The 57,671-nt window shown below is 35.5% G+C and carries 47 protein-coding genes, 1 pseudogene and 1 CRISPR repeat array (1 of these 49 only partly in view); of the genes and pseudogenes, 18 read left to right on the top strand and 30 right to left on the bottom strand.

Going from position 1 to position 57,671, the window contains the following annotated elements; genetic code table 11:
- Window positions 1-21: 21 nt before the first annotated feature.
- Window positions 22-516 carry a regulatory protein RecX gene (locus RA0C_RS04775; protein WP_004918270.1) on the bottom strand — a complete coding sequence of 165 codons (495 nt, stop codon included), beginning with the start codon at window positions 514-516 and terminating at the stop codon, window positions 22-24.
- A 66-nt stretch (window positions 517-582) separates the two neighbouring features.
- Window positions 583-1,851 carry a serine hydroxymethyltransferase gene (gene glyA / locus RA0C_RS04780; protein ID WP_004918268.1) on the bottom strand — a complete coding sequence of 423 codons (1,269 nt, stop codon included), beginning with the start codon at window positions 1,849-1,851 and terminating at the stop codon, window positions 583-585.
- A gap of 180 nt (window positions 1,852-2,031) precedes the next feature.
- Here glyA and pgi point away from each other — a divergent pair, with 180 nt between their 5' ends.
- The 4 genes from pgi (at window position 2,032) to hchA (ending at window position 6,154) form a co-directional block, all read left to right on the top strand.
- Window positions 2,032-3,669: a glucose-6-phosphate isomerase gene (pgi, locus tag RA0C_RS04785; RefSeq protein ID WP_013446909.1), complete on the top strand. Its 1,638-nt coding sequence runs from the start codon at window positions 2,032-2,034 to the stop codon at window positions 3,667-3,669.
- A 39-nt stretch (window positions 3,670-3,708) separates the two neighbouring features.
- Window positions 3,709-4,593, top strand: a complete 885-nt coding sequence (locus RA0C_RS04790; RefSeq protein WP_013446910.1) for a bifunctional 5,10-methylenetetrahydrofolate dehydrogenase/5,10-methenyltetrahydrofolate cyclohydrolase — start codon at window positions 3,709-3,711, stop codon at window positions 4,591-4,593.
- A gap of 4 nt (window positions 4,594-4,597) precedes the next feature.
- Complete coding sequence (locus tag RA0C_RS04795) at window positions 4,598-5,170, top strand: Crp/Fnr family transcriptional regulator (protein ID WP_013446911.1); 573 nt, start codon at window positions 4,598-4,600, stop codon at window positions 5,168-5,170.
- A 135-nt stretch (window positions 5,171-5,305) separates the two neighbouring features.
- Window positions 5,306-6,154, top strand: coding sequence for a glyoxalase III HchA (gene hchA, locus RA0C_RS04800; RefSeq protein ID WP_004918262.1), 849 nt, complete (start codon window positions 5,306-5,308; stop codon window positions 6,152-6,154).
- A gap of 75 nt (window positions 6,155-6,229) precedes the next feature.
- Here hchA and RA0C_RS04805 read toward each other — a convergent pair whose 3' ends face one another.
- The 4 genes from RA0C_RS04805 to RA0C_RS04820 are packed head-to-tail and all read right to left on the bottom strand — an operon-like array spanning window position 6,230 to window position 10,005.
- Window positions 6,230-7,030 (bottom strand): SDR family NAD(P)-dependent oxidoreductase, encoded by an 801-nt coding sequence (locus tag RA0C_RS04805; protein ID WP_004918260.1) that lies wholly within the window; start codon window positions 7,028-7,030, stop codon window positions 6,230-6,232.
- Window positions 7,031-7,034: 4 nt separating this feature from the next.
- On the bottom strand, window positions 7,035-8,267 hold the full coding sequence (locus RA0C_RS04810) for a 3-phosphoshikimate 1-carboxyvinyltransferase (protein WP_004918258.1): 1,233 nt from the start codon (window positions 8,265-8,267) through the stop codon (window positions 7,035-7,037).
- A 1-nt stretch (window position 8,268) separates the two neighbouring features.
- On the bottom strand, window positions 8,269-8,601 hold the full coding sequence (locus RA0C_RS04815) for a nucleotide pyrophosphohydrolase (protein ID WP_004918256.1): 333 nt from the start codon (window positions 8,599-8,601) through the stop codon (window positions 8,269-8,271).
- A 12-nt stretch (window positions 8,602-8,613) separates the two neighbouring features.
- On the bottom strand, window positions 8,614-10,005 hold the full coding sequence (locus RA0C_RS04820; protein ID WP_004918255.1) for a hypothetical protein: 1,392 nt from the start codon (window positions 10,003-10,005) through the stop codon (window positions 8,614-8,616).
- A 168-nt stretch (window positions 10,006-10,173) separates the two neighbouring features.
- Here RA0C_RS04820 and RA0C_RS04825 point away from each other — a divergent pair, with 168 nt between their 5' ends.
- The 3 genes from RA0C_RS04825 (at window position 10,174) to mtaB (ending at window position 13,163) form a co-directional block, all read left to right on the top strand.
- Window positions 10,174-10,428: a type B 50S ribosomal protein L31 gene (locus RA0C_RS04825; protein ID WP_004918253.1), complete on the top strand. Its 255-nt coding sequence runs from the start codon at window positions 10,174-10,176 to the stop codon at window positions 10,426-10,428.
- Between the two features lie 91 nt (window positions 10,429-10,519).
- Window positions 10,520-11,680: a GlmU family protein gene (locus RA0C_RS04830; protein ID WP_004918251.1), complete on the top strand. Its 1,161-nt coding sequence runs from the start codon at window positions 10,520-10,522 to the stop codon at window positions 11,678-11,680.
- Between the two features lie 136 nt (window positions 11,681-11,816).
- Window positions 11,817-13,163 (top strand): tRNA (N(6)-L-threonylcarbamoyladenosine(37)-C(2))-methylthiotransferase MtaB, encoded by a 1,347-nt coding sequence (mtaB, locus tag RA0C_RS04835; RefSeq protein WP_004918247.1) that lies wholly within the window; start codon window positions 11,817-11,819, stop codon window positions 13,161-13,163.
- 54 nt (window positions 13,164-13,217) lie between these two features.
- Here the strand turns inward: mtaB and argS are convergent, their stop codons facing one another.
- The 3 genes from argS to RA0C_RS04850 form a co-directional block, all read right to left on the bottom strand.
- Window positions 13,218-14,981, bottom strand: coding sequence for an arginine--tRNA ligase (gene argS, locus RA0C_RS04840; RefSeq protein WP_004918246.1), 1,764 nt, complete (start codon window positions 14,979-14,981; stop codon window positions 13,218-13,220).
- An 86-nt stretch (window positions 14,982-15,067) separates the two neighbouring features.
- Entirely contained in the window at window positions 15,068-16,555 is a 1,488-nt protein-coding gene (locus RA0C_RS04845; protein WP_004918244.1) for a SusD/RagB family nutrient-binding outer membrane lipoprotein, read from the bottom strand.
- Between the two features lie 22 nt (window positions 16,556-16,577).
- On the bottom strand, window positions 16,578-19,571 hold the full coding sequence (locus tag RA0C_RS04850; RefSeq protein WP_013446912.1) for a SusC/RagA family TonB-linked outer membrane protein: 2,994 nt from the start codon (window positions 19,569-19,571) through the stop codon (window positions 16,578-16,580).
- Window positions 19,572-19,703: 132 nt separating this feature from the next.
- On the opposite strand from RA0C_RS04850, the gene RA0C_RS04855 reads away from it, so the two are divergent.
- The gene (locus RA0C_RS04855) at window positions 19,704-20,288 is read left to right on the top strand and encodes a ribonuclease HII (RefSeq protein ID WP_013446913.1); all 585 of its coding nucleotides are present in this window, start codon (window positions 19,704-19,706) and stop codon (window positions 20,286-20,288) included.
- 103 nt (window positions 20,289-20,391) lie between these two features.
- Here RA0C_RS04855 and yidC read toward each other — a convergent pair whose 3' ends face one another.
- The 11 genes from yidC to RA0C_RS04910 all read right to left on the bottom strand — a co-directional run bounded on the left by yidC (window position 20,392) and on the right by RA0C_RS04910 (window position 35,208).
- Window positions 20,392-22,182, bottom strand: a complete 1,791-nt coding sequence (gene yidC, locus RA0C_RS04860) for a membrane protein insertase YidC (RefSeq protein ID WP_013446914.1) — start codon at window positions 22,180-22,182, stop codon at window positions 20,392-20,394.
- Window positions 22,183-22,265: 83 nt separating this feature from the next.
- Complete coding sequence (locus RA0C_RS04865; protein ID WP_013446915.1) at window positions 22,266-23,882, bottom strand: CTP synthase; 1,617 nt, start codon at window positions 23,880-23,882, stop codon at window positions 22,266-22,268.
- Window positions 23,883-24,026: 144 nt separating this feature from the next.
- A complete protein-coding gene (recA, locus tag RA0C_RS04870) occupies window positions 24,027-25,058 on the bottom strand; it encodes a recombinase RecA (RefSeq protein WP_004918236.1) in 1,032 nt (343 codons plus the stop codon).
- A gap of 96 nt (window positions 25,059-25,154) precedes the next feature.
- Window positions 25,155-26,237 carry a DNA polymerase IV gene (gene dinB / locus RA0C_RS04875; RefSeq protein ID WP_013446916.1) on the bottom strand — a complete coding sequence of 361 codons (1,083 nt, stop codon included), beginning with the start codon at window positions 26,235-26,237 and terminating at the stop codon, window positions 25,155-25,157.
- Window positions 26,238-26,322: 85 nt separating this feature from the next.
- Window positions 26,323-27,093, bottom strand: coding sequence for a succinate dehydrogenase/fumarate reductase iron-sulfur subunit (locus RA0C_RS04880; protein WP_004918231.1), 771 nt, complete (start codon window positions 27,091-27,093; stop codon window positions 26,323-26,325).
- Window positions 27,094-27,116: 23 nt separating this feature from the next.
- Entirely contained in the window at window positions 27,117-29,129 is a 2,013-nt protein-coding gene (locus RA0C_RS04885; RefSeq protein WP_013446917.1) for a fumarate reductase/succinate dehydrogenase flavoprotein subunit, read from the bottom strand.
- A 64-nt stretch (window positions 29,130-29,193) separates the two neighbouring features.
- Window positions 29,194-29,862 (bottom strand): succinate dehydrogenase cytochrome b subunit, encoded by a 669-nt coding sequence (locus tag RA0C_RS04890; protein ID WP_013446918.1) that lies wholly within the window; start codon window positions 29,860-29,862, stop codon window positions 29,194-29,196.
- A gap of 124 nt (window positions 29,863-29,986) precedes the next feature.
- A complete protein-coding gene (locus RA0C_RS04895; protein ID WP_228481890.1) occupies window positions 29,987-31,756 on the bottom strand; it encodes a ComEC/Rec2 family competence protein in 1,770 nt (589 codons plus the stop codon).
- Between the two features lie 88 nt (window positions 31,757-31,844).
- Window positions 31,845-32,282, bottom strand: coding sequence for a hypothetical protein (locus RA0C_RS04900; protein WP_004918223.1), 438 nt, complete (start codon window positions 32,280-32,282; stop codon window positions 31,845-31,847).
- Window positions 32,282-33,910, bottom strand: coding sequence for an acyl-CoA carboxylase subunit beta (locus tag RA0C_RS04905; RefSeq protein ID WP_004918222.1), 1,629 nt, complete (start codon window positions 33,908-33,910; stop codon window positions 32,282-32,284). The genes RA0C_RS04900 and RA0C_RS04905 overlap by 1 nt, the downstream gene beginning before the upstream one ends.
- A 104-nt stretch (window positions 33,911-34,014) precedes the next feature.
- Window positions 34,015-35,208: an endonuclease/exonuclease/phosphatase family protein gene (locus RA0C_RS04910; RefSeq protein ID WP_004918219.1), complete on the bottom strand. Its 1,194-nt coding sequence runs from the start codon at window positions 35,206-35,208 to the stop codon at window positions 34,015-34,017.
- 271 nt (window positions 35,209-35,479) lie between these two features.
- On the opposite strand from RA0C_RS04910, the gene RA0C_RS04915 reads away from it, so the two are divergent.
- Window positions 35,480-38,287, top strand: a complete 2,808-nt coding sequence (locus RA0C_RS04915; RefSeq protein WP_004918216.1) for a carboxypeptidase-like regulatory domain-containing protein — start codon at window positions 35,480-35,482, stop codon at window positions 38,285-38,287.
- Window positions 38,288-38,312: 25 nt separating this feature from the next.
- Complete coding sequence (locus RA0C_RS04920) at window positions 38,313-39,716, top strand: DUF5689 domain-containing protein (RefSeq protein ID WP_004918215.1); 1,404 nt, start codon at window positions 38,313-38,315, stop codon at window positions 39,714-39,716.
- Window positions 39,717-39,994: 278 nt separating this feature from the next.
- A CRISPR array of direct repeats spans window positions 39,995-40,965; the repeat unit is 47 nt; unit sequence GTTGTGAATTGCTTTCAATTTTTACTATCTTTGTGATAGTTCGCAAC.
- 107 nt (window positions 40,966-41,072) lie between these two features.
- Here RA0C_RS04920 and cas2 read toward each other — a convergent pair.
- The 3 genes and pseudogenes from cas2 to cas9 form a co-directional block, all read right to left on the bottom strand.
- Window positions 41,073-41,411, bottom strand: a complete 339-nt coding sequence (gene cas2 / locus RA0C_RS04930; protein WP_004918211.1) for a CRISPR-associated endonuclease Cas2 — start codon at window positions 41,409-41,411, stop codon at window positions 41,073-41,075.
- A complete protein-coding gene (gene cas1, locus RA0C_RS04935; RefSeq protein WP_004918209.1) occupies window positions 41,401-42,300 on the bottom strand; it encodes a type II CRISPR-associated endonuclease Cas1 in 900 nt (299 codons plus the stop codon). Before cas1 ends, cas2 begins: the two co-directional genes overlap by 11 nt.
- Before the next feature lie 12 nt (window positions 42,301-42,312).
- Window positions 42,313-46,514: pseudogene (gene cas9 / locus RA0C_RS04940) on the bottom strand (type II CRISPR RNA-guided endonuclease Cas9).
- Window positions 46,515-46,766: 252 nt separating this feature from the next.
- On the opposite strand from cas9, the gene RA0C_RS04945 reads away from it, so the two are divergent.
- Window positions 46,767-47,702, top strand: a complete 936-nt coding sequence (locus tag RA0C_RS04945) for an NAD(P)H-dependent flavin oxidoreductase (protein WP_004918205.1) — start codon at window positions 46,767-46,769, stop codon at window positions 47,700-47,702.
- A 45-nt stretch (window positions 47,703-47,747) separates the two neighbouring features.
- Here the strand turns inward: RA0C_RS04945 and RA0C_RS04950 are convergent, their stop codons facing one another.
- Window positions 47,748-48,077 carry a 2Fe-2S iron-sulfur cluster-binding family protein gene (locus RA0C_RS04950; protein ID WP_004918202.1) on the bottom strand — a complete coding sequence of 110 codons (330 nt, stop codon included), beginning with the start codon at window positions 48,075-48,077 and terminating at the stop codon, window positions 47,748-47,750.
- A gap of 5 nt (window positions 48,078-48,082) precedes the next feature.
- Window positions 48,083-49,135: an NAD(P)/FAD-dependent oxidoreductase gene (locus tag RA0C_RS04955; RefSeq protein ID WP_013446920.1), complete on the bottom strand. Its 1,053-nt coding sequence runs from the start codon at window positions 49,133-49,135 to the stop codon at window positions 48,083-48,085.
- A gap of 137 nt (window positions 49,136-49,272) precedes the next feature.
- Here RA0C_RS04955 and RA0C_RS04960 point away from each other — a divergent pair, with 137 nt between their 5' ends.
- The 6 genes from RA0C_RS04960 (at window position 49,273) to RA0C_RS04985 (ending at window position 53,459) form a co-directional block, all read left to right on the top strand.
- Window positions 49,273-50,040, top strand: a complete 768-nt coding sequence (locus tag RA0C_RS04960) for a DUF3108 domain-containing protein (RefSeq protein ID WP_013446921.1) — start codon at window positions 49,273-49,275, stop codon at window positions 50,038-50,040.
- 29 nt (window positions 50,041-50,069) lie between these two features.
- Entirely contained in the window at window positions 50,070-50,570 is a 501-nt protein-coding gene (locus tag RA0C_RS04965; protein ID WP_004918194.1) for a DUF2480 family protein, read from the top strand.
- Between the two features lie 47 nt (window positions 50,571-50,617).
- Window positions 50,618-51,283: a DUF937 domain-containing protein gene (locus RA0C_RS04970; RefSeq protein WP_004918191.1), complete on the top strand. Its 666-nt coding sequence runs from the start codon at window positions 50,618-50,620 to the stop codon at window positions 51,281-51,283.
- Window positions 51,284-51,434: 151 nt separating this feature from the next.
- Complete coding sequence (locus RA0C_RS04975) at window positions 51,435-52,409, top strand: deoxyhypusine synthase family protein (RefSeq protein ID WP_004918190.1); 975 nt, start codon at window positions 51,435-51,437, stop codon at window positions 52,407-52,409.
- A 104-nt stretch (window positions 52,410-52,513) separates the two neighbouring features.
- Window positions 52,514-53,041: an exosortase family protein XrtF gene (gene xrtF, locus RA0C_RS04980; protein ID WP_004918186.1), complete on the top strand. Its 528-nt coding sequence runs from the start codon at window positions 52,514-52,516 to the stop codon at window positions 53,039-53,041.
- Window positions 53,025-53,459 carry an exosortase F system-associated membrane protein gene (locus RA0C_RS04985; RefSeq protein WP_004918183.1) on the top strand — a complete coding sequence of 145 codons (435 nt, stop codon included), beginning with the start codon at window positions 53,025-53,027 and terminating at the stop codon, window positions 53,457-53,459. Before xrtF ends, RA0C_RS04985 begins: the two co-directional genes overlap by 17 nt.
- Before the next feature lie 62 nt (window positions 53,460-53,521).
- Here RA0C_RS04985 and RA0C_RS04990 read toward each other — a convergent pair whose 3' ends face one another.
- The 5 genes from RA0C_RS04990 to RA0C_RS05010 all read right to left on the bottom strand — a co-directional run bounded on the left by RA0C_RS04990 (window position 53,522) and on the right by RA0C_RS05010 (window position 57,225).
- On the bottom strand, window positions 53,522-53,758 hold the full coding sequence (locus tag RA0C_RS04990; protein ID WP_004918179.1) for a NifU family protein: 237 nt from the start codon (window positions 53,756-53,758) through the stop codon (window positions 53,522-53,524).
- A gap of 33 nt (window positions 53,759-53,791) precedes the next feature.
- Window positions 53,792-54,895, bottom strand: coding sequence for an Mrp/NBP35 family ATP-binding protein (locus RA0C_RS04995; RefSeq protein ID WP_004918177.1), 1,104 nt, complete (start codon window positions 54,893-54,895; stop codon window positions 53,792-53,794).
- 57 nt (window positions 54,896-54,952) lie between these two features.
- The gene (locus RA0C_RS05000; RefSeq protein WP_004918175.1) at window positions 54,953-56,203 is read right to left on the bottom strand and encodes a dicarboxylate/amino acid:cation symporter; all 1,251 of its coding nucleotides are present in this window, start codon (window positions 56,201-56,203) and stop codon (window positions 54,953-54,955) included.
- A gap of 115 nt (window positions 56,204-56,318) precedes the next feature.
- A complete protein-coding gene (locus RA0C_RS05005) occupies window positions 56,319-56,735 on the bottom strand; it encodes an SH3 domain-containing protein (protein ID WP_004918173.1) in 417 nt (138 codons plus the stop codon).
- Window positions 56,736-56,745: 10 nt separating this feature from the next.
- Window positions 56,746-57,225 carry a BON domain-containing protein gene (locus tag RA0C_RS05010; protein WP_004918171.1) on the bottom strand — a complete coding sequence of 160 codons (480 nt, stop codon included), beginning with the start codon at window positions 57,223-57,225 and terminating at the stop codon, window positions 56,746-56,748.
- A 64-nt stretch (window positions 57,226-57,289) separates the two neighbouring features.
- Between RA0C_RS05010 and RA0C_RS05015 the strand changes: the two genes are divergently transcribed.
- A protein-coding gene (locus RA0C_RS05015) for a glycoside hydrolase family 25 protein (RefSeq protein WP_004918169.1) crosses the window boundary here: on the top strand, window positions 57,290-57,671 show its 5' portion. It continues 482 nt past the right edge of the window; 382 of the gene's 864 nt are visible here — the first part of the coding sequence; the start codon lies at window positions 57,290-57,292; its stop codon lies off the right edge, out of view.

Below are 57,671 nucleotides of genomic sequence, written 5' to 3' on the forward strand. Positions count from 1 at the left end.
GTTTTCATTTATTTATTTTCATTATAAAGAACTACCCCTCCCATTAAAATATTGATTTACAGACATTTGAACAACATCTAATTCATACCCTTTTCCTAGCAAGTATCTAACAGCTCGTTGCTTTTTTTCAAAATCAGTGCCACTTTTTAAACTATTGATATATTTTTCAGTTAATTTATTCAGTACCTCAAGATACTCTTCCTCATCAATTTCCTCCATAGCTATATTTATGAGTTTTTCAGACACTCCTTTAAATTTAAGATGACTTACTATTTTTTTTCTTCCCCAGCTTTTATGATAAAACTTCCCTCTCACATAACTTCTTGCAAAACGCTCTTCGTTAAGGAAATTCTCTCTCATGAGATAAAGTAAGATTTCATCTTTAGCTTCAGGAATAAGCATAAATTCTCTCATTTTTTGCTCTACCTCTTGATGACAACGGTCTTGATAGGTACAATAATTTACCATCTTTAGTTTAATTTCGTCAAAAGTGAACAATTTTTTCTCCATAAACATCAAAGCAAAAAATTTCGAAGGTAAATCATTACCTCCGAAATATTATATTACACTTATTAAAAATAATTAGTACTGAAATAACGGTCTACTAGACATCAGATCATTCACTTGCTTTTTAACCTCTTCTAAAACAGAATCATTATTAAGATTAGAAACCACTTTAGAAATTAGTTCAGCTACGGAATCCATATCGTTTTCTTTAAGTCCTCTAGTGGTAATTGCAGGAGTTCCCAATCTGATGCCCGAAGTAATGAACGCTGATTTATCATCAAACGGCACCATATTCTTATTACAAGTAATATCTGCTTTTACTAAGGCTTTTTCTGTCTCCTTACCGTTAACACCTTTATTACGAAGGTCTACCAACATAAGATGATTATCTGTTCCTCCACCTACGATTTCAAACCCTCTATCTATTAAAGCATTAGCCAAAGCCCTTGCATTAGCCACTACTTGTTTAGCGTAGGTTTCAAATTTACCATCTATCGCCTCTCCAAAAGCTACTGCTTTAGCCGCTATTACATGCTCTAGCGGACCGCCTTGTATCCCTGGAAATACCGCACTATCTAGTACTGCACTCATCATTTTGGTTTCCCCTTTAGGCGTTTTATGACCATAAGGGTTTTCAAAATCTTTACCTAACATTATCAAACCTCCTCTAGGTCCTCTTAAAGTTTTATGTGTAGTAGTAGTTACCACATCGCAGTAAGGAAACGGAGAACTTAATAAACCTTTAGCAACCAATCCTGCAGGGTGTGCAATATCTGCCCAAAGTGTAGCTCCTACCTCATCTGCTACCTCACGAAATTTAGCATAATCTAAATCACGAGAATACGCCGAATATCCTGCTATAATAAGTTTTGGCTTTACTTCTAAGGCTTTCTGACGCATAGCTTCGTAATCTATCAGCCCTGTTTCTCTTTCTACACCATAGAACTGTGCATTGTATTGTATTCCTGAAAAGTTGACAAACGAGCCGTGCGTTAAATGCCCTCCCATTGATAAATCTAATCCCAATATTGTATCTCCAGGTTTAAGACACGCTAAATAGATAGCTGCATTAGCTTGCGAACCAGAATGTGGCTGAACGTTAGCATATTCTACTCCAAATAGTTGTTTTGCTCTATCTATCGCTAATTTCTCTACTTCATCAACAACCTCACAACCACCATAGTAGCGTCTTCCTGGATAGCCTTCAGCATATTTATTAGTAAGAACACTTCCCATAGCTTTCATCACTTCATCAGAAACAAAGTTTTCAGAAGCAATTAGCTCTATACCATGTGTTTGGCGTGCTCTTTCTTGCTCTATCAAATCAAAAATTACATCTCTCATATTTTATCTTTTTAATATCTAAATTTATAAAGTTCCAAATTTAATAAAATCCCAACATTCTCATAGTGTACTTTCAAAATATTTTTTACAATACTATTTTTAAAGACTAAGCAACCTTTAGAAAAAAGCGATAAATCAATCTATATTTTCTTAAATTTGCAAGAATTAAAATGACATAATATGCTACCTAAAATAAATCCCACACATACAACTGCTTGGCAAAAATTAACTTCTCATTTTGACCGAAACGATTTTGATCTTAGAGAACTATTTAACAATACTAATAGATTTAATGAGTTTTCTATCAAAAAGGAGAATTTCCTATTTGATTACTCCAAAAATCTCATTAACGAAGAAACCAAGCAATTACTCATCAATCTAGCTAAGGAGGTCAAACTCAAGGAGGCGATAGATAGTATGTTTTCTGGAGAAAAAATCAACGAAACCGAACAAAGAGCGGTTCTGCATACTGCCTTGAGGGATTTTTCCGACAGAGAAATAATAGTGGACGGAGAAAATATCAAACCAAAAATACAGAAAGTATTGCAGCAGATGAAACACTTTTCAGAAGCTGTAATTTCAGGTAAACACAAAGGTTTTTCGGATAAAGAAATCACCGATATAGTAAATATTGGCATTGGAGGTTCAGATCTTGGACCTGTAATGGTTTGCTCTGCTCTAAAGCATTTTAAGACAAGGCTTAATGTTCACTTCGTTTCTAATGTGGACGGAAATCATTTGGCTGAAACTTTAAAAAACCTCAATCCTGAAACTACTCTTTTCATCATTGCTTCTAAAACTTTCACTACACAAGAAACGATGACCAATGCACTTTCTGCAAAGGAATGGTTCTTAAAAGCAGGAAAAGAAGAAGAGGTGGCTAAACATTTCGTGGCATTATCTACCAATATTGAAGCGGTTAAAAGTTTTGGTATTTCGGAAGAAAATATTTTTGAGTTTTGGGACTGGGTTGGTGGTAGATACTCTTTATGGAGTGCTATTGGTCTTAGCATTACGCTATCCATTGGTTATGATAATTTTGAAGCTTTATTAAAAGGAGCTTACGACACTGACAATCATTTTAAAAACACTGAATTTGAACACAATATCCCTGTGATTATGGGATTGCTTGGCGTTTGGTACCGTAATTTCTATGCTTCTACCAGCTATGCTGTGTTGCCTTATTCGCAATATCTAGACCGTTTTCCTGCTTATCTACAACAAGGCGATATGGAAAGTAACGGAAAGTCTGTGGACAGAAATGGAGATTTTGTGGAGTATCAAACTGGTCCTATTATATGGGGAGAACCAGGTACTAATGGACAACACGCCTTTTACCAGCTCATTCATCAAGGTACAGAACTTATTCCGTCGGATTTTATTGCTTACACTCAATCTTGCAATAAAGTAGCCGACCATCAAGAAAAACTCTTAGCTAACTTTTTTGCCCAGACCGAAGCCCTTGCTTTCGGTAAAACCGAGGGAGAAGCTAAAGCCGAACTAGAACAACAAGGGAAAAGTAAGGACGAAATTAAAGCACTTCTTAATCACAAAATATTCTTAGGAAATATCCCTACCAATTCTTTATTATTTAAAGAACTTACACCATTCTCTTTAGGGCAACTAATTGCTTTGTACGAGCATAAGATTTTCGTTCAAGGCGTTATTTGGAATATCTTTAGTTTTGACCAATTCGGTGTGGAACTTGGTAAAGTTTTGGCAGGAAATATTTTAACGGAACTGAAATCATCAGAAGTTACCCAATCTCACGATAGTTCCACCAATGGTTTAATCAATTATTTTAAAGATAACCGATAATCTTCAACACATAATAAATCTAATAAAAAGTATATAGTAATGGCTCAAATTTTAGACGGATTAAAAATATCCAAAGAAATCAAAGCAGAAATTAAAGCAGATGTAGAGAAAATCAAAGCATCTGGAAAGCGTTTGCCTCATCTTTCCGCTATATTAGTAGGAAATAATGGTGCAAGCAAAGCTTATGTTAACTCTAAAATTAAAGACTGTGCAGAAGTTGGCTTTCAGTCGTCTTTACACAAGTTTCCTAGCACGGCATCAGAAGCCGAAGTTTTGGAAAAAATAAAAGAACTCAACGAAAATCCAGATGTAGATGGCTTTATTGTTCAATTACCGCTTCCGAAACAGATGGATCAGGAGAAAATCATTATGGCGATAGACCCAAGAAAAGATGTAGATGGTTTTCACCCAGAAAACTTTGGAAGAATGGCTCTAGAAATGGATACCTTCTTACCTGCAACACCTTTCGGAATTCTTACTCTCCTAGAACGCTACCAAATAGAAACCAAAGGAAAACATTGTGTTATTATCGGTAGAAGTCGTATTGTAGGACGCCCTATGAGTATTCTAATGGGAAGAAAAGATTTTCCAGGAAACTCTACGGTAACACTTACCCACTCTTACACTCCTCATATAGAAGATTTTACAAGAAATGCAGATATTGTAATTACTGCTTTAGGCGACCCTTATTTCTTAAAAGGAGATATGATAAAGAAAGGAGCTATCGTGATAGATGTGGGCATTACGAGAGTAGATGACGATAGTGAAAAAGGCTATAAACTAGCGGGCGATGTAGATTTTGACAGCTGTGCTGAAAAAGCCTCATGGATTACGCCTGTACCAGGAGGTGTAGGACCTATGACCAGAGCTATGCTAATGAAAAACACACTATTAGCCTACAAGCACACCATATACAAAGACTAACCATTTGGAAAAGGAACACTTCTTAAATCATATCAGAGAAATCATCTCTCTTTCGAGGGAAGAGTTTGATGAAATTTGGGAATATTTTAGTGTTAAAAACATCAGAAAAAAACAATTCCTAGTACAAGAATACCAAACTTCTAATGAAATTTATTGGGTAGCGTCAGGAATTTTCAAATCCAGTTTCTTTGATACAGATGGTAAAGAACATATTCTCCAGTTTGCCTCTAGTGGATGGTGGACTGGAGATTTTTCCGCATTTTACAAGCAACAAAAAACACAACTTTCCATAGAATGTTTAGAAAACGGTAGCGTACTTGCCATTACTCAACAAAATATGGACATTCTTTGCCAAAAGTTTCCTCTATTAGAAAGATTTTTCAGAATCAAAACTAATTTCGGATATATTGCATTACAAGAACGCATCATTTCCCTTATAACACAATCTGCCAAACAACGCTACCAAAATTTCTTAGAACAATACCCTCATTTAGTACAAAAACTACCTAAACAAACCATTGCTAGTTATCTAGGCGTTTCTAGAGAAACTCTTAGCAGACTTTCTTTAAAGGAATAGTAAGACTTAACTTACTATAAAAATTGCTCTTGTGATTTACCTCACACTTTTTTTGTGATTTATATCCTTAGACCTCTAAGCACATCCATCTATCTTTGCACAAGAAATTAATATTAAACACTAAAAATTAAAAAGATGTCACAAGAATTAAGTAATCAACCTGTATTTGATGGTGTAGGTTATGAGCCTTCTCCACTATCATTATCTATGTTCGTTGCTCCAAAAACCGACTACGATTTCACCCAATACCCTAACGCTAATACAGATAAAAACAAAAAAGTACTAGTAGTGTGTACTGAAGAAAAATATATGACTATGCAAAATGGTAAGAAGTTTTCAACAGGTAACCACCCAGTAGAAACCTTAGTACCAATGCTACATTTAGATGCAGCAGGCTTTGAGGCAGAAATATTTACTCCTACAGGTGCACCAGCCGTTTTAGAAATGTGGGCTATGCCTTCCGAAGACGAAGCAGTAAAAGGTATTTTTGAAAAGTATAAAACTAAATTTGAAACACCTAAAAGTTTAAAAGAATTTGTAGCAGGAGATATGGCTTCCGAAACTGAATATGTAGCTGTATTTTTACCTGGTGGACACGGTGCTATGCTAGGACTACCAACAAATGATGATTTAAAAAAGATAATCCATTGGGCATATCAACATGAGAAATTTGTACTTGCTATTTGCCATGGCCCTGCAGCATTATTAGCAGCAGCACATAATGAACCTGCGGAAAACTTCCCATATAAAGACTACAAAATAAAATCTTTCCCTGACATTATAGATACGCAAACGCCTGCTATTGGCTATGTACCAGGAGAAATGCCTTGGTTCTACGGGGAAAAACTAAAGGCTCTAGGCATAGAAATTCTTAATGAGGATATTTCAGGAGCATGCTACACTGATAGAAAATTAGTAACAGGTGATAGCCCGCTAGCCGCGAACAATTTCGGCAAAATGAGTGCTGAAGCTCTACTAAGATAACTTTTTTCTATTTTCATATCTTTCATACAAAACCATTTCTTGAGAAATGGTTTTTTAATTAAATCTTCCCAAAGTCTAATCCATTTGATTGTATTTTCTCATCAGTTTTTCGTAGAAGTTTTGTGGCAGTAACCATTTTAGAGGTACGCCTATCTTCTGCCCCAACTTACCAAAATAATAATGGGCTCTCCATTGTTTTTTAGTCAAAAGATTTTCTATATATTCAGCTACTTTTATAGGCTCTGTACCGTCGTCCACATGGGCGTTCATCACTTGGTAAACTTTATTGAACGTATTTTTATATGGCTCTGATACTTGAGATTGCACTCTGTGATTGGCAATATTAGTCTTGATGTCGCCTAAATGCAAAGAACACACTTTGACCCTCCATTCGGAAACTTCGTACCTCATCGCTTCCGTTACTTTATCCAAAGCAGATTTTGATGCTGAATAAAATCCTCTAAAAGGCAAGCCCATCTCACTCCCTATACTAGAAATATTGATGATAGCACCTTCTTTTTGCTCCCTCATACTTGGCGTTACTGCTGTCATCATCTGAACTGCCCCCACCAAATTAAGATTAAAGAGTTTATGTATATCTTCTTTAGACGCATCTTCTACCGCTCCTACCATCCCCATACCTGCATTGTTGATGAGAATATCTATCGCTTTTTCTTTTGATAAGATGTGATTTATAGCTGATTTAACTTGTTCGTTTTCGGTAATATCTGTTGCAATGGAAGTAAAATAAGGACTCTCTACTGTTTTTCTACTCAATCCGTAAACGACATAGCCTTTCTTGCCAAAATATTCTGCTAAACAGAACCCTATCCCAGTAGAAGTTCCTGTAATTACCATAACTCTATGCTTCGCCATACTTTTATTTTTCTTTTGATAATGTTTTAAAATCTTCCCAAAAATAAGGGTACGATTTTTCTACTACACTTGCGTCTTCTATCTTTATATCTCCCACCAACGCATACGGTGCAAAACTCATCGCCATACGATGGTCGTGGTAGGTTTTAATACAAGGGATTTCTTCCACTTGGAAAAACCTCGCACTTTTGATGGAGTCTTCAGTAATTTCCGTTTCTAAGCCTATCTTTAAAAGTTCGTTTTTAAGAGCGACCAGCCTATCCGTTTCCTTCACTTTAAGCGTAGCTAAACCTTCTATTTGAAAATGAACTCCCAACGCTGCCGCCGTTACACAAACGGTTTGAGCAATATCGGGGCAGTCATTCATATCCAAATTAATTTTTAGAGGCTGTTTAAAATCTTTTATAGGTGTTAAAACTAAGCGTTCTCCATTTTGAAATTGAGTTTCTACCCCAAAGAAATCCCTATAAATCTTTACTAAAGCCTTATCGCCCTGCATAGAGGTTTCCTTAAAACTTTCTAAAGCCACCTGCTTCTTCCCAATAGCCACCAATGAATAAAAATAAGACGCCGAACTCCAGTCGCTTTCTACCGTATATTCCTTGTTGTCTGTTGCAAGTTCTTTTTTTAATGGTTTAACCTCAATAGTTTGACCTTTAAATTCAGTTTCGATGCCTAAATCGGAAAGCATTTTTAAAGTCATTTCTAAATAAGGACGAGAAGTGATGTGCCCAACTAAAGCTATTTTCAACCCATTTTCCAGAAAACCAGCCACCAATAATAACGAACTGATAAACTGAGATGAAACCTCCGCCGAAATAGAAACTTCATTCTTATATAGTTTCTTCCCTACAATTTTTAATGGTGGACAGCCTTCCTTTTCAAGATAAGTGATTTCTGCTCCCAAACTCTTTAAAGCCTCCACAAGTGGAGCAATAGGGCGTTGTTTCATTCTGTCCGAGCCTGTCAATATCGTAGTTCTCCCTTCTTGAATAACAAAGTAAGAGGTTAAAAAACGCATTGCCGTCCCTGCGTGATGAATGTCTATCACCTCATCATTAGAGTATAAAGCCTTTTGTAAAAGCTGAGTGTCTTGGGCGTTAGAGAGGTTGTTAATCTGTAAATCTCCCAATAATCTTTGCAATATCAAAAGTCGGTTAGACTCGCTTTTAGAACCTGATATACTAATGATTTGGTGGTCTAAAAGCTCCGATTTTTTTAAATAAAGGCTTTCCATTCTATTTTTTCAGCTTTTCATTATTGGCGTGTCTTTCGGCATCTCGTTCGGTTTTTAGTTTCATCTTCTTGTCAAATGCTGACTGCAAGTCCACTCCCGTTTGGTTAGCTAAACAAAGTGTTACAAAAAGTACATCTGCCAATTCTTCGCCCAAATCTTTAGTTTTATCCGTTTCTTTTTCGCTTTGCTCTCCGTATCGTCTTGCAATAATCCTTGCCACTTCGCCCACCTCCTCGGATAAGATAGCCATATTCGTTAATTCATTAAAATAACGAACGCCCACAGTCTTTATCCATTCATCTACTTGATTCTGTAATTGTTGAATTTCAGCCATTTTGAATATTAATTATTGGTATGCCCCTATACTTGGGTTGTTGGTTCTTGACTCTTGTGTAATATCTTTTGGTGCTTTCTGAGCTGAAGTTAGATTGGCTTTGCCTTTAGCTGGTGATTTATCTTGTAATCTTAGATTCATTTTTGAGGTAAAATAATTCACGAAAAGAGGGTCTTCATTCTTTATAGAATTAACCACCGATGCGTTACCGTCCCAATTATACCCCGAATCCGAGCCATATTTAACTAATGAATTCTGGAAAGAATAATCAAAAACTTGCCCTATGCTAGGCTTTAAAACAATGGCATTATTCGCCTTTCCATAAACAATGGTATTTTTGAGTTGAAGGTTTAACGGAGCATATACTTTTTGACCGTTTGCATCAGTCCATTCGTTATAAGCCTCTATGCCCAAAGGTGTGTAAACAGATTTTAATGAAAAGTAATTAGCCAATGTTGCGTGTAGCAAATCGTAAGTTCCACCTTTAAAGATGCCTATATTAGCCGAGCCACAGTTGTTAATCACTAAGTTTTCTGCATTTACCGTAGCGTTAATCCCTTTAATCCCATAATCTTGGAAAGTATGGATAATGGTGTTTTTTAAATTTACTTCGGCGCGATTGGCTTCAATTCCTGTATTTCCACCGAATATTTTGGCATAATTCACATTAGCTCTTGCTCCTTGTTCTAGCACTATACCGTCCCAATTTGCAGGAATGGTATCATATCTCGCCTCGTTCCTATGCCCTCTCATAATGACTTCCTTTTGGAAGGCTCCATTGATGTTCAGCTCGGAATTTTTAGCAATCTTTAGTCCCGAGTTTTTATAAAAATAGACTTTAGTCCCTTCTTCTATTGTGAGCGTTTTGCCTTCTGCAAGTTGTAAAGTTCCGTAAATAATTTTAGCCTTAGTAGAATTCCAAGTCGTGTTTTCTGTAATTATTTTAGGATTATCTTTAGTTGAAACAAAAAACTCTGCATCTTGCACTACGGAAAGTAGTGTTACCTTTTGATTATCATTCTTACCAAACAAAATTTGGTCTTCCACCACCATTTCTGTGGTAGTTGCCACTGGAGCTATTTCTACGAAGATATAAAGGCTGTCTTTTCTACGAAGTACCACATCTGCAAAATCAGTCCCTGCCTTGCCATCTACATTGATACGGTATGGAGAAGCACTGCCTTTTTCTAAATGGATTCTAGGTATTTTAATGTCTTTATCTTCATCGTTATAGACCTTTATAGCATAGGTTTCTGAACGAGTGTTATGGTAAACGGTATCTAAAACCAAAGTGTCTTTAGAAAATCTCAACGGTAAAGAAGGTTCTTCAAAAGCAATATCTTGCCTACAAGAAACCAAAAACAAACTCATTAACAGAACAATACCTACTAGGATTGATTTCATTTCGTTTTATATTTAATCCTTTCAAAGATAGAAATTTTTATTCTAAAAAAGTTTTTGCAGAATTAAAAAAAAACTCTATTTTTGCAGTCTAAAATTTATAGTAAAAAAGCGACGCCATTACACCGCTTAGTTATTAAAATTAAATTAAAAAGTTAAAAAATCATCACAATGAAAAAAGGAATCCACCCTGAAAACTATAGATTAGTTGTTTTCAAAGATATGAGTAACGATGAAATGTTTCTTTGCAAATCTACTGCAGAAACTAAGGACACTATCGAGTACGAAGGTCAAGAATATCCACTAATCAAAATGGAAATTTCTTCTACTTCTCACCCATTCTACACTGGTAAAGTAAAATTAGTAGATACTGCTGGTAGAGTAGATAAGTTTATGAACAAATACAAAAAATTCGCTAAAAACTAATTTTTTGTCAAAACATATTTTAAAACCTTCCTAGATTTGATTTAGGAAGGTTTTTTTAATTAAATTAGCCCATCATTAAAATTTTAACCCTATGCAAATTGTATTTTCTGACGCCCAATACTGGGGAAATTTCCTTCCACTTACTTTTACTAGACCCATCGCTGAAATGAGGTGTGGCATACTTACCTTTTCTGAAAGATGGCAAAAGCTACTTGACATTCAACACACCGCTTATATTACAGAAGACTATTTACAAAATAAATTCCCAAAGCCACAGGCTGAAGAAAGTCTTTTTTTAGTTCCTAACTTTATCCCTACAGAAAATGTACTGAACCAAATTAAAGATCTTAAACTTGGTGAGGCTCTCGTTTACGAAGATAAACTAATAGCAGCAAGAGTAAATATGAAAGATTTTTCTCTAAAACAAATAGAGAAAATGACGGATATTACAGAACCTCTTACCTTTTTTAAAAGACCGTCTGATTTGTTTGCATTCAATGATAAAGCGATAGATTTTGATTTTGAACTCATCACCAAAGGAAGAACCTCTCAACCTCTTTCTGAAACCAATGGCTTTTTAGGTAACCCTGAGAACCTCTTTATAGAGGAAGGTGCGAGTGTAGAATACGCTACCATCAACTGCCAAAAAGGGAAAATATACATCGGAAAGAATACAGAAGTAATGGAAGGCTGTAACCTAAGAGGTCCTATTGCTTTATGTAACAATGCTATTTTTAACCTCGGTGCTAAAATCTACGGTGCTACTACTATCGGACCTTATTGTAAAATAGGCGGCGAGGTAAACAATATTATTTTCTTTGGATATTCTAATAAAGGACACGATGGTTTCTTAGGTAATTCCGTGGTGGGAGAATGGTGTAATTTTGGAGCGGATACCAACTCCTCTAACTTAAAAAACAACTACGCTACGGTAAAGCTTTGGAACTACCAGTCTAAGAAATTTGAAGATAGCGGACTACAATTCTGTGGACTGATTATGGGCGACCACTCAAAAACGGCTATCAATACCCAACTTAACACAGGGACTATTGTGGGCGTGGCTGCTAATATTTTTAAAAGTGGATTTCCGCCTAACTTGGTAGAAAACTTTAGCTGGGGCGGACAAAGAGGAGATGAAAAGTTTAATCTAAAAAAAGCCTACGAAGTTGCTGAAAAAGTAATGCAAAGACGAAATGTAACTTTCTCCGAAGACGACCAAAATATCCTTAAATGGATTTATGAAAATTACTAACATAACTATGAAAAACCACTTATTCAAAAGAGTGGTTTTTTCTTTTTTTAACATCATTGTTAAAAGTATTTATCTCAATAACGACCATTTTTAGGCTTATATAAAATTCACTAAATTTGTAGACTTAATTTTTGTCATGAGTGCTAATTCTAAAACAGCGGCTTACCATACTTTAGGCTGTAAACTTAATTTCGCTGAAACTTCCACCATCGCTAGACAACTGTCTGATGCGGGTTACCAGAAAGTAAACTTTGATGACAGAGCCGATGTCTATGTAATCAATACCTGCTCGGTAACAGAAAATGCCGACCGTGAATGCAAAATACATGTAAAAAGAGCTATGAAAGCCAACCCCGAAGGATTGGTGGTAGTTGTAGGTTGTTACGCTCAGCTAAAGCCCGAAGAAATTTCCAAAATAGAGGGCGTGGATTTGGTATTGGGAGCCAAAGAGAAGTTTAATATCTTAAGCTACTTAGAAGATTTAGAAAAAGCTCACAACGAGGGTATCGTTCACTCTTGCGAAATAGAAGAAGCCGATTTTTTCATTGGTTCTTATTCCATAGGAGACCGCACGAGAGCCTTTTTAAAGGTACAAGACGGCTGCGACTATAAGTGTACTTACTGCACCATACCTCTAGCACGAGGCATTTCTAGGTCTGACACTATAGAAAATGTGATTAAAAACGCTCAAGAAATCGCTACTAAAGACATTAAAGAAATTGTTTTAACAGGTGTAAATATTGGCGATTACGGCAAAGGGGAGTTCGGTAATAAGAAACACGAGCATACTTTTCTAGACCTCATCACAGAATTAGACAAAGTAGAAGGGATTGAACGCATTAGAATTTCGTCTATAGAACCTAACTTATTGAAAAATGAAAGTATAGAACTGGTTGCCCAAAGCAAAAGGTTTGTGCCTCATTTTCATATTCCGTTGCAGTCTGGTAGTGATGAGCTCCTCAAAAGAATGAAACGCCGCTACCTCACTAAGCTGTACAGAGATAGAATAGACACCATAAAATCTGTAATGCCTAACGCTGCTATCGGGGTAGATGTAATTGTGGGCTTCCCTGGAGAAACGGAAGAGCGTTTTTTAGAAACCTACCATTTCCTAAATGAGTTGCCTATCTCTTACCTTCACATCTTTACCTATTCTGAAAGGGAGAATACCGAAGCCGTAGCAATGAACGGCGTAGTACCTATCTCCGAAAGAAAAAAGAGGAACAAAATGCTTAGGATTCTGTCCGAGAAGAAAAAGATGGCTTTTTATCAGTCTCAACTTGGGAAAACATTGCCTATCCTTTGGGAACACGAAAATAAAGACGGTATGATGTTCGGATTTACGGAAAATTATGTAAGGGTAAAGAAACCTTTTGACCAAAGTTCCGTTAATCAAATAGAAACATTAAAACTCAACAGAATAGAAGCAGACGGTACAGTATCGGTCAGTTCTTCTTTTGAACAGTTTTTAGAGAATACCTAAAAAAACAAAAGCCTCACAAATTTGTGAGGCTTTATTGTTGGTTTTAATTCTAGTTTACATTCTGTTTACCACACCAATGCCTAGTAATTCTAGACCTCTCTTAATAGTTTTTGCTGTAAGAGCAGAAAGTTTCAGACGCAAGTTTTTAACCGCTGCGTCTTCCTGATTAAGAATAGGATTATTCTGATAGAAAGAATTATACGACTTTACTAAATCATAAATATAATTAGCCAATTGTGCTGGACTAAGCGTCTCTGCCGCCTTAGAAACTACTGTTTTAAAATTACCCAAATGTGTTATAAGCTCCTTTTCATAAGCATTGATTTCTATATCATCTGCTAAATCCTGTGGTTCATAACCTGCTTTTTCTAGCAACGATTGGATTCTCGCATAGGTGTATTGGATAAATGGTCCTGTGTTACCATTAAAATCTATACTCTCCTCTGGATTAAACAACATCTTCTTCTTAGGATCTACTTTAAGCATATAATATTTAAGAGCTCCTTGCCCTACAATTTCGTAAGAACGCTCCTTATCTTCTTCTGGCAAATGTTCTAGCTTCCCTAATTCTTGAGCTTTTTCTTTGGCAGTGAGGTACATTTCCTGCATCAAATCGTCTGCATCTACCACCGTTCCCTCTCTTGATTTCATCTTTCCGTGTGGTAACTCTACCATACCATAAGAAAGGTGATACAGATGCTCTGCCCAATCGTATCCTAGTTTTTTCAAGATTTTAAATAGCACTTGGAAGTGATAATCTTGCTCGTTTCCTACGGTGTAAATCAGTTTTTGTATATCGTTTTGCTTAAAGCGTTCCACCGCTGTCCCTAAATCCTGCGTCATATAGACGGAAGTACCATCACTACGCAATAGTAATTTTTGGTCTAAACCTTCATCGGATAAATCACACCACACCGAGCCGTCCTCTTTCTGATACAATACTCCTTTAGAAAGCCCCTCTTGTATTAAATCTTTTCCTAATATATAGGTATTACTTTCGTATTGGATTTGGTCAAAATCAACACCTAATCTTTTATAAGTTTCTCCGAAACCATCGTAAACCCATTGGTTCATCTTCTGCCACAACTCACGCACCTGAGGATTTTCTTGCTCCCAATCTAGAAGCATCTTTTGTGCTTCCACAAAAATTAGAGCTTGCTTTTTAGCTTCGTCTTCTCCTAAGCCATTTTCTACAAGATTTTGGATTTCTTTCTTGTATTCTTGGTCAAATTTAACATAGTAATTCCCTACTAGCTTATCTCCCTTCAGTCCAGAATCAGCAGGCGTTTCTCCATTACCAAACTTTTCCCACGCCAACATAGACTTACAAATATGAATTCCTCTATCGTTAACAATTTGAGTTTTGATGACATCATATCCCGCCTCTTTCAGTATTTGAGCGACTGAATAACCCAAAAGAATATTTCTAATATGCCCTAAATGTAGTGGTTTATTAGTATTAGGGGAAGAATATTCCACCATTACCGTTTGGTGCTTAGGTGTAACTGTTCCAAAGTTTAGTTCTTCTGCTTTAAAACTTTCTATAAAGTATTTATTTTTAACTTTAAGATTAAGAAAACCTTTAACTACATTAAAGCCTTCTACAAAATCACTAGAATTTATTAAAGCTTCTCCTATCTCTTGCCCCAATGCATCTGGACTCTTCTTAAGTTGCTTCACTAAAGGAAATATTACCACCGTAAAATCTCCTTCAAAATCTGTTTTATTTTCTTGTACCTCCAAAGTTATATTTTGAAGCCCATATACAGACTCTACAACTTGAGTAATACTTTCCTTTATATACTCTTTAATATCCATTAATCATTTTGTTTTAACTCTGCAAATATACACAAATAAAAAACCACCCCGAAAGGTGGTTTTTCTATTATTAAGTTATTTTACTACTAGTAAATATCCCAAAATATACGAGACGATACTTTATCTCCTCCTTTTAACTTACTTGCAGCAGCTGACACATTTGCATTATTCAAAACATATTCTTGGTCAGAATACTTCATTCTAATTGGCACAGCTTCTACTGTAGAGTTTTCTGGGTTTTCAAATTTAGGATAATCTAACCTTCTTGTAAAGTTCCAAGCCTGATAACCTCTATTAAACATAGCTACCCAAGCTTGCTCCCCTATAGACTTTCTCCAATTTGACCCTAAAGTATTATTTGCTAAATAGGTTGTTATATCAGCAGCAGAAACTCCATATTCAGTCATAGATGCCTTTATTGCAGAAGCAAATAAATCCTCTTTTGTCCCTCCTACAGAATACCCTCTAGCAGCTGCTTCGGCTCTAAGAAATGATATTTCTGTAAAGTCCAGCAAATACCCTGAAGCTTCGGCTCCTGAAATGACACTAGTAAAGTGAGAAAAACTTCCAAATGAATTACTATTTCCATACACTCCCCCCTTATATTCTCCGCCAACAGTCGTAAACCATACTGCTCTTCTAGGATCTTTAGTAGCATTCATTGTATTTACCAAAATATCTGATGGTAAATAGTCATCTCTTCCAGACGCTACGACATCTAAATAAACAGGGTTCGGAAATAATCCCGTAGGAAATTTAGCTAAACCAAAATTATCCTCCATACTAGAAAAAAGTCCAGCACTATAAGCCGCTTCAGCCATTTGTTTTGACAATACAGGATTCTGATCCGCTATATTTAATGCTAATTTAAACTTTAGAGAATTCCCCATTTTTTTCCATTTCGACATATTACCCCCATAGATTATATCAGTAGAATACGATCCCTCAGAGGTATTTATATTGGCTACAGCAGCATCTATTCTAGCAAATAAATCTTTATATATAGTTTCAGCATCATCATACTTAGGAGAGATGTACTTTGCTTCTTTATTGTCTGGTGTCAATTGTAAAGCATCAAAGTAAGGCACATCACCGAATGTATCTACTAGATTAGCCCACGCATAAACACTCAACAACTCAATAACAGCCTCTTTGTTCTTTCTCTCTACATCCGATACATTCTCAGTTGCTAAAAACTTCTTCGCATCTCTCAATGCAGATAAAACCCCTGGAGAACTAGAGTTCTGAGCTGACGAGGACATCATATAATTATAATGAGTCCTAGAGATAGGTCTCGTCACCATATCATAATTAGACTCATCTACATAGGTAGTTTGAGACCATTGTTGTGTAAAAAATCTGTATATATTTCTATTTACACTAGCTGTCATTATTTGTGACATTAATGTCTGTTCAGCACTAGCAACCAGATTTCCTGAAGGAACCACTACTGGACGTTTAGGATCATCATTTAGAGAGGTTACATCACTTTCACAAGAAACTAACGATGTAGCAACACCTGTCCCTAAAGCTACAGCTCCCAAAATACTTGTTATCTTTATTATTTTTTTCATCTCAAAATTTCTTTAATAATTCTTAAAATTTAAATGTTACATCTATACCTATATCTCTAGTAGTAGGTAGCACCCCTATAGAGTTTCCTCTTGCAGAGAGTCCTCCACCTGTTCCTGCTTCTGGATCAGCATAAGGTAAATTTTTGTGTATAATCCATAAGTTTCTACCTACTATAGACACTTTAGCATCTGTTATAAATGTATCTTTTAATAACGACTTTGGTAAGTTATAGCCTATACTTGCCTCTCTCAACTTCACATAAGATGCGTCATAAACAAACCTTTTAGCTGGCATTCTTCTATATCCATCAACATTTCCAAACGCACCAGCCCCTATAGTATAAGTTGTGTTTACATTACCATTAGGGTTAACACCATCCCATACTACTCCTTTAGTTCTATAATCTCCTACTGCAGTTTCTTCATATAAACCAGTAGCTAAGCCATAATACATATCCGTAGAGAACACATTTCCTCCTTTCTTAACATCTATCAAGAAGCTAACAGATAATCCTTTGTAATGAAAACTGTTTCTAACTCCTCCTGTCCAATCTGGAGTTATATTCCCAATAACCTGATTTGCTTCTCTATAATAACGTCCTGTTTTAGGATCTATTACTTTATTTCCATTAGCATCATATCTATAATCTGTACCTACTAGCACCCCAAATGGTTGCCCTACTCTAGCATTAAGAGAAACCCCTCCTTGATAAGATGCTAACAAATAATTATCAACCCCTGGGAATAGTGATACAACTTCACTTCTATTTTGTGCCCAGTTTACATCTATATCCCAACGGAAATTAGCCGTTTTAATTGGTGTACCATTCACCTGTACTTCTATACCTGTGTTATTAACTTGTCCAGCATTAATCAACATACTTCTATACCCTGAAGCAGAAGATATTGGCAAGTTAATAATTTGATCAAAAGTTCTCGTCTTATAGTAAGCTATATCAAAGCCTAATCTATTTTTAAAGAACTGCATTTCCATACCTGTTTCAAACTCTTTAGATCTTTCTGGTTTCAAATAAGGATTAGCCAAGAAATTAGGCTGATCAAAAAGACCAGAGTTTACAAACATTCCTCTAACACTATAGGTATTTCTCAACTTGTACGGATCTGTTGAAGCCCCAACTTCTGCATAGTTGGCTCTTACCTTCCAAAAACTAAGCCAAGATGGTTTAACTAACTCTGATATAATGAAAGTCCCTGTTAAAGACGGGTACCCATATACATTACTACCTTTCGGTAAGTTTGAACTCTTATCAAAACGATATGTTGCATCAACAAATAACATCTTCTTATAATCAAAAGAAGCCGTAGCATAAGCTCCCGATGTAACATAAGTAGCCACATTCTCGATAGGAGCAAGCACAGTAGATGCAGAGTTAGAAATAGCATAAAGACCATCTGCTACTAATCCTCCTTCTGTTGATTGATAAACATTATCGTACTTATTTCTTCTAACATTACCTCCCACAATACCCGTAACTCCTAAATCTGAAGTAATATTAAATTTATAATTAGCAAATAAATCAAAGTTTGTCTCTGTAGAAGTTCTATTATTCCTTGCATAACCAGACGAAACATCGTTACCTGAAGTACCAAAACTTTGAGGTAATGTCCCTAATGCTAATCTTTCTTCAATAAGCATCGCCAAATTATCATGCGATAGTTTAGCCGTTACTCCTAAGTTTTTAGACACCTCATATCTTAGCTGAGCATAACTAAAGCTTCTCACTCTGTCATCAGATTGATAACTCTTATATCTTTGAAAATAAGGGTTATTCCAATAAGCAGGGGCTGAATTAGTAGCCGATTTTCTGTTCCATGTAACATTCTGCTCTCCACTTCTATAGTAAGCATCCCTCAATTCCAAAATATCCACATTGGTTTGCCACCATTGTCTAAAATTTGTAACTATATTGTCTGAATACCCTGTTTCATTTCTACCCACAGTATTCTGTAAAGTTAATGCTGAATACACTGTAGCCGTTAACTTATCCGTAAATGCATAGTTAAACTTAGTAGATAATGAATTCTTTCTTAAATTGGAATTTGGTAACAAACCATTGGAAAGCATATTAGTATAGTTTAAACTAATATTTCCATTTTTATCACCTTTCTCTAAACTTATAGAGTTAACTGTAGTAACAGGTGTTTCAAAAAAAGCTAAAGGTCCATTTTTAGCTGCAACCCAAGGAGTTGCTTTACCAAAATTAGGCGATGTTGGATCGTATGAATTCCACTGATACACAAGTAAATTTGGATCAAACTCCGCACCATAAGATGCATCCTCACTAAACGGAACCTCGTATCTACCATCAGGTGCTGTATTGAAATACGAGTCCTCATTAGGACCATAATAAGGTCCATAACCTGCTCCATATCTTTTCTGATATTTAGGAAAGGTTGATTTATCAATAAACCCTACATTAACAGACGATTGTAAAGTTACTCCCCAATTCGTTCCCTTACCTTTACCATTTTTCGTTGTTATCACAATAACACCATTACTTCCTCTTTCACCATATAATGCCGATGCCGCAGCACCTTTAAGCACATTCATTGACTCAATATCTTCTTGATTTATATCAGACAAAAAGTTACCGTAATCAAACTGCCCCGAAAGTGTAGCATTGTTAACTGGAGACCCATCTATTACAATTAGTGGGCTACTGTTTCCCGTAAGAGACTTAAAGCCCCTAATCAATAGATTGGAAGAACCTCCAAAGTTATTATTAGTATTAACCTGTAATCCTGCAACCTTACCAGATAGTAAAGAAGCCACATTACCTGTATTGGTTGTTCCTGAAGTTAAAGCTTCTGCCTTAACTTCAGTTGAGGCATATCCAAGAGATTTTTTTTCTCTTTTAACCCCAAGAGCAGTCATTACCACTCCCTCAATTTGAGTTGTCTTAGTCACTGAATCCTTCTTTACCTTTTGTGCATCTACTGTTACAAAAGATGAAGTAAGAACTACAGCTAAAACACTTGTTGTTAATTTCTTCATTTCAAAATAAATTTTTCACTGAACAATTTTATAACATTATCTTAACATACACAATAAGTAAGTTAAAATTTCTTAAAAAAAGTTTAATTTTGTATAATCAACAATTACATATTTTACATTTAATTAAATTTTATGAAATTAGCAAAAAAATGGACTAAAAATTATATAGAAGCGGGCTGCGATGAAGCTGGGAGAGGATGTCTATGTGGTCCTGTGGTTGCAGCAGCTGTTATTTTAGATGAAAATTTTGAGCAAAACCTCATCAATGACTCCAAAAAACTTAATTTTAAAACGAGAAACGAACTGGATTTATATATTAAAGATTATGCTTTAGATTATGCCATAGCAGAACTTCCGCCTAGTTTTATTGATGAACATAATATCCTAAACGCAAGCATACACGCGATGCACCTTGCCTTAGATAAACTAACCATTCGCCCAGAACTTATTTTAGTAGATGGCAATAGGTTTAAGCCCTATCCTTTCACGCCACACGAGTGTATTATAAAAGGAGATTCTAAGGTTTTATCTATTGCTGCAGCTTCTATTTTAGCCAAAAATTACAGAGACCATGTTATGATTAAACTCCATGAAGAGTACCCAGAATACGGCTGGAACAAAAACTTTGGCTATGCTACCAAACAACACCGAGAGGCGCTTAATAAGCTAGGACCTACCATACATCACCGAAAATCCTTCAGGTTAGACTATAATTAAACATATGATAAAAATCATGTTTTTTATTTAACAATTTGTTAACAAAAAAATAACCTCAAAATCGATGATTTTGAGGTTATTTATACTATTTCTAAATTTACTTTTATTTGCGTTTAGCTCTCTGTTGCTCCTGCAATCTTTGTTGTTCTTGAGCTTTTTCCATCATTTCACGCATCCTTTTTTGGAACTTACCTTCCTTTTTAGGCTTCGCTTTGTTAGCTTGAATCTGTGCATGGATTGTTTTTTCATCTAAAATCCAGTACTTAATCACTAGGATAATGATAATATTGATACCGTTAGATACAAAGTAATACCAAGATAATCCTGATGCCGCAGAGTTCAAGAAAAACAAGAACATTACTGGGAAAATATACATCAAAGGCTTCATATTAGGCATACCTTCCTGCGTTGGTTGTTGCATATTACCTGCTGTCATCACTGTATATATCAATAATACCGCCGTACAAGCCAAAGCAAAAATGCTGATATGCTCTCCCAAAAATGGAATATGAAATGGTAATTTTATTAAATCATCATAAGCTGTTAAGTCGGTTGCAAACCAGAAGCCTTTCCCTCTTAAATCTAACATATTAGGGAAGAAACGGAATAGTGCATAGAATATAGGAATTTGTAACAATGCTGGTAAACACCCTGCTAACTGATTAACACCAGCCTTTCTATACACCTCCATCACTGCTTGTTGCTTCTTCATTGGATCGGCGTCTTTGAGTTTGGCATTTACTTCCTCTATTTCAGGACGAATCACTTTCATCATTGCACTCAACTTATGTTGTTTGTACATAATTGGAGAAAGTACCACTTTAACCAAAATCGTCATTAGGAAAATTACCCAACCTGCAGCTATTCCCCAAGATGAAATCATATTATACATAGGGATAAATATCCAACGGTTCATTGTTCCTATAAAAGACCAACCAAGAGGAATGATTTCATCAAAGTTCTTATCAAAAGTCTTTAATAATTTTAAATCCAACGGCAAAAAGTACCACGAAAAACTTTGATTAAATTCTCCTCCTGTAATTTCCAACTCTCCGTTGAAATCAAATTTCTTAAGATATTCCCCTTCCTCAATCATATCCTGATGACCTGTGGAGTTTTTAAACCCATTCTTGGCTTCTATAATAGGTGTAAAAAACTGCTGTTTAACCGCTAACCAATTTAAAACTTCTTTAGTTTCGTCCATAGAAGTTCTGGCATCATAGTCGGTGCTTTTATAATTATTAAAAGCGTAAACAAACTCTGTATGTTGTTGCTCCTGAGCTCTACCTTTTTCCTGCTCTTTAGGTGTATAGTTCCAAACGAAACTTGCTTTATCTCCAGAAACAATAGACGACAACCCTTTAGTCGCTACTTGAAAATCAACCTGATAATCTTTTAAAGTATAAATAAACTGTACAATAGCTCCACCGTTTAAGACACTCGTCATAGTTACCGTATTCCCATTAACTTGAGACGTAAACACCAAATCTTTGGTGTTAATCTCTTTGCCTGATTTATCTTTAAATTTAAAACCATACGAAGAATTATTACGCTCTATAAGATATAATGGTAAGTCATTTTGGTTGGTTTTCTTATTATAAGCTTTATAATTATTCATCAATAGAGAAGAAATCTGACCTCCAAGTCCACTAAACTCCACCGATATTTTATCATTTTTAAGGCTTACTTTTTGTATTTCGTTAGCTTTAACAGGCAGATTGGTGGCTTTTACAATATTGTTAGTAGCTCCTACCTTCTGCTCTGTGGCAACTTGTTGTTGCTCTTGCCCAGTCTGTTGCTTTTGAAAGTATAACATTACTCCTAATAAAAATAGAGTAAATACCACAAAACCAATTAACTGATTTTTGTCTAATCCATTATTCTGTTGCATCATCAATAAATATATTTTTCAGTTAGAAATTTTATTAAAGGAAATTTCCTTTTTTTCAGACTGCGAATTTAAGTTTTTTAATTTAATTACTTCCCTTTATGTTCAACCGCTGCTTTTACCAAGGCTTTAAACAATGGATGCGGTGTTGCTACAGTACTCTTATACTCTGGGTGATACTGCACTCCAATATAGAATGGATGCTCGTTAAGTTCTAACGCTTCCACTAAACCTGTATCTGGATTGAATCCTGTAGGAACTAGACCTCTGTCTTCATAGTCTTTTTTGAATTCACTATTGAACTCATAACGATGACGATGACGCTCCGAAATGTTTTTGCTATCGTAAATCTCTGCTAATTTAGAACCTGATTTAAGAGTGCATTTCCAAGCTCCAAGTCTCATAGTACCTCCTTTTTCCACCACATTCTTTTGTTCTTCCATTAGAGAAATCACAGGGTAAGCCGTGGTAGTATCAAACTCCATAGAGTTAGCCTTTTCGTAGCCTAGTACATTTCTAGCAAATTCAATCGTCATAATCTGCATTCCTAAACAAATTCCTAGAAGAGGAATTTTATGTTCTCTCGCATATTGAGCCGCAAGAATTTTTCCTTCTATACCTCTATCTCCAAACCCAGGAGCTATCAGCATCGCATCTACTCCTTTAAGGATTTCCGAAACCTTGCCTTCCTCTAAATCTCCACTGTATACCCAACGGATATTAACTTCCGTCTCCAAATCTGCTCCAGCGTGTATAAATGCTTCCGCTATAGATTTATAAGAATCTTGTAAAGACACATACTTACCTACTAATGCTATCTCTACTGATTTTTTAGGATTTTTATATTTCTTTAAAAATGTTTTCCAACTTTTTAAATCAGCCTCAGTATCGTTTTTAAGGTCTAGAGCTTTTAGAACCACCTCATCAAATTTTTGTTTCTGTAGTTCTATTGGAACTTGATAGATGGTTTCAGCATCCATACACTCTATCACATTATCGCTAGGCACATTACAAAATTGAGCTAGCTTAGCACGAACATCTTTCGGGATTTTATGCTCCGAACGACATACCAGCACATCTGCCTGAATACCACTTTCCATAAGCTGTCTCACGGAATGTTGGGAAGGTTTAGTTTTAAGTTCACCACTCGCTGCTAAATAAGGCAAAAGCGTTAAATGGATTACCATTGAATTATGTTCTCCTAACTCCCACTTGAGCTGTCTTACAGACTCTATGTAAGGTAGAGACTCTATATCTCCCACAGTACCACCTATTTCGGTGATAATAATATCGTAATTCTTTTGAGCAAGGATTTTAATTCTGCGTTTAATTTCATTGGTAATATGCGGAATTACCTGCACTGTTTTACCTAAGAAATCTCCCTTTCTTTCTTTCTCTATAACGGTCTGATAAATACGCCCCGTAGTTACATTGTTATTTTGAGAAGTTGGTGCGTCCAAAAATCTCTCATAATGCCCCAAATCTAAATCGGTTTCTGCACCATCTTCGGTTACATAGCACTCGCCGTGTTCATACGGATTAAGAGTACCTGGATCTATATTGATGTAAGGGTCTAACTTTTGAATAGTTACTTTAAAGCCTCTGGATTTTAGTAATAAGCCTAGTGATGCAGATATAATGCCCTTTCCTAGTGAAGAGGTAACACCTCCTGTAACAAAGATGTATTTAGTATTTTTTTTACTCATTAGTTTAGGTTTGTGCAAAGTTATAATAAATGAATGATGTGGACAATCTTAATGAAAGATTTATCCTAAATAAAGTCCTCATCAAACATAAAAAAACTCCGATGATTCTACTCGGAGTTTTTAGCTTTATTTTAATTAAATGCTCTATTTAGCTTGTAATTTTTCTCTGATTTTTGCTTCTAGCTCTTCTGCAAGTTCAGGATTATCTTTGATGAGTTCCTTTACCGTATCACGCCCTTGTCCTAGCTTTGTGTCCTGATAACTGAACCAAGAACCACTCTTTTGGATAATATCTAAATCTGTAGCCACATCTAAAATCTCACCAACTTTAGACACACCTTCCCCATACATAATATCAAACTCAGCACTCTTAAATGGTGGAGCTACTTTATTTTTAACCACTTTTACTTTAGTTCGGTTACCTATAACTTCGCCAGATTTATCTTTAATCTTACCTGTATCACTCAACGAGCGTCTGATATCTATCCTTACCGAAGCATAGAATTTAAGAGCGTTACCTCCCGTTGTTGTTTCAGGGCTACCAAACATTACTCCAATTTTATCTCTCAACTGGTTGATGAAAATTACAGTACATTTTGTTTTAGAAATAGAAGAAGTTAATTTTCTAAGTGCTTGAGACATCAGTCTTGCGTGAAGACCCATTTTAGAATCTCCCATATCACCATCAATCTCTGCTTTAGGCGTAAGTGCTGCCACAGAGTCTACCACTACAATATCCACTCCTCCAGAACGAATAAGGCTATCTGCAATTTCTAATGCCTGCTCTCCATTATCTGGTTGAGACACGATAAGCTCTTCTAGATTGATGCCTAATTTTTCGGCATAGTGCATATCAAAAGCATGTTCTGCATCTATAAATGCTGCTGTTCCCCCTACTTTTTGAGCTTCCGCAATTGCGTGAAGCGTTAATGTAGTTTTACCAGAAGATTCTGGACCGTAGATTTCTACAATTCTCCCCTTAGGATAACCACCTACCCCTAAAGCCAAATCTAGCCCTAAAGAACCTGACGGAATCACCTCTATATTATGGTCTACCGTACCATCACCTAGTTTCATAACGGTACCTTTACCGTAAGTTTTATCTAGTTTTTCTAATACGGCTGCTAATGCCTTTTTTTTATCATCGTTAGGACTTGTTGTTTCAGTCTTTGCCATTGTTAATATAATTTACCCCAAAAATACAAAAAAGAATTAGACTAGAATAATATCTTATTCATCACCTCTTCTAATCAACACAAACAATCAACTGAATTACAAATCATTAAATGGAATTTTGAGCTGCACATAAACTTTTTTCTGAGACGACGTATTCAAACTAGACAAGGATAACCCTAAAAGACGAATGGCTTTATCATAAGGACGAAGACTCCACAAAAAACGAGCAGTTTGATACATTTCTTCCTCTGTTTCAAAATATAAATTTTGAGTTTTGGAACGCGTAAAAAGTGAAAAATCTTTGTACTTTATTTTAAGTGTTAATGATTTACCTTTAACTTTCTTTTTCTCTATTCTTCTGTATAATTCTTGGGCTAATCTCATCAGTTGTTTATCTATATCTTGCTCGGTATCAATATCATCTACATAAGTATGTTCTACCCCTACACTTTTGGCAATCCTATGAGGTTTAACCTCACTTCTATGTATGCCCCTTACAATATCATAATAATGTCCTCCCATTTTTCCAAAATGAGTTACCAAATACTCCAAAGGCTTTTCTTTTAAATCTTTGCCTTTGTAAATTCCCAATTGATACATTTTGTTTGCCGTTACATTTCCTATCCCATAAAACCGCTCTATGGGAAGGTTTTCTAAAAAGGAAAGCACTTTAGTTGGATGAATTGTTTTCTGTCCGTTAGGTTTATTGATATCAGAAGCCACCTTAGCCAAAAATTTATTTACCGAAATCCCCGCCGAGGCTGTAAGTCCAGTAGTTTCAAATATCTTTTGTCTTATTTCTTTAGCTATTAAATTAGCCGAAACTATACCCTTTTTGTTATGAGTAACATCTAAATATGCTTCGTCTAGCGAAAGAGGCTCTACCAAGTCGGTATATTCAAAAAAGATAGTTCTTATCTGTTCAGAAACTTCTTTATACCTATGAAATCTAGGTTTAACAAAAATTATCTGTGGGCATTTTTTCTTTGCCACAACACTAGACATCGCTGACCTCACACCGTATTTTCTCGCTTCGTAACTTGCAGCCGCCACAACTCCTCTATGCTCTCCTCCTACCACCACTGGTTTCCCTTTAAGCTCAGGGAAATCTCGTTGCTCCACCGAGGCATAGAAAGCGTCCATATCTATATGTATGATTTTTCTGTAAAACTGCTCCACAGAACAAATATAATAGATAACCTCATAAAAAAATCGCTTTTCATAACAAAAAGCGATTTTATTTTATTCTAATAAACTGTAAGTCTTATTCTGCACTAGATAGTGTTGCACATAAGAACTCTCTGTTCATTCTTGCAATGTTTTCAAGAGAAATTCCTTTAGGACATTCTACTTCACAAGCTCCAGTGTTAGAGCAGTTACCAAAGCCTTCCTCGTCCATAGCTGCTACCATTTTAAGAACTCTTCTCTTAGCCTCTACTCTACCTTGTGGTAATAGTGCATATTGAGAAACTTTAGCTCCTACAAATAGCATCGCAGAACCGTTTTTACAAGTTGCCACACAAGCACCACATCCTATACAAGCTGCTGCATCCATTGCTTTATCTGCATCTTCTTTAGGCACTGGGATACTGTTAGCATCAGTAGTGTTACCAGAAGTATTTACAGAAATAAATCCTCCTGCAGCCATAATTCTATCAAAGGCACTTCTATCTACTACCAAGTCTTTAATTACTGGGAAAGCAGCACTTCTCCATGGCTCTATATGAATAGTTTCGCCATCTTTAAACATTCTCATGTGTAGCTGGCAGGTAGTAATCCCTGTATCAGGACCATGAGCTCTACCATTGATGTATAACGAACACATACCGCAAATACCCTCACGGCAGTCGTGGTCAAAAGCTACAGGCTCTTTACCTTCGTTTACTAAATTTTCATTGAGCATATCCAACATCTCCAAGAATGACGAATCAGGAGAAACATCAGAAATCTTATAAGTTTCAAATTGCCCTTTTGATTTATTATTTTTCTGTCTCCAAATTTTTAGAGTCAGGTTTAATCCTTTTTTTGCACTCATTTTATTATCGTTTTTATTGGAGATTATTTATAACTTCTTGTTTTCACTTCTATATTCTCGTAAACCAGTTCTTCTTTGTGTAAGACTTCCTGATTGATGTCTTCTCCTTTGTATTCCCAAACTGCAGCATACTTATAGTTCTCATCATCTCTCTGTGCTTCTCCGTCTGGAGTAGAATATTCTTCACGGAAGTGTCCTCCGCAAGATTCGTTTCTGTTAAGTGCGTCCATTGCCATAAGCTGACCTAGCTCTAAGAAATCCGCTACACGGAATGCCTTTTCTAGTTCAGGGTTCATACCATTAGCTTCACCTGGAACTCTTACATTTTGCCAAAAATCTTTTCTAATTTCTTCAATTTCTTGGATAGCTTCCTTCAAGCCTTGCTCGTTTCTAGCCATACCCACCTTATTCCACATTACATTTCCTAATTTTTTGTGGAAATAATCTACAGAGTGAGTTCCGTTATTATTGATGAAGAAATTAACTTTCTCTTGTATCTCTTTCTCTGCCTCTTCAAAAGCTGGTGTATCTGTAGGGATTTGCCCTGTTCTAATATCCGCAGAAAGATAATCTGCAATTGTATAAGGCAATACGAAGTACCCATCTGCTAAACCTTGCATTAGAGCAGAAGCTCCAAGTCTATTAGCACCGTGGTCTGAGAAGTTAGCTTCTCCAATCACGAAACAACCTGGTATTGTGGACATCAAGTTATAATCTACCCAAACACCACCCATAGAATAGTGTACCGCTGGATAAATCTTCATTGGTGTTTTGTACGGATTATCCGCTGTAATCTTTTCGTACATTTGGAATAAGTTCCCATACTTCTCTTCTACCCAAGCTTTACCTAAATCGTAGATTTGTTGCTCTGTAGGATTATGTAGGTTTCTTTCCAAAGCCGCTTCTTTACCTTTCTTCATTATTTCGGTAGAGAAGTCTAGGTAAACCCCTTCCTTAGTTTCGTTATTTTCGATACCAAAACCAGCATCACAACGCTCTTTAGCCGCTCTAGAAGCCACATCACGAGGCACTAGGTTACCAAACGCTGGATATCTTCTTTCTAAATAATAATCTCTATCTTCTTCTTTGATATTTTCAGGTCTTAGTTTACCTTCTCTAATGGCTACAGCATCTTCTATCTTTTTAGGAACCCATATTCTACCAGAGTTTCTTAAAGACTCAGACATCAACGTCAATTTAGATTGCTGTGTCCCGTGAACAGGAATACAAGTAGGATGTATCTGAACGAAACAAGGGTTTGCAAAGTAGGCCCCTTTCTTATGGATTTTCCAAGCTGCAGAACAGTTAGACCCCATAGCATTTGTAGAAAGGAAATAAACATTACCATAACCTCCAGAAGCAATAACTACTGCGTGTGCAGAGTGTCTTTCTATCTCCCCAGTTACTAGGTTTCTCGCAATAATCCCTCTTGCTTTTCCGTCAACAATTACCAACTCCATCATTTCATGGCGGTTGTACATTTTAATTCTACCTTTACCTATTTGACGGCTCATCGCAGAATAAGCTCCTAGTAGAAGTTGCTGACCTGTTTGTCCTTTAGCATAGAAAGTTCTCTTTACCTGAACCCCACCAAAAGAACGGTTGTCCAATTGACCTCCGTAATCTCTACCAAAAGGAACCCCTTGAGAAACACATTGGTCTATAATATTAGCAGAAACTTCTGCTAGACGATAAACGTTAGCCTCTCTAGCACGGTAGTCTCCCCCTTTAATAGTATCGTAGAATAATCGGTAGATAGAGTCTCCGTCTCCCTGATAGTTTTTAGCGGCGTTAATACCTCCTTGAGCCGCAATAGAGTGAGCTCTTCTAGGAGAATCTTGATAACAGAACGCCTTCACATTATAACCCTGCTCTGCTAAAGTAGCTGCAGCAGAACCACCTGCTAACCCTGTTCCTACCACGATAACATCTATCTTATCACGGTTGTTAGGGGCTACTAGGTTCATGTGATTTTTATGATTTTTCCACTTGTCCGCCAATGGACCTGCTGGAATTTTAGAATCTAATATACTCATTTTTAGATATTTTAAATTAAATGATTTAAATTTTAAATTATGATAAAAACTTAAAATCTAAATTTTATTGAGTTACGAAATGAAATACTGCCACAAATATAAAACCTAGTGGGATAAGGATAGAATACCACTTCCCTAAAGCCATAATACAAGGTGTATACTTAGGGTGTCTAGCTCCTATAGATTGGAACGAAGATTGGAAACCGTGTGCTAAGTGTAACCCTAAAAGCACAAAAGAAACCACATAAAAAGCCACTCTAACAGGGTTAGAAAACTTCTCGTGTAATTCTTCCCAAAAACGAGCAACATCGCTAGGATCTCCTTCTCCAGGAATGTACTTGTAAGTCATCTCATGCACCCAAAAATCATACATATGAAGTGCTAAAAATGCCAAAATAACTGCTCCAGAAATAATCATATTTCTAGACATCCACGAAGAGTTAGCCTTAGCACCATTCACTGCGTATTTCACAGGTCTAGCTTTGTTATTTTTAGCTTCTAATACAAACCCCATCACAAAGTGAAAAAACACAGCAAAAATCAAAATTGGCTGCATTAAAAATTGTACAAAAGGATTGTATCCCATAAAATAAGACGCTTGGTTAAACGCACTCTCGCTAAAAACGGAAAGCATATTAACCGAAAGGTGCATCACTAAAAACACTAACAAAAATATTGCTGATAGTGCCATTGCATACTTTCTACCAATCGTAGAACTTGTTAAACCTGCCATATTGAGTTTATTATTTTAAATTTTCACAAAGTTAAAAAAATGTTAAGTTTCTTAAAAATGAGAAACATCAGAAATACATAGTTTATAATCTTTCTAAATAAAACAGTCAATACACCATAAAGGCTTATTGAAACAAATACCTTTTTCCATTAAAAATAACCTCATCTACTTCTTTAGACATCATTTTTACTTTATAGCTTTCAGCTCTTTTAGAAATTACATAAGGTTTTATGAGATTACTTTCTAACGTTTCTAAATTATCTTCATCCGCCACCCAAAAGCACACCTTACCTTTATCCAAAACAGAGAACACTTTAGTACGATAATGGTAATGCCACTTTGCTTCTTTATCGTGATAAGCTCTGATATCTAGCCACATTTTAATCCCGAAAAATAAAAGCACAGAAAACATCAACCTCATAAAACCTCTCCATGTAAAACGAATCAATATTTCTCTTAGAAAATAAAGCCCTACCGCCCAAACACCCATCTCCCAAATACTCAACGGTATGTCTTGAAAATACCCCATCTCTATTTTACCAAAGAAACCTATCAGCCATAGCAACGCTTTAATTAACCAATCATAAGTAAAAGATAGCCAATTCCAATAAATCCCTAAACCAAAAACAATCGTCATTAAAAACGATAGTATAATCACAATTTCCATTAAAGGAAGTACTACAAGATTAGCCAAAATAGACCACGCTGAATACTGGTGGAAATAATAAATCACAATAGGCATAGTCCCAAGCTGTGCCGCCGTGGACATCGTGAAGGTGTAAAGCAATAGTTTTTGAATTTTGTTTCTAGGATTTGGAAAAAGACGAATCATAGGTCTATTAAACCAATAAATTCCCAATACTGCCGAAAAACTCAATTGAAATCCCACCGAAAACAACTCTTGTGTATCCACCATCAAAATCCCTAATCCTGCCAAGGCTAAAGAATCCAAAACTTGCGGTTTCCTTTGCAGAAGGACAAAACCAAAATAAACCGTAAGCATAATACAGGCTCTAACAACAGAATTTCCCCAACCAATAAACCAAGCAAAAGCCCAAATTAACGACAAACTAAGTAACATTACACCAATCCGAAATCTAACAGGCAACACTAACCTCAACAGCATATAGACCACTCCGAATATAATTGCTATGTGCGTCCCCGAAATAGCCAAAATATGTGCCAAGCCACTTCGCCTAAAATTGGAATTAGTGCCTGCATCTACCTCTGTTCTATCGGCTAATACAATTCCTTTTAGGAAAGCTCTAGTTTGCTGTGAAAGTTTTTCGTTTTTATCTATATTACTAAGGAATTCCAATCGCCATCGTTTCATTTTTTCGGAGAAAGTAAGCTCTGATTTTGGAGCTTTGCGTAAATCTCTGGCATAGGCTCTATAATATACGCCTTTCCTTGCTTGAAATTTGGCATAATCAAACTGGTAATTATTCTTGGAAGACTCCAACGGATATAGACTTAGTTGAGACTGATAGTAGTGCTTATAATCCAATTCTTCCAAATCTTTTGGAACAGATAAAACTGCTTTAAAAGGTTGATTTTGATGAAATGCTGTTATTTCATAGCGTTTGTTTTTAGCCGTTGAATTCAGCTTTTGCTCAATTTTAAAAACAAGCTCTTCCTTTTTAGAAACACTCGGCAAAACTGATTTTTCCGAATTAAGGTAATGAGTAAATACTCCAAAACAGAGAAAAAAGATATTGAGTAACCAAATTCTAATTCGAACTACCCAATCTGCTTTCACCCAAATTAACCCAAGACTAATAACCCCCAATATAGCTATAATATTGAGATTTTGCCACGAGAACCCATTAAGGTCTTGCAAAAAGACACCTAATGAAAAACTTATAAACAGACTAAAAAGAATTTGCTTTTTCACTTTGATAAACAAACTGATACAAGATACCAAATTAAGCAAAAAATCAATTCAGCCAAACAAAATATTACTTAATTATCCAGTAGCAAACTTAGTACACCTCACCATTAAAAGTATGAGTACAACAACTGCAAAATTTTTGCATATTAGATTTATTTAATTCAGGCGTACATTTTTGCAAAATATTGTTTTCATCAACAAATAAACCCGAGAAATAACTAGACTCTCCTACTCTCACAAAATCTTGCTTTTCATTTTCCGTTAACGCTACCATCCAAAAGATAGGCCCAGTTTTATCAAGTCGTGATTTAGCCTCACTAAAAACACTATCCCAGTCTGAACCTACCTTTGATAACAAAAACTTAAAGAGTGGCGTATAGTCTAATCCTCTTTCTACACCTCTCTTCATTTTTCCTTTACTACCTTGTTGATTTTTGTCTCTTCGATTATAATCTTGCCCGAAGTGATGACGAACACCATAGGTAGTTGTATTTACTTTTCTAAATAGCTTTTTCTTTTCCTTATTCATTACACCTGAATAATGCCTAAGTTAAATTTCTCTGTAATAGGCGAATGATTGGCTGCCTCTATCCCCATAGAAATCCATTTTCGAGTATCTAATGGACTAATGATAGCGTCCGTCCACAACCTTGCTGCTGCATAAGTAGCTTCAGTTTGTTTTTGATATTTTTTTGATATTTCTTGTAAAATTTCGTTTCGGTCTTCTTCGGTAATTTCCTTACCTTTCTTTCTAAGGGTAGCCTCTTGTATCTGTGCCAATACTTTAGCCGCTTGAGCACCTCCCATTACCGCAAGGTCTGCCCAAGGCCAAGCCACGATAAGACGAGGGTCGTAAGCTTTACCGCACATCGCATAGTTACCTGCTCCATAAGAATTACCTGTAATAATGGTAAACTTAGGCACCACAGAATTAGATACCGCATTTACCATTTTAGCACCATCTTTTATAATACCACCGTGCTCTGATTTAGACCCTACCATAAAACCTGTTACATCTTGCAAAAATACCAATGGAATTTTCCTTTGGTTACAATTGGCAATAAATCGGGTTGCTTTGTCCGCCGAATCAGAATAGATAACACCTCCGAACTGCATTTCTCCCTTACCACTTTTTACCAATTTCCTTTGGTTAGCTACAATCCCTACACTCCAACCATCTATTCTTGCCGTAGCACATATAATAGATTTACCATAATCTGGCTTATACTCCTCATACTCCGATTTATCTACTAGACATTTTATAATTTCATAAGTATCGTATTGTTCTGATCTAGCTGCAGGTATAATACCAAATATATTTTCAGGACTTTCTTTTGGCAAAAAGCTTTCCGTTCGGTCAAACCCTGCCTTTTCAAAATCTCCGATAGATTTCATTATGTTTTTAATTCTATCCAAAGCATCTTTATCATCTTTAGCTTTATAGTCGGTAACTCCAGAAATAGAACAATGCGTAGTAGCTCCTCCCAAAGTTTCGTTGTCTATACTTTCTCCTATCGCTGCTTTTACTAGATAACTTCCCGCTAAAAATATGGAACCTGTTTTATCTACAATCATCGCTTCATCACTCATAATAGGTAAATACGCCCCTCCTGCAACACAACTTCCCATCACTGCAGAGATTTGAATAATCCCCATAGCACTCATTTTGGCATTATTTCTAAATATCCTTCCGAAATGCTCTTTATCAGGAAAAATTTCGTCTTGCATAGGCAGATAAACTCCTGCCGAATCTACCAAATAGATAATAGGCAAACGGTTTTCCATCGCAATTTCTTGAGCTCTAAGATTTTTCTTACCCGTAATTGGAAACCACGCCCCAGCCTTTACCGAAGCATCATTAGCTACCACAATACATTGCTTACCAGAAACATATCCCATCTTAACCACCACACCAGCACTAGGGCAGCCACCATGCTCTTCATACATTTCAAACCCTGCAAACGCCCCTATCTCTATACTATCTTTATTATCATCTAAGAGGTAATCTATACGCTCTCTAGCCGTCATTTTACCTTCACTTCTAATTTTTTCTAGGCGTTTTTCTCCCCCTCCTTTCTTTATTTTAGCTAATAGCTGATTGATTTCCGAAAGTTTCAATCGGTTAAGGTCTTCATTTTTGTTGAATTGCAAATCCATAGGTTTCCTATTTTTTTAGTCCTTAAAGATAATAGTTTTTGTGAAAACAAAAAAGAGGTTGCCTTAAACTAAGACAACCTCCTTCGCAGTATGTTATAAACTTTCTAATTAACCTCCTTGGACAATATAGTAAATACTGGGAAGTGGTCACTATACCCTCCTGTAAATTTATCCCCATTCCAAGAACGGAACGGATACCCTTTAAAGCTACCTTCTTTATTGATAAGGTAAGCAGGGGCATAAACTTCTGTTCTAAAAACAGAATAAGAAGTATCTTTTGGATTAACTAAATTTTCTGAAACAATAATTTGGTCAAACAAGTTAGGAGCATCACGATATGCTAAAGATGCTACTCCCTTTTTATACAACGGATACATTAAGTTTATATAAGGATACTCTGGGCTAAGCTCTTTGACACTACCTACTGCCTTTAAATGATTTTTAAAACTACTACTAATAGGGTCATCATTAAAGTCTCCCATTGCTATTAGTTTAGTATTAGCATCTAAAGCTCTTACGCTATCCATTTGTGCTCTTAGCAGCTGAGCAGCAGCATTTCTCTTAGGAAGAGAAACTGCTTCACCACCTCTCCTAGACGGCCAGTGATTAACAAAAAAAGCAACTTTTTCGCCATCTAAATATCCTGAAACCACCAACAAATCACGAGTATACTCTCTTCTACCCTCCTCATTGTATATTTTGAGTTCTTTTTTAGTGCTGTAAGTAGGGCTAAACCTTCTCTTCTGGTAAATAAGAGCCACATCTATGCCTCTATAATCATAAGAGTTGTAATGAATTACTCCATAATCAAACTTCTTTAATGCAGGTTGTTTCACCAAATCTTCCACTACTTGGCGATTCTCCACTTCAAGAAGACCCACTACTACCGGTGCTGTCTTAGTAACCGAAGCTCCTAACTCAGAAATAACCCTAGCTGCATTGATTAATTTTTGATTATAAATACTCGTATTATAATTTTTGGCGCTCTTAGGTGTAAACTCTTCTGAAGAACCCTGAAAACGAACCACTTTTTTACCTATAAGTTTAGAGTCCGACCACTCACCTTTATAGTCCTCACGCTCCAAATACTTTACCGAATCTATTGGCACACTTCTATGAAAACGAGGGTGATTAGGCGGTAGCGTTCCATCTATATAATCTGCCGACTGAATGGTATCCCAAAGGTTTTCCACATTATAGAAACCCACCGTTGCCATTCTTCTCAGCTTACCTGTTTGAGAAAAACTGGTTAAAAAAAGTCCCAATGTTAAGAGAGAAAATATCTTTTTCATTTTCATTTATTTTTAAATAAGTTTTTAAACCTAGATTCTAATTTTGAGCAAAATTAGTGATTTTGAAGTGAACACTAAGTTAAAATTAATTTTAATTAACAATACATAAAACATTATTAGGGACAAACCCCTTGCCCTAAAGCAATCTCACATACTCGTGATAAATATCAGATGTTAAAAATTCTTAATTTCATCAAAACTTGTCAAAAAATTGACTTAATTTTGTGGATTGAATAATCGTTTTATTCAAAAGATAAATTAAGAAAAAAAGAATGTTATGATTAAGAAATTATCATTAGTCTCTATGTTCTGTTTATTGCCTGCATCTTATTACTATGCACAAACCACAGTCTATGCGTATGTGAAAGATGCCGATGGAAAACCCATTGAAAATGCAGTAGCCGACCTAAGAGAAGCCAATGACGATGTAAAGGCAGACAAAATTGGATATTTCCAATTTGTAGATTTAAAACCTGGACATTACCAAATGGTAGTAACTCAACCTAACTACGAAACCAAAGTCCTAGAGTTTGATGTTTTTGAAAATGAAAAAAGAAAAGACTTGGGGATTATTACTCTTTTTTCTAACCTTAAAAATTCGGAATTAGGAGTAGTATTGCTAGATGACAATAGCAGTATGGACGAGTCTTCCTCACAAGCAACATTAGGACTATTACAGTCTTCTAGAGATGTGTTTAGTAATATTGCTGCCTTTGATTTAGGATTCTATTGGTTCAGACCAAGAGGTATAGATGGTAGAAGAAGCGAGGTTATGATGAATGGTATCTCTATGGAAAATGCCGATAATGGCAATGTAGATTATGGCAACTGGGGAGGACTTAATGAAATCACAAGATACCCTGAAATTGCAGTAAATCATTCCCCTTCTGAGTACGCTTTCGGAGGCGTTGGCTCTGTGGTCTACAAAAATATGAAAGCAAGTGAATACCGCAAAGGTTTCCAATTTACCCAATCTCTTACCAACAGAAACTATCGTAACAGAACTTCCTTAAGATACTCTTCTGGAATGAATAAAAAGGGTTGGGCGTTTACTGTAATGGGAGCTAGAAGATGGGCACAAGAAGGGATACAAGAAGGTACTTTCTATGATGCTTACGGAGCTTACCTAGGAATTGAGAAAAAAGTAAGTGACAAACATACACTTACCTTAAACTTAATAGGCTCTCCTTACCGTAGAAGTACTGCTAGCCCTAACACCCAAGAGGTAATAGATTATAATGGTGTACATTACAATGCTTTCTGGGGATGGCAAGATGGCGAGAAAAGAAGTGAAAGAGTAAGAAAAGGATTCCAACCGATACTACAACTTACAGATTACTGGAAGATAAGCAGCAGATCTCAGCTTTGGGCTACTGTTTCTTACCAATTTGGTAAAGACAAGGCTTCTAGACTAGATTGGTATAACGCTCAGAACCCCTCTCCTCTATACTACAGAAATTTACCAAGCTATTTTGCTGGATTAGCCAACCCTAGCGACTCCGATATAGCTCAACTGGAAATAACTAAAAACAGATGGGAAAGCAATGACCAAAACTACACCCAAATAAATTGGGATAGGCTTTACCTCGCTAATAGAAATAGAGAACAAGCGGTTTATTTCCTAGTAAATGATGTTAATGATGACAAAGTTTGGAATGTAGGAACTCATTTTGTTCATAATTTTTCTGACAAGACACAGCTATTCATCAACGCTTCTTACAGAAATTATTTATCAAACCAATATAGAGAGATAAAAGACTTACTAGGAGCACAATACGCTCTTAATGGAGACCCTTTTGCCTCTACCAACCAGCCTAAGCTTTCAGGTTTATTCAACGAAGGAGAAGAAAACACTCATAAAAAAGTAGGCGATAAAATAGGTTATGACTACACTTTCCGAAGACAAGAAACTAAGATAAACCCTGCTTTGAAATTTAACACAGGTAATTTTGATATTTTCGTATCTGCCCTAGCGGCTTACATCACTAATAATAGAGAAGGGCATTTTAACCACTATCTTTACAAAGATGCATTAGGAAAATCCGAAAACCAAGACTACTGGAATTTCGGCTTAAAAGGTCAGGTAATCTATAAATTAGATGGTAGAAATTTCTTAGTTTATAATAGTGCCTACTATTCCCAAGCTCCTTACCTCAATAATTTGTTCATCAATGCAAGAGTAAACAGTGCCATCGCACCTAATATTAAAAACACCATAGTTTCGGCTAATGATATTAGCTATATGGTCTCTTCTCCATTTGTTAAAGTGAGAGCTACCGCATTCCTTATAAACACACAAAATGATACTAATGTACAGCGTTTCTTTGCTGATGGAATAAAACTAGATGGTGTAGATAGCGAAGGCAACACCACTAGTGCGAGAAGTGCATTTGTAACACAAGTAATGTCTAATGTGAACCGTAGAAATATGGGGGCAGAACTAGGTGTAGAGGTAAAAGTAACGCCTACTATTACCGTTAATGGGGTTGCCAATTATGGTAAATACATCTATACCAATAATCCTGAGGTGTACTTCGCTTCGGATGCGGTGGGAATGTTCCCGAACGAAAAACTTTACACCAGCTACGGAACTTCTTACATCAAAAACTTTAGACAAGGAGGCACACCACAAGAAGCCTACTCTCTAGGAGTAAAGTATAGTTCTCCTAAATACTGGTGGGTAGGTGCTAACTGGAACTATCTTGGCAATAATTTCCTAGATCCATCTCCTCTCATTCGTTCTGACTTCTTTGTAAACAACCCAGTAACAGGAACACCGTATGCAGGAATTTCGGAGGAGGAATACAAAAGAGTTACCGCTCAAGTTAAACTCCCTGTCGCTTATTTCTTTAACATCAATGCGGGTAAATCCTGGATGTTAGGCAAATATTATGTCCTAATTAGTGCAACTGTGAACAATGTGCTTGACAATACTAAATATGCTACTGGAGGCTTTGAGCAAACAAGAAATGTGAACTTTGCAGACTTTAGAAGAGACTACGACAGAGAGTATCCTAATTTTGCACCTAGATATTTCTTTACACAGGGTAGAAACTATTTTATCAATCTACAAGTAAGATTCTAAATTTTAATATTTAACACAATAAAAAATGAAAACAACAACATATTTAAAAACTTCGTTAATAGCCCTCAGTTTTGGAGCATTAACCTCTTGCGTACACGACGATAAGTTTGACACACCTGCAATCCAATGTAGCAACCAATTCTCGGAACCTACAACTACTATTAAAGATTTTAAAACATTGGCTCCAGAACCTGTAAACTTCGTAAGCAACTACACTATCCCTAACGGAGAAACAGACGCTCCTGTTATTTTTGAAGGATATGTAATTTCTTCTGATGAAGGTGGTAACTTTTACAAACAACTTACCATACAAGACAATACCGAAAATCCTACCGCTGGTATCCAAGTTGCCATAAACAAAACTTTCTTATATACAGACTATCCTGTGGGCTCTCGTGTAAGGGTTAGAGCTAACGGTCTTTCTGTTGGCTTAGACAGAGAAGTAGTTAAACTAGGCTATGTAAATCCAACGGGACAAATACCTGAAGGTAATATGAGAGACTTCATCACTGGAGTTTGTGGAGGTAATACTATGGATATTAAAACCATTACTCCTAGAGTGGTAAACTCCATTGCAGAAGCTACTAAAGATGAATACATCAATACTCTAGTTACTATTAAAGGAGTACAATTTTCAGAGGCTGATGGTAAAATTACTTATGCAGATGCAGTCAATAGACAAACTGTTGATAGAACTTTAGTAGACAGAGAAGACAACACTGCTGTGGTGAGAAATAGTGGTTTTGCTCGTTTTGCAGGGAAAACACTACCTACTAAAAGTGGAGACATCACCGTAGTTGTAAACAAATATGTTTCTGGAAGAAATGTAACATGGCAACTCTACATTCGTGATTTAAACGATGTTAAATTTGAACAAGAAAGATTTGTAAGTTCCAAAAATGTTTTAGGTGGCAATGCTCCAGAATATAACAAGACCATAGCTGAAACTTTTGATAATGTATCTACAGTTACTAATTTCAAAAGAATTGCAGATCCTAAATACATTAACTATTCTGTATTTGGAAATCGTTTTTGGGAGCAAAAAACCTTTAATGGTAATAATTATATCCAAATAAGTGCATTTAGAGCCAATGCTGATGTTAGCACTTACTTTATAGTTCCTGCTGAGTTTACAGGCTCTTCTAAGCTCTCTTTCCAAACAAAAGATGGTTATTACACAGGAGATGCTCTTAAAGTATATTACACTACGAAATATACACCTGGCGGAGTTGTAAATAAAACCGACCTAATAGATATTACTTCTAAGTTTACTCTTTCAAAAGAAAATACTAATGGCTATGCTGCCGATTGGGTAGATAGTGGCGAATTTGCAATTCCTGCTACAGGAAAAGGTTATATCTTTTTTGAATATGCAGGTAACACTACTGTAACTACTACTGTACAAATAGACAATATTACTTTAAAGTAGACTGAATATCTCAATTTAAAAACGTAGAGCTACCTCTTGGAGGTAGCTCTTTTTTTATCTTTGTAACAGCTTGCAATTTATAAAAATGAAAAACTCTATGCTATATTTTATACTTATTGTATTTTCTATTTTTTATATCATTTATAATTCCTACTACATTGTAATGGATTTTGGGAGTATAGGGATTTTTAATTTAGTATCTAATTTAATTGTGTCGGTTTACATAATTGGAAGCGTGTTTTATATCTTAAAAAATAAAACCAATAACAAACAGTAATATTATGAATTGCTTTCAATTTTCACTATCTTTGTGATAATTCGCAACTATCTGCACAGGAGAAAATAGAGTCAATCAGTTGTGAATTGCTTTCAATTTTCACTATCTTTGTGATAATTCGCAACGTCCGTTGTCGGTTCATCTGATACTATATCGTTGTGAATTGCTTTCAATTTTCACTATCTTTGTGATAATTCGCAACTGGGATTTGACAAAACCTTACCTCAAAGACGTTGTGAATTGCTTTCAATTTTCACTATCTTTGTGATAATTCGCAACATTTTACACGAAGATAAAGAGATGTATCTAGTTGTGAATTGCTTTCAATTTTTACTATCTTTGTGATAGTTCGCAACTAAATGTTTATTTATAGTTTGTTCGGTGTAGTTGTGAATTGCTTTCAATTTTTACTATCTTTGTGATAGTTCGCAACTCCCCCATCCGCTTTCAAGAGCTGCCTGTGGTTGTGAATTGCTTTCAATTTTTACTATCTTTGTGATAGTTCGCAACGCAATGAATAACTATATGGAAGCCTTGAAAGTTGTGAATTGCTTTCAATTTTTACTATCTTTGTGATAGTTCGCAACAACATTGCAATAAAACTAATAAACGAAGTAGTTGTGAATTGCTTTCAATTTTTACTATCTTTGTGATAGTTCGCAACATAGACGAGATTGAGATATGACAACACCTCGTTGTGAATTGCTTTCAATTTTTACTATCTTTGTGATAGTTCGCAACGATTTTCAGCTAATTAAATTATTTAATAAAGTTGTGAATTGCTTTCAATTTTTACTATCTTTGTGATAGTTCGCAACGACAAAATAAAACAGATGTGCGATGGGATAGTTGTGAATTGCTTTCAATTTTTACTATCTTTGTGATAGTTCGCAACAACTACTTTCTAAAGCATTACAATTAAGAAGTTGTGAATTGCTTTCAATTTTTACTATCTTTGTGATAGTTCGCAACCTCAAAAAATAAACCCATTGTTTTTCAATGGGTTTTGCGTTTTTATAGGATTAGATTTTTTACTATTTCTTCTCTATTTTTGTTTGATGTAAAGTCTTTTTCTATTCCTAAAAAAGTTCTAATTGCTGATAGGTTGGTTTTGGTTCCTCTTTAGCTCTCGCAAAGAAAATTTCAATATCTCCAAACTGTTTATCTGTAATGCTCATTATAGCTACCTTGCCATGCTTGGGAAGTATTGATTTTACTCTTTTGATGTGTACTTCCGCATTTTCTCGACTAGGACAATGCCGTATATAAATGGAAAATTGGAAAAGACTAAACCCATCATCTTCCAAGCGTTTTCTAAAAAGTTGAGCTGCTTTTCTCATCGCTTTGGTTTCTGTTGGTAAATCATATAACACCATAACCCACATAACTCTATAAGCATTAAAACGATTAAACTTCATAAAACTCAGGCACAGATATTTGTCTTTTTTCTCCAGTATAACATTTATAAACAGAAACTACACTCGTTTTTACAGCTACGATTAAAGGTCTTAGCTTATTTTCAATTCTCACATCTAAAGTCGCTATATTTAGCATAAATGCTTTAAAATCTTTGGTTAACTCTTCACTTTCAGGGTGATTTTCTAACCATTCCATTACCAAAAAATCTACAAACGGACGGTAAGGTTCCATTAAATCGTCTGCCAAGCAGTAAGGATTATATTTATTCTTATGAAAAATCCCCAATACAGGCAATAGCCCCGTTTCTACTATAGCTCTTGCCACAATACTCCTCAATACGGCATAACCAAAATTAAAAAATTGATTAGGAGAGTCACCAAAACGTTCTCTGAGAAAATCTGGAGCAATTAAATATTTCCAATAATGCTGTGCTGCAATGCCTTCCATATTGGTGGTATCACCACTTTTTACTTGTTCTTTGTACTCTAGCATAGGTTCATAGTAGTTCCCTAAACGCTTTAGAACTTCCGACTGATTATTTATCTTACTCTCAACAACTTGCTTCCAAAGATTTTTCTTTAGAGGTTCGCTAGCTTCAAGCTGATATTTTACCCGTTCAGAATATTCGGAGTGCCCATACAAAGGTAACATTATGCCGTGAGGTAAATGATGAGCATCACAACTGATAACCACCACATTATTTCCCATCAACCATTGAATGAGCTGATGAGAAATCGTGATTTGAAAATGGTCGAGCATCAATAGTCCCAAATCTTCAACAGGAATACTCCCTTTTTCTACTTTGGTTTCAGGGCAAATGATTTTCATTTGCTGGTCTTTTAACTTGAGGTAGGCAGGATTGCCAATATAGATAGAACGGTAAAGCATAATCCATTATTTTTAATATTCTCCCACTTGAACTATTTTTCCTATATGGTTAATACGAACTTTTTTGATGTTTTTCAGAGGTTCTGTACTTCTAATAGATTTATATGCTATATCATTTAATTCTTTTACCTCTTGAACATTGGTCTCTAAATGATGTCGAAACATATAATTTTTTGTCGCTAATTTCTGAACTCTAAACAAATGCTGACTAATTATTTTAGCGTTATTCTCATCTAATAAATCAATATCATTTACATCAAAATCGTCATTAGGGAAAACAAACATTTCATTCTGTTTCATTGTAAATAAAAACTTCCATCCTAAATCTTCATTTAATCCTTTATCAACAACAGGTAAGCCTTGATTTGCTCTTGCTACTGCTTCATAAAGCGACACTACTTTTTCTTGCAGTTTACCTTTTTCATCCTCATAAATAGCGACATGATGATTATTCCCCGTACTTACAAAATCCGCAGGTATAGGGTTTCCGTTATCGTCCAAAATTTCCCTGCCTAAATGGTCTTTTTGATGGTGTAGAGCTTCGGCGTTACTTACTCCTGTAATGGTTACTCGCTTGATGCAAATTCCTTTTTCTTTGTTGAGCCATATCGGATTTTTATCCAAATCTGAAAAGGCTTCTTTTGCATTACCTCCAAAATCTTTTTTGCGTTGCTCTAAAATAGCTTTTATTTTTTCATCCACCACCTTTTCAATCTTTAAATCAGGAGTAATGTCTTTTCTAATCGTAAAAATTTCCTCAAAACACAACACTTCTTTCAAAGGTTCACCATTTTTAAGTAATGGCATTTTTTGAGTGTTTTTGTATCAAAAGCAACTGCTGGATTATTGTCAAATTGAGCTAAATGACGAAGCACCAATTCTTTTTCCTGTACATTGATAATAAGTTGAGCCTGTTCTAAACTAAAATTTTTATTGATTTTAGTAGGCTTATTCATCGGTCTTTTAGATTTTCCATAAACCGTTTCTTTATGCAATTGTCCTCGTGGCGTTAGTTGTTCTTTGGTATGATAACCTGACTCTTTCTTGGTTTTATTGATGTTTTTGGTGTAAACCTTATTTTTATTTTTAATCGAAACCAAAATGGTTTCTATATGCTTTTTGGCTTCCTCTCTAAAGTTAGGCATTGGTGGAATAAATTTTCGTTTTTTATTCACCACTTCCGTAATGGTATTTTTAAGTCCGTATAACTTACTCAATTCCAAATCTACCTCATCGCCCTTTAATGAATGTATCGTGTTTAGATTATTAAGATACTGCACATGACTTTTTGTGGTAAAAGCCACCGTTAGTGCATCCATTGCGTGGTGTCTATGGTCGTTTCGTTTTGTCCAATCGGTAATTACTTCTACTTTTTTTGTTTTTTCTTGCCCAATATCATAACGCTCCTCTATCTCTGTCAGTCCTAAAGCTTTGTATTTAGGAAAATTCAATTCTTTCATCACATTGATTAAATCCCAATCTTCACGCAGTCTATCGGTAATACTTCCAGAGGTCACATTTACATCATTAAAGACTTTCTCTATCATTGATTTTGCTTTTTTAGCAATATATTGGCTATTACGCAAATCTCTTTCAATAAATCCATCGGGCAGATTTTTTTGAGCCATCAAGAGTTTATTTCTTTTACCTTTGGAAATAGTTCCTTTGGCGTTATTATAAAGCGTTTCTACCCGTTGGATATAATCGTCAAGTGTTGCATTATAATCACTTTCTATAAAACCATAAGCCGTTCGGTCTGCTTTTTTAAGATTGGTTTCCCTAAAAGCTAAAGTTTTATTAGAGAAAGAATCATCAAATAATAATGCCTTCGGAATAATGTGTTCTATATCTATTTTTGATGAAAATAAATCTTCCTTTTTAATTTGTCTACCAGTAAAAACATCTTTATAGGCTAAAGGTGCTAACTCTTCCCATAAACGATAACGAACCACATCGTTTTTAGTAGGATTGGGAATGCCGAAATTTTTCGTAATGAGTTTTTTAATATCTTCATTTCTTCGTGTGGCTTCGTTGATGCCTTTGGTCATTTCAGCTCGTTCCTCTGCACTTTTTTTCAGTTCTCTGGCTAATTCAATACGCACTTCATCGGGTTTGCCATAGGTTTCAATCACTTGATTAACCACATTAACCATTTGGTTAAGTATTTTTTCCACCACAGGATTGCGTAAACTGTTTTTAGGTAAAAGTTCTAATTTATTCAATCGTTCTCTATTATCATTTTCTTCTTTAGTCAAACTATTAGAATGATTATACCCTGCTAATGCACAGGCTTCTGAATAATCGTTTCCGTCTATAAGATACGGAATGATTTTACGCATCGCTTTGGTTGATAAATTTCCGTAATCGTCTTGTAAGGATACATTCGCTATCCATTTGGCATATTCGGGAGTAAAGCCAAATTTTTCACAAAGTTTCTTTTTTAAACTGACTGCAGAGTTCCCGTAAATGATTTGGTCTTCTTCGTTGATTTTATCATCTTCCTCGGCAGAATACAACAAATGCCACAATTGATAAGAGGCTTGATTTTCAAATTCTTTTCCGTCTAACTCTGCATTAAAGTCTAAAATATCAGCCTGAATACCTATTTGTGGAAATACTGCTTTTAATTCCTCCTTAATCTCTTGAGCTGATTTTTTAGTCCAATCACCATAGCCCTCATTCTCTGCAATTTGCTGATAGATATTGAATAAAGCGGCATTGGTTCGGTTGCCTTCCAAACCTTCTGGAAAATTCGTTTTGTATTCTTTATCTTTTAAACCTAAAATTTGTAACACCTCTTTTTGTGAGAGATTTCCTCTAAGGTTTAATTCTTCAAACAATAATTTTCGTTCATCATCACTTAAAGCCTCTGTTTCTTTTTTGTTTTTTGAATTCCCATCGCTAATTTTTGCTATCTCTAAATTATTGATATTCTGCCATATTTTAAACTCTTGAAACAAGGGTGATGATTTAGGAGCGACACGCCTACCTACCGTCTGCCTTTTCGGTAGTTGGGTAGTTTTATTGAGAATAACATTGCCATTTTCATCTTTTCGTTCTATTTCCCAACTTTCAAACTGGCAGAAACTCAATAAGCCTTTTTGAGATTTTAATTTTCGTTGATAAAAAATGACCACATCACGAATTTGCTCCTTTAAGGCAAGTGTTAATTGTGGGTGAAATTGAGCTTGTGTTTCCCAAATTTGCTCAAATTCATCTAAATAATCTTGACGATAGAAAACTTGGTTCTTTAGTGAAGTATGCGGATTTTTCTGTATTTGTTTCCAAAGGTTTTCACCTACGGTTTCTTTATTAAAATACAATTCCTTGCTTCTATCTGAAATCGCCCCTAAATACCCACTGGATTTATTGAGGTCATTATTAATTTCTACTAATACATACGCTACTTCTTCTATACTTAGTTTTTGAGTAATAGCCTCGGAACGCCATTTGTAATGTTGTAGCTTTACTTCATCTCTTTTCCCTTTATTTTCGGCAGTATAAACCCCTTTAATGGCAAGAAATCTTTTTCGGCTATTTTGTTGTCCTTGTCCTTTTAAGGCATTATATAATTCGTCATCTAATATATCTGCATAAAACTGCTTTTGATATTCCCAAATGCTGTCAAATTCCGCTTGCAAATCCGAACGGTAGAAATCAGGCACATATTTTTTACCTTTTGATAGCAATTCATAGGCGTACTGCCCTGGTGTTAAATTTTCGTCATACAACTTTTTGGCTACTGCCATACCATCAACCACTTGTCCTTCTTCTTCATTATTTACTTTTCTACTGCTTCTGTAACCTCTCTTTTTGTTAATCGCTAAAAATACACGGGCTAAATCTTCTAATTCTATTCGTTCTCTCGCTGCCTTGGCTCTTAACTCTAATGTTTGATGAGTGGTGTTTTTACCAATTTCGGTTAGTGGTGTATCTTTATCAATCAACCGATGTTTAATCAACAAGTCTATTAAATTTTTTCTTCTGAGTTTATAACGTTGTAAATTTCTTCTTGCACTTCTTTTAGCTGTTCTATCGGCATTGGTGGATAAGGGTCTCCCTGCTTCAAAATTTGTTTTTTCATCCACCGTTAGAGGATTTACACGAACGCCTAACTTAATAATTTCAGATTTCTCATTTGAATTCTCTGTTTCTTTAACCAACGCCCAACCGATAGAGTTGGTTCCTAAGTCTAATCCAAGTATGGTTTTCATTTTTAATATATTGATTTTTAAACAATAATAATCTTTATTTTCGTGTATAAAGTTAATAAATATTTTGTCATTATAATATTTATATCTAAATTTGTCGCTGAAAGCAATTCACAATAAGGAAGATTCCGTTGTGAGAACATTTATTACGGGGGCTGATAACAGCACCTCGTTTTTTGTTATATACCCACCTATAAAAAATCAATTTAATAGATATCCTCAATTTTTGTAACTTTATCAACTAAACTAAAAAATATGAAAAATAGAATTTCAGAGCTTTTCAATATACAATACCCTATCATACAAGGAGGTATGGTATGGCATAGTGGTTGGCAATTAGCTTCTGCTGTTTCTAACGCTGGAGGTCTCGGACTAATAGGCGCAGGAAGTATGTACCCTGATGTCTTAAGAGAACACCTTCAAAAATGCAAAAAAGCTACTAATAAGCCTTTTGGTGTTAATATTCCTATGCTTTATCCTAACTTAGATGAAATTATTAACATCATTATGGAGGAGCAAGTTAAAATCGTATTTACCTCAGCAGGAAACCCGAAAACCTACACCGAAACTTTACAAAAAGAAGGTATAAAAGTAGCTCACGTGGTTTCTTCTCTAAAATTTGCAATAAAATGTGAAGAAGCTGGTGTAGATGCTGTTGTTGCTGAAGGATTTGAAGCTGGTGGACATAACGGTAGAGACGAGACTACCACTTTCTGCCTTATTCCTAATGTGAGAAAACATATCAGTACACCCCTTATTGCTGCAGGAGGTATCGCCACAGGGCAACAGATAAAAGCTGCCATGATACTTGGAGCGGATGGTGTACAAATCGGTTCTAGATTTGCAGCTACAACAGAGGCAAGCTCTCATGAGGCATTTAAACAGAAAATAGTGGAGGCTAAAGAAGGAGATACTCAACTTACTTTGAAAGAACTTGCTCCCGTTAGGTTGCTAAAAAACAAATTCTTCTACGACCTAGAAAAACTTTATGAAAATGGGAGAGATATAGAAACTCTGAAACAATCCTTAGGTAGAGCAAGAGCCAAGAAAGGTATGTTTGAAGGCGATTTAGACGAAGGTGAACTTGAAATAGGACAAGTTTCTGCCCTCATAGACGACATTATCTCGGTAGATGAAGTATTTAAAAGGCTTATAAAAGAGTTCAGCGAATGTAAAGAACCTTTTTTATAGGAAATTAAAACGAGAGGCTTTAGCTACCTCTCGTTTGTTTTAGTTTTAGGAATAAGGTGCTATTTCCACCTCCAAGCCATCTATCTCTTCCGTTATATGGATTTGGCAACCTAGACGCGAGTTATCCTTAACATCAAAAGCTTCTGAAAGCATTGCTTCTTCCTCATCACCTTTTTCAGGCAGTGGAACATCATTAAGAATATAAACTTGGCAAGACGCACACATTGCCATTCCGCCACACACGCCTACAGTACCTTCCTCTGCCAATTCGTAAGCTCTTATCACCTCCATAAGGTTCATAGACATGTCCGTGGGAGCTACTATGTCGTGCTGTACGCCCTCCCTATCAGTAATTTTTAGTTGAATATCAGCCATAATTTTTAGTCTATTTTTTTAACAACGGCTTTCTCTGCCTCTTTTCTACTCCCATCAAACCCATCAACACCGCTCACGGTAGTGTATTTTAGCACATATTTCTTACCAGGATTAAGCCTGTTGTAAACGCTTTGGCACATTAAAGTTGCCTCATGGAAGCCACATAAAATCAGTTTTAATTTACCAGGGTAAGTATTGATATCTCCAATAGCATAAATTCCTTCTCTATTGGTTTGGTAATCCAATGCATTGTTTACTTTTATAGAGTTTTTCTCTATTTCTAGTCCCCAATCAGCGATAGGACCAAGCTTTGGTGTAAGTCCAAAAAGAGGAATGAAATAATCTGTCTCTATTTCTGTTTTCTCACCCTCACGCTCTATCACAATACTTTCTAAAGTGTTAGAACCTTTAAGCTCTACCACTTCCGCAGGTGTAACAAGGTTAATCTTCCCTTGGTTTTTCAGTTCTTGTACTTTTTCTACAGAATCTAACGCTCCTCTAAACTCATTTCTTCTGTGTACCAAAGTAACCTCTTTAGCTACATTAGATAAGAAAATACTCCAATCCAAAGCAGAATCTCCGCCCCCTGCAATTACAATTTTTTTATCTCTAAAAACTTCTGGGTCTTTTACAAAATACTCCACACCATTTTCCTCATATTTTTCTAAGTTTTCTAGAAGAGGTTTTCTCGGTTCAAAAGTCCCTAGTCCTCCCGCTATTGCTACTGCTTTAGCACGGTGTACCGTTCCTTTATTGGTGATTACCTCAAACCATTCATCATCTATCTTTTCTAGACTTACGGCGGTTTCTGCTAGAGTAAACCCTGGTTGAAATTGTTTAATTTGTTCCATTAAGTTATCTACTAACTCTCCTGCATTTACAGACGGATAACCTGGTATATCAAAAATAGGCTTTTTAGGATAAAGCTCAGCTAACTGTCCACCAGGTTGCGGTAAAGCATCTATGATGTGGCATTTAAGTTTTAATAATCCTGCTTCAAAAACGGCAAAAAGCCCCGTAGGTCCTGCTCCTATAATAAGTAAATCTGTAGTAATCATAATATGTAAAAAACTTTGGAATTAAATTATATATCTTTGCAAAAGTACTAATTTTGTTGAAACTACATCGTAACTTTAGTTACATAAACCATAATGTTATGGGGTGAGTTGGCAAAGTATTTGTAAATTTTAAAAGTATGAAAAAGATATTATATTTAATGACTCTTGTAATTTCGGCAAGTTTGTGGTCGCAAATTACTAATATTAAGTCTGGAGAAACTTTGACTTATAGAATTCATTATGGAATATTAAACGCAGGCTATGCTACACTTAATATTAAGGAGACAACCTATAAAGGCGAACCTCATTACTATGTCAAAGGCACAGGTAAGACCACAGGAGCTGTAAGGGCTTTTTTCAAGGTAGAAGACCTTTATGAAAGTTATATCAATATCAGCACTGCATTACCTAGTTTCTATGTGCGAAATGTGCAAGAGGGTAGTTATAGACAGCATTTAGAAACGGTTTTTAATCATTCCAACCAAACCCTTATTTTAACCGACAAGAAAACGCCATCTAATGGTTCTAAAACTCTAAAATCTGTCAAGGGCATACAAGATATGCTTTCTGCTTTCTACTACTTAAGAAGTAGAGATAATTCTGCATTAAAAGTAGGAACAAGCATAAAAATGAATGTATGGATTGACGATGAGATGTTTCCTTTCCAGTTGAGAATTGCAGATGTAGAAACCAAAAGAACCAAATTTGGTAAGGTAGAATGTCTTAAAATTATCCCTTCGGTAATGAGTGGAAGAGTATTTAAAGACCAAGAAGGAGTAACAATGTGGGTAACAAACGATGCTAATCATATCCCCGTGGAACTAAAAGCGGAGCTTGCAGTCGGTTCTTTAAAAGCAAGCCTAGACGACTACAAAAACGTAAAGTATAATATCAATTTTAAATAATTGATGGGCTAAACTCATTTATAAAAGCAATGTCAGAGATTAAAAATAAAGTCGCAGAAAGCGGATTAGTTAATTTTGATTTATCTTCTTTAGTGCCTAAAGGGAAAAGGTTAGGGATAGATTTGAAACCATTTTTATTCCAAGAGTTGGTTCTCAAAGAAAAAGATTTCAGAGAAAAAGTGAAGGGGCTAGAGTTAGACTCATATAAAGATGCTTATGTTTACATCTATAACTCTGCGGAAGCCATTGTCCCTTTGTGGGCTTATTTTTTGATTGCATCTCAATTATCTGGAGTTGCTAAGAAGGTAATTTATGGTGATAAAGATGAGTTAGAGCTACTCATTATGCATCAAGCTCTAAATGATTATGATTTTTCTAATCTAAAAGATAAAAGAGTTTTAGTAAAAGGTTGTACAGATGAAAATATTCCAGAAAATGCTTATATTGAGTTAGTTGAAAAATTAAAGCCAATTGTTAAATCTTTGATGTTCGGGGAAGCATGCAGTAATGTACCTATATTTAAAAATTAGGAATGGTTTTTGATAGGTTACAAAACAATATAAAAATTTAAATTAAAATGAGTTTATTAGACCTTATCACAGGAAACCCAGGAACACAAGTAGCAGAAAAAGCAGAATCAAAGTTTGGAATTAGCAAAAGTCAAATTATGGCTTTATTGGTAGTGGCAACACCACTGGTAATTTCTTACCTTAGAAATAAATCTAAAGATGAAAAAGAAGCTGAGGCTCTTAATAATGCTTTAGAAAGAGACCACGACGGTAGCATCTTAGATGATGTAAGCCAGGTAGAAAATAGACAAGAGGAAGGTAATAGCATTCTAAGTCATATTTTCGGAGACAAAAAATCAACTGTGGAGAATCAGCTTTCTCAAAATACAGGGATTTCTATGGATAAAATAGGACCTCTAATGGCGATGTTAGCTCCTGTTATTATGGGATATATAGGAAAACAAAAGAGAGAAAATAATGTAACTTCAGGAGGAGGACTTTCGGATTTGCTAGGAGGTATTTTAGGACAAGGTTCTCAGGAGGCACAACAAGGTGGTGGAGGTAATCCTCTTACGGATTTACTAGGAAGTGTTCTAGGTGGTGGACAATCACAACAAGGAGGCGGTAATCCGCTGAATGATATTTTAGGAAGTGTCTTAGGTGGAGGAGACAACAAACAACAAAGTGGAGGACTAGGCGGTCTATTAGGTGGATTGTTTGGTGGCAGTAAGTAACAAATATTAACAGTTTGATTTTTACCAATCAATAATTGTAGTAATAAGATAAAAAAAGTCGAAGTATAAACTTCGACTTTTTACTTTTAAGTAAATGAGATTAGATAGGTATAAATCTAAAAATCCTTATATTTGCGATAAATAAAAAATTATGAGTAAACCGATTACTGAATTTATAGAAAAATACTATTTACACTTTAATGCTGCTGCATTAGTAGATGCTTCTAAGGGTTATGTAGCACACCTAAAAGATGGTGGTAAAATGATGATTACCTTAGCGGGAGCAATGTCCACTGCAGAGATGGGTAAGATTTTAGCAGAAATGATAAGACAAGATAAAGTTCAAATCATTTCTTGTACAGGAGCTAATTTAGAGGAAGATTTGATGAATCTGGTAGCTCATTCTCATTACGAGAGAGTACCTAATTATAGAGATTTAACACCTCAGCAAGAGTGGGATTTATTAGAGAGAGGTCTTAATCGTGTAACGGATACTTGTATTCCAGAAGAGGAGGCTTTTAGAAGACTTCAGAAACATATTGTAGAAATTTGGAAAGAAGCAGAATCGAAAGGAGAAAGATATTTCCCTCACGAGTATATGTATAAAATGTTATTATCTGGTGTACTTGAGCAGTACTATGAAATACCGAAAGAGAACTCATGGATGTTAGCAGCAGCGGAGAAAAATTTACCTATCGTTGTACCAGGTTGGGAAGATTCTACAATGGGAAACATTTTTGCTAGCTACTGTATCAAAGGAGAATTAAAACCTTCTACGATGAAATCAGGGATAGAGTATATGACTTATCTAGCTGATTGGTACACTAAAAACTGTGGTGGTAAGGGAGTTGGTTTCTTCCAAATTGGAGGAGGTATTGCGGGAGATTTCCCTATCTGTGTGGTACCAATGCTTTATCAAGATATGGAAATGCATGATATTCCATTTTGGTCTTATTTCTGCCAAATATCAGATTCAACCACTTCTTACGGTTCATACTCTGGGGCAGTCCCAAATGAGAAAATCACTTGGGGAAAATTGGATATAGACACACCTAAATTTATTGTAGAGAGTGATGCTACGATTTGTGCACCTCTGATGTTCCAATATGTGTTAGAAAATTCGTAGTAAAAATTACCATAACAGAAACACAAAACCTCTAGAAAGTTTTTATTTTCCAACTTTTAGAGGTTTTTCTTTAATAATAAGTTATTTCATTACCTTTGCCCTTTATGTTTGAAGATTTTAAACCCACACTAAAAATCCTATTAAGATTTTTATTAGTTTATTTAGTCTTGCTGGGAGTTTATCAGTTTTATTTAAATACTCAAGAAGGTTTAGATGGCTTGTCAATACATATAGCCAACCAATGTACTTTGATACAGAATAACATAGGGTATCCATCACAAGCCATACCTCAACCAGAACATAATACTTTGTGGTATTATGTAGGTGGGGAGTATATGTCTAGAATGGTGGAAGGTTGTAATGCTGTATCTGTAATAATACTTTTTATAGCATTTATTTTTGCATTTTATAGAGGTTTTAATACTTTTATTTTTGTTTTTGCAGGAGTTATATTTCTGTATATCATAAACATACTTAGGATTGTTGGAATAAATGTAGTGCTACTTGAATATCCATCTTATGGTAAAGCTGCCCATGATTATATATTCCCTGCGATTATTTACGGAAGTGTGGTTTTATTATGGATTATTTGGATTAAATTTTTTGTACTGAAAGATGAAGTTCAAAGGTAATCTTGTATTTGTTATACTCGGTATTATTGGTTTAATAGGGGTTCGTTTTTTAGAAGAAACTCTATTTTATGATCCTTTTTTAATCTATTTCAAAATGATGGATGGAGCCAAAGTATTCCCCGTTTTTCAGTGGGGAAAACTTGTTTTAGGACATCTTTTTAGGCTGATACTTAATCTACTTTTTTCGCTAATCATTGTTTATTTTCTTTTTAAAGATAAAACAAAGACAATGTTAGCTTGTGTTTTAATGTTATTAGTTTTTTTGATTACTTTTCCTATCTATCTCTATCTAGTTTATACGGAATTTGACTCAGGATTGCTTTTAGCTTTTTATGTTCGTAGGTTTGTTATTCAACCTATAATTTTATTGCTCATCATTCCAATGTTTTATTATATGGATGTGAAGAATAAGAATTAAATTACAAGACAAAAAGGCTTATCTAATTTATTACAGATAAGCCTTTTTTTATAATTTATAAACTATTCTACATTTTCCACTCGTGTAATTTCAGGAACCTTTTCTTTAACTGTATTTTCTACGCCTAGCTTCATTGTAGAGAAACTTACAGGACACCCAGAGCAGTTACCTAGTAATTTCACATAGACTACAGTGTCTTCTATTTTGATGAGCTCTATATCTCCACCATCTTTGTTAAGAAAAGGGCGAATGCTTTCTAGTGCATTTTCTACTCTTACTTCTAGACTATTATTTTCCATCTTTATTTTAATTCTTTAAATATAATATGGTAATTATTTTTTTGGAGAACACCCTGCCATTGTAGTTATTTTAACGGCTTCTGTAGGAGGTAGATTCTTATTTCTTTCCACTAAGCTCTCTACCATTTTCTGAGTGGTTTCTGTATAGATTTCTGCGATTTTAGAACCATCTTGCAAAGCTGCTGGTCTTCCCACATCACCCGCTTCTCTTATACTTTGGATTAGAGGAATTTCGCCCAATACAGGTATGCCTAAATCTTCCGCCATATATTGTGCTCCTTGTTTACCAAAGATATAATACTTATTATCAGGTAATTCTTCTGGTGTAAAATAAGCCATATTCTCTATTAAACCTAAAACTGGAATATTGATACTTTCCATTTGGAACATTGCAATCCCTTTCTTAACATCTGCAAGAGCAATATGTTGTGGCGTACTTACAATAACAGCTCCCGTTATAGGTACTTCTTGTATGATAGAAAGATGAATATCACCAGTTCCTGGAGGTAGGTCTATCAATAAAAAATCTAATTCGCCCCAAGCAGCGTCTCTTAGCATTTGGTTGAGAGCTTTTGCAGCCATAGGACCTCTCCATACTACCGCTTGATTAGCTCCAGAAAAATAACCGATGGATAGCATTTTAACTCCATAATTTTCAATCGGCTTCATTAGATTTCTGCCGTTTTCTTCAACAGAAATAGGTTTTTGCCCTTCAGTATCAAACATAGTAGGTACAGATGGACCGTAGATGTCAGCATCTAGTAAACCTACTTTAAAGCCCATTTTAACTAAAGATATTGCAAGGTTGGCGGCTACTGTTGATTTTCCCACGCCACCTTTCCCAGATGCAATAGCGATGATGTTTTTTATGCCTGGAATTTCTTTTCCTTTAATCTGATTAAGTTGTGCTTCCGAAGGTTCAGGAGAAACGATTTTCAACTTTAAAACCACTTCTTCCCCAAATTCAGATGCAAAAGCTTGTTTCATTGCTGCTTCTAGCTTTTTTTTCTCATGCATTGCTGGAGAATGTGCCGTCATATCAATATAGACATCATTACCCATAACTTGGACGTTATTCACCAAGTCATCTACCTCAACCTCTTTTAAAAAAGCTAATACTCTATCTTTTTTTATCATTATTCTCTTTTTAGAAGTACAAATTTAAGGATTTATTTTTTGTAAGTGTTTTTCTTTTTATATGTTTTCTGTAGGTGCGTCTAGTTGTCCTTCCCATTTAGAAACAGCGGAAGTTGCTAGTGCGTTGCCTAGTACATTGGTCATACTTCTTCCCATATCACAAAAATGGTCTATTGGTAATATGAGAGCGATGCCTTCTGGTGGAATTCCAAACATAGAACAGGTAGCTACAATAATTACTAAACTAGCTCGAGGCACACCTGCAATCCCTTTGGAAGTAAGCATAAGAACCAAAAGCATTGTGATTTGTTGTCCAATAGACATATCTACCCCGTAAATTTGAGCAATAAAGATAGACGCAAAGGTCATATACATCATGCTCCCATCCAAATTAAACGAATACCCTAAAGGTAGTATAAAGGAGACTATTCTATTATTAGCCCCGAACTTTTCTAGTTCTTCTACAAGTTTCGGAAAAACAGCTTCAGAGCTGGTAGTTGAGAATGCAATAAGTAATGGCTCTTTGATTCTTTTTAATAAATCAAACAATCTGTTCCCAAGTATTAAATAACCAACGGCACATAGGACTAGCCAAAGGATACCCAATGCAAAGAAAAAGTCTCTTAGGTAAACTGCATAAACCATAAATATCTCAAAACCATTAGTAGCAACAACTGCAGCAATAGCACCCAGTACTCCCAATGGAGCTACCCACATAATGTAACCCACCATTTTAAGAATGGCATGAGCACAAATATCAAAAGCCTTTATAATTGGTTTAGAATGAGCTTCTCCTAACTGAGAAAGAGCCACCCCAAACATTATTGAAAATACTACGATTTGCAATACTTCATTAGTGGCAAAAGCTTCAAATAAACTTTTAGGAATAATATGCTTTACAAAATCTTCTAGTGAGAAGCCTTTACTGTTATTTACGATTTCTGCCGCCGCACTTGCATCTTGTACTGGGAGTTGAGTTACTTTACCTGGTTCTAGCCAATTTACAAATACAAGCCCTATCATTAGAGAAACTAAAGAAGCCGTTAAAAACCACAACATTGCTTTAGTACCTACTCTACCTATCATTTTTATATCACTCATTTTAGCAATACCCACTACCAAAGTGGTGAATACAAGCGGAGCAATAATCATCTGAACAAGTCTGATAAAAATGGTCCCTAGCAATTTTATGTTTTTGGAAAAGCCTTCTGCACTATCTGGATATTGCAAATGAACAAATCCGCCTAATCCGATTCCTATAATAAGCCCTAGTAATATTGCTATAAAAAGTTTATTTTGTCCTTTCATCTATAATGATTTTTTAGGTTGGAATGCAAATATAAACTTTTTTGGAGACTTAAATTAAAAACCCTTTCTCAGAAATATCTAAGAAAGGGGCATCAAATTATCTAGATTATTTTATCTAAGCTTTAAGGTATCTTGTGTAAGCATAACCTTCTTCACCATCTTTAGTTTTTACTTTCCACCAATCGTTGGAAGTCATCTCTACTAAAGTTACGGCTTCTCCCTTTGCAGCTTTACCTACAACTTCAGCTTCTGTAGAAGGTTCTTTGCGAAGGTTAAGGTTAGAGCTTTCTGTGATTACAGTAAGGCTAGCCCCTACTTCTAGCCCTTTTACTTGAACATCAATATTGATATCTGATGCTGTGAAACTTGGGTCAATAGCACCAAGGGCATTCCATACTAAATCTTTAGTTGCTGTAGATTGTGTACTACCACTAATGTATAGAATTCCGTCTTGCTCTTTTACAGATAAGTCTTGTACTCCTGCGTTTTGTGCAGCAGCTACTACACTTGAATATTTATCGGTTAATGACATAGTGTTTTAATTATTTTACGGTAAGTTGGTTATTGTATTTTCCTATTTTAAGAGCATCTACAGACTCTTTTATCTTTCTAGCATCTGAAGAAGGCACATTTCCTGTTAGTGTAAGCTCACCATTTACATCTTCTACTTTTACGCTAGGGAAATCTTTAGTAGCGTCTTTTACTTTTTGTAAAACTACTGCATCTACTTGATTTACTGCTACTGCAGGCTCTGGCGTTGCTATGGTGGTCATATCGTGAACATCTTTAATGCCAGGTATCGCTTTTAAAGACGCTATCATTTGGTCTTTTTCTGCTTGACTAGCAAATACACCACTTAAATGAGCTTGCCCATCTTTCACCTCAACTGAAGCCTGAGGGTTTGCTTTAACTACTTCTGTAGCTTTGGTAGAAAGTTCTGCGTCGTTAGGCTTTTTCTTGCACGAAACTGCCGTAAAAGACACTAAAATAGCTAATGCTGCTGTTTGAAAAATTTTTTTCATAAATTTTTAATGATTTTTAAAGTTTGTAAATTATAACAAATTTATACTTAGTTTTGCAAGCGTTATGCCAAAACGAAGATATAACTCCAAAGTTAGAAAAAAAAATAACATAAGCAAGAGAAACAAAAAAAAGATTTACAGGTGGATATTACTATTTGTAATGTCTATAGCCCTTATTGGTACAGGTATTTATATCAAAAATAAAGTCTTTTTCTATTATGCTATGTATTTTAAAAAGCATCAACATAAAAAACTAGAGAATTCCATTACAGAAACTAAACGAATAAATACTATCATTACTGAGTATCAGGATAAGGTATTTGGTATGGATATATCTCATTATCAAAGAAAAGAAGATATAGAATGGGATAGCCTAAGTATTGCAAATGATGCTATAAATATTGATTTTATCGTGCTAAGAGCTACGATGGGCAATAGTTCTAAGG

Origin of the sequence: Riemerella anatipestifer ATCC 11845 = DSM 15868 (assembly GCF_000252855.1) — a bacterium.
Taxonomy (GTDB): Bacteria; Bacteroidota; Bacteroidia; order Flavobacteriales; family Weeksellaceae; genus Riemerella; species Riemerella anatipestifera.

Bases quoted from the DNA above. Each gene is read 5' to 3' on its own strand.
- RA0C_RS04885 (WP_013446917.1), bottom strand. From the start codon at position 29,129: ATGAGTATATTAGATTCTAAAATTCCAGCAGGTCCATTGGCGGACAAG.
- RA0C_RS04910 (WP_004918219.1), bottom strand. From the start codon at position 35,208: ATGAAAATGAAAAAGATATTTTCTCTCTTAACATTGGGACTTTTTTTA.
- RA0C_RS04945 (WP_004918205.1), top strand. From the start codon at position 46,767: ATGAAAAATAGAATTTCAGAGCTTTTCAATATACAATACCCTATCATA.
- cas2 (WP_004918211.1), bottom strand. From the start codon at position 41,411: ATGAAGTTTAATCGTTTTAATGCTTATAGAGTTATGTGGGTTATGGTG.
- RA0C_RS04900 (WP_004918223.1), bottom strand. From the start codon at position 32,282: ATGAATAAGGAAAAGAAAAAGCTATTTAGAAAAGTAAATACAACTACC.
- RA0C_RS05000 (WP_004918175.1), bottom strand. From the start codon at position 56,203: ATGAAAGGACAAAATAAACTTTTTATAGCAATATTACTAGGGCTTATT.
- pgi (WP_013446909.1), top strand. From the start codon at position 2,032: ATGCTACCTAAAATAAATCCCACACATACAACTGCTTGGCAAAAATTA.
- RA0C_RS04810 (WP_004918258.1), bottom strand. From the start codon at position 8,267: ATGGAAAGCCTTTATTTAAAAAAATCGGAGCTTTTAGACCACCAAATC.
- RA0C_RS05005 (WP_004918173.1), bottom strand. From the start codon at position 56,735: ATGTCATTAACCGATAAATATTCAAGTGTAGTAGCTGCTGCACAAAAC.
- RA0C_RS04890 (WP_013446918.1), bottom strand. From the start codon at position 29,862: ATGGCAGGTTTAACAAGTTCTACGATTGGTAGAAAGTATGCAATGGCA.
- RA0C_RS04965 (WP_004918194.1), top strand. From the start codon at position 50,070: ATGTCAGAGATTAAAAATAAAGTCGCAGAAAGCGGATTAGTTAATTTT.
- RA0C_RS04815 (WP_004918256.1), bottom strand. From the start codon at position 8,601: ATGGCTGAAATTCAACAATTACAGAATCAAGTAGATGAATGGATAAAG.
- RA0C_RS04845 (WP_004918244.1), bottom strand. From the start codon at position 16,555: ATGAAAAAAATAATAAAGATAACAAGTATTTTGGGAGCTGTAGCTTTA.
- RA0C_RS04790 (WP_013446910.1), top strand. From the start codon at position 3,709: ATGGCTCAAATTTTAGACGGATTAAAAATATCCAAAGAAATCAAAGCA.
- yidC (WP_013446914.1), bottom strand. From the start codon at position 22,182: ATGATGCAACAGAATAATGGATTAGACAAAAATCAGTTAATTGGTTTT.
- RA0C_RS04820 (WP_004918255.1), bottom strand. From the start codon at position 10,005: ATGAAATCAATCCTAGTAGGTATTGTTCTGTTAATGAGTTTGTTTTTG.
- glyA (WP_004918268.1), bottom strand. From the start codon at position 1,851: ATGAGAGATGTAATTTTTGATTTGATAGAGCAAGAAAGAGCACGCCAA.
- RA0C_RS04850 (WP_013446912.1), bottom strand. From the start codon at position 19,571: ATGAAGAAATTAACAACAAGTGTTTTAGCTGTAGTTCTTACTTCATCT.
- RA0C_RS04775 (WP_004918270.1), bottom strand. From the start codon at position 516: ATGTTTATGGAGAAAAAATTGTTCACTTTTGACGAAATTAAACTAAAG.
- RA0C_RS04855 (WP_013446913.1), top strand. From the start codon at position 19,704: ATGAAATTAGCAAAAAAATGGACTAAAAATTATATAGAAGCGGGCTGC.
- RA0C_RS04920 (WP_004918215.1), top strand. From the start codon at position 38,313: ATGAAAACAACAACATATTTAAAAACTTCGTTAATAGCCCTCAGTTTT.
- RA0C_RS04955 (WP_013446920.1), bottom strand. From the start codon at position 49,135: ATGATTACTACAGATTTACTTATTATAGGAGCAGGACCTACGGGGCTT.
- RA0C_RS04970 (WP_004918191.1), top strand. From the start codon at position 50,618: ATGAGTTTATTAGACCTTATCACAGGAAACCCAGGAACACAAGTAGCA.
- recA (WP_004918236.1), bottom strand. From the start codon at position 25,058: ATGGCAAAGACTGAAACAACAAGTCCTAACGATGATAAAAAAAAGGCA.
- mtaB (WP_004918247.1), top strand. From the start codon at position 11,817: ATGAGTGCTAATTCTAAAACAGCGGCTTACCATACTTTAGGCTGTAAA.
- hchA (WP_004918262.1), top strand. From the start codon at position 5,306: ATGTCACAAGAATTAAGTAATCAACCTGTATTTGATGGTGTAGGTTAT.
- cas1 (WP_004918209.1), bottom strand. From the start codon at position 42,300: ATGCTTTACCGTTCTATCTATATTGGCAATCCTGCCTACCTCAAGTTA.
- RA0C_RS04880 (WP_004918231.1), bottom strand. From the start codon at position 27,093: ATGAGTGCAAAAAAAGGATTAAACCTGACTCTAAAAATTTGGAGACAG.
- RA0C_RS04975 (WP_004918190.1), top strand. From the start codon at position 51,435: ATGAGTAAACCGATTACTGAATTTATAGAAAAATACTATTTACACTTT.
- RA0C_RS04905 (WP_004918222.1), bottom strand. From the start codon at position 33,910: ATGGATTTGCAATTCAACAAAAATGAAGACCTTAACCGATTGAAACTT.
- xrtF (WP_004918186.1), top strand. From the start codon at position 52,514: ATGTTTGAAGATTTTAAACCCACACTAAAAATCCTATTAAGATTTTTA.
- RA0C_RS05010 (WP_004918171.1), bottom strand. From the start codon at position 57,225: ATGAAAAAAATTTTTCAAACAGCAGCATTAGCTATTTTAGTGTCTTTT.
- RA0C_RS04865 (WP_013446915.1), bottom strand. From the start codon at position 23,882: ATGAGTAAAAAAAATACTAAATACATCTTTGTTACAGGAGGTGTTACC.
- RA0C_RS04825 (WP_004918253.1), top strand. From the start codon at position 10,174: ATGAAAAAAGGAATCCACCCTGAAAACTATAGATTAGTTGTTTTCAAA.
- RA0C_RS04830 (WP_004918251.1), top strand. From the start codon at position 10,520: ATGCAAATTGTATTTTCTGACGCCCAATACTGGGGAAATTTCCTTCCA.
- RA0C_RS04995 (WP_004918177.1), bottom strand. From the start codon at position 54,895: ATGATAAAAAAAGATAGAGTATTAGCTTTTTTAAAAGAGGTTGAGGTA.
- RA0C_RS04960 (WP_013446921.1), top strand. From the start codon at position 49,273: ATGAAAAAGATATTATATTTAATGACTCTTGTAATTTCGGCAAGTTTG.
- RA0C_RS04805 (WP_004918260.1), bottom strand. From the start codon at position 7,030: ATGGCGAAGCATAGAGTTATGGTAATTACAGGAACTTCTACTGGGATA.
- argS (WP_004918246.1), bottom strand. From the start codon at position 14,981: ATGGATATTAAAGAGTATATAAAGGAAAGTATTACTCAAGTTGTAGAG.
- RA0C_RS04950 (WP_004918202.1), bottom strand. From the start codon at position 48,077: ATGGCTGATATTCAACTAAAAATTACTGATAGGGAGGGCGTACAGCAC.
- RA0C_RS04990 (WP_004918179.1), bottom strand. From the start codon at position 53,758: ATGGAAAATAATAGTCTAGAAGTAAGAGTAGAAAATGCACTAGAAAGC.
- RA0C_RS04985 (WP_004918183.1), top strand. From the start codon at position 53,025: ATGAAGTTCAAAGGTAATCTTGTATTTGTTATACTCGGTATTATTGGT.
- RA0C_RS04915 (WP_004918216.1), top strand. From the start codon at position 35,480: ATGATTAAGAAATTATCATTAGTCTCTATGTTCTGTTTATTGCCTGCA.